The 57,671-nt window shown below is 40.4% G+C and carries 54 protein-coding genes and 1 pseudogene (1 of these 55 running past the window's edge); 16 read left to right on the top strand and 39 right to left on the bottom strand.

Going from position 1 to position 57,671, the window contains the following annotated elements; all coding sequences use genetic code 11:
* Both H5154_RS13130 and H5154_RS13125 read left to right on the top strand, forming a co-directional pair.
* Positions 1–410 carry the final stretch of a chemotaxis protein CheV gene (locus H5154_RS13130; RefSeq protein WP_149980441.1) on the top strand. It extends 541 nt beyond the left edge of the window, so the window shows 410 of its 951 coding nt (coding positions 542–951); its start codon lies off the left edge, out of view; the stop codon is at positions 408–410.
* A gap of 165 nt (positions 411–575) precedes the next feature.
* Positions 576–1,889 carry a short-chain fatty acid transporter gene (locus tag H5154_RS13125; protein WP_182718558.1) on the top strand — a complete coding sequence of 438 codons (1,314 nt, stop codon included), beginning with the start codon at positions 576–578 and terminating at the stop codon, positions 1,887–1,889.
* Between the two features lie 51 nt (positions 1,890–1,940).
* Here H5154_RS13125 and H5154_RS13120 read toward each other — a convergent pair whose 3' ends face one another.
* Complete coding sequence (locus H5154_RS13120; RefSeq protein WP_182718563.1) at positions 1,941–2,957, bottom strand: metalloprotease; 1,017 nt, start codon at positions 2,955–2,957, stop codon at positions 1,941–1,943.
* Between the two features lie 144 nt (positions 2,958–3,101).
* On the opposite strand from H5154_RS13120, the gene H5154_RS13115 reads away from it, so the two are divergent.
* Complete coding sequence (locus tag H5154_RS13115; RefSeq protein ID WP_149980438.1) at positions 3,102–4,322, top strand: EAL domain-containing protein; 1,221 nt, start codon at positions 3,102–3,104, stop codon at positions 4,320–4,322.
* Here the strand turns inward: H5154_RS13115 and H5154_RS13110 are convergent.
* Positions 4,319–5,395 carry a CNNM domain-containing protein gene (locus H5154_RS13110; protein ID WP_182718562.1) on the bottom strand — a complete coding sequence of 359 codons (1,077 nt, stop codon included), beginning with the start codon at positions 5,393–5,395 and terminating at the stop codon, positions 4,319–4,321. The genes H5154_RS13115 and H5154_RS13110 overlap by 4 nt on opposite strands.
* Before the next feature lie 156 nt (positions 5,396–5,551).
* Here H5154_RS13110 and H5154_RS13105 point away from each other — a divergent pair, with 156 nt between their 5' ends.
* Together H5154_RS13105 and H5154_RS13100 are read left to right on the top strand one after the other, a co-directional pair.
* The gene (locus tag H5154_RS13105; RefSeq protein WP_182718557.1) at positions 5,552–8,047 is read left to right on the top strand and encodes a S9 family peptidase; all 2,496 of its coding nucleotides are present in this window, start codon (positions 5,552–5,554) and stop codon (positions 8,045–8,047) included.
* A 154-nt stretch (positions 8,048–8,201) separates the two neighbouring features.
* Positions 8,202–8,909: a response regulator transcription factor gene (locus H5154_RS13100; protein ID WP_149980436.1), complete on the top strand. Its 708-nt coding sequence runs from the start codon at positions 8,202–8,204 to the stop codon at positions 8,907–8,909.
* A 13-nt stretch (positions 8,910–8,922) separates the two neighbouring features.
* On the opposite strand, the gene H5154_RS13095 is transcribed toward H5154_RS13100, so the two are convergent.
* The 3 genes from H5154_RS13095 to dinF all read right to left on the bottom strand — a co-directional run bounded on the left by H5154_RS13095 (position 8,923) and on the right by dinF (position 12,536).
* Complete coding sequence (locus H5154_RS13095; protein ID WP_182718556.1) at positions 8,923–10,437, bottom strand: YifB family Mg chelatase-like AAA ATPase; 1,515 nt, start codon at positions 10,435–10,437, stop codon at positions 8,923–8,925.
* A 33-nt stretch (positions 10,438–10,470) separates the two neighbouring features.
* Complete coding sequence (locus H5154_RS13090; protein WP_145237840.1) at positions 10,471–11,085, bottom strand: trimeric intracellular cation channel family protein; 615 nt, start codon at positions 11,083–11,085, stop codon at positions 10,471–10,473.
* A gap of 116 nt (positions 11,086–11,201) precedes the next feature.
* Positions 11,202–12,536 carry an MATE family efflux transporter DinF gene (gene dinF, locus H5154_RS13085; protein WP_182718555.1) on the bottom strand — a complete coding sequence of 445 codons (1,335 nt, stop codon included), beginning with the start codon at positions 12,534–12,536 and terminating at the stop codon, positions 11,202–11,204.
* On the opposite strand from dinF, the gene H5154_RS13080 reads away from it, so the two are divergent.
* Positions 12,513–13,544, top strand: coding sequence for a polysaccharide deacetylase family protein (locus tag H5154_RS13080; RefSeq protein WP_182718554.1), 1,032 nt, complete (start codon positions 12,513–12,515; stop codon positions 13,542–13,544). The genes dinF and H5154_RS13080 overlap by 24 nt on opposite strands.
* Positions 13,545–13,608: 64 nt before the next feature.
* Here H5154_RS13080 and H5154_RS13075 read toward each other — a convergent pair whose 3' ends face one another.
* The 13 genes from H5154_RS13075 to H5154_RS13015 form a co-directional block, all read right to left on the bottom strand.
* Positions 13,609–14,640: a chemotaxis response regulator protein-glutamate methylesterase gene (locus H5154_RS13075; protein WP_182718553.1), complete on the bottom strand. Its 1,032-nt coding sequence runs from the start codon at positions 14,638–14,640 to the stop codon at positions 13,609–13,611.
* 10 nt (positions 14,641–14,650) lie between these two features.
* Complete coding sequence (cheD, locus tag H5154_RS13070) at positions 14,651–15,268, bottom strand: chemoreceptor glutamine deamidase CheD (protein ID WP_182718552.1); 618 nt, start codon at positions 15,266–15,268, stop codon at positions 14,651–14,653.
* Positions 15,261–16,082 (bottom strand): protein-glutamate O-methyltransferase CheR, encoded by an 822-nt coding sequence (locus tag H5154_RS13065; protein WP_182718551.1) that lies wholly within the window; start codon positions 16,080–16,082, stop codon positions 15,261–15,263. The genes cheD and H5154_RS13065 overlap by 8 nt, the downstream gene beginning before the upstream one ends.
* A 121-nt stretch (positions 16,083–16,203) precedes the next feature.
* Positions 16,204–18,891 carry a methyl-accepting chemotaxis protein gene (locus H5154_RS13060; protein WP_182718550.1) on the bottom strand — a complete coding sequence of 896 codons (2,688 nt, stop codon included), beginning with the start codon at positions 18,889–18,891 and terminating at the stop codon, positions 16,204–16,206.
* 47 nt (positions 18,892–18,938) lie between these two features.
* Positions 18,939–19,424 (bottom strand): chemotaxis protein CheW, encoded by a 486-nt coding sequence (locus H5154_RS13055; protein ID WP_149980428.1) that lies wholly within the window; start codon positions 19,422–19,424, stop codon positions 18,939–18,941.
* On the bottom strand, positions 19,421–21,508 hold the full coding sequence (locus tag H5154_RS13050; RefSeq protein ID WP_182718549.1) for a chemotaxis protein CheA: 2,088 nt from the start codon (positions 21,506–21,508) through the stop codon (positions 19,421–19,423). The genes H5154_RS13055 and H5154_RS13050 overlap by 4 nt, the downstream gene beginning before the upstream one ends.
* A gap of 15 nt (positions 21,509–21,523) precedes the next feature.
* Positions 21,524–21,886, bottom strand: a complete 363-nt coding sequence (locus H5154_RS13045; RefSeq protein ID WP_145237813.1) for a response regulator — start codon at positions 21,884–21,886, stop codon at positions 21,524–21,526.
* 9 nt (positions 21,887–21,895) lie between these two features.
* Positions 21,896–22,168 carry a lipid asymmetry maintenance protein MlaB gene (locus H5154_RS13040; protein ID WP_149980677.1) on the bottom strand — a complete coding sequence of 91 codons (273 nt, stop codon included), beginning with the start codon at positions 22,166–22,168 and terminating at the stop codon, positions 21,896–21,898.
* Between the two features lie 170 nt (positions 22,169–22,338).
* Complete coding sequence (locus H5154_RS13035) at positions 22,339–22,962, bottom strand: SCO family protein (RefSeq protein WP_182718548.1); 624 nt, start codon at positions 22,960–22,962, stop codon at positions 22,339–22,341.
* The gene (gene cyoE / locus H5154_RS13030) at positions 22,959–23,867 is read right to left on the bottom strand and encodes a heme o synthase (protein ID WP_182718547.1); all 909 of its coding nucleotides are present in this window, start codon (positions 23,865–23,867) and stop codon (positions 22,959–22,961) included. The genes H5154_RS13035 and cyoE overlap by 4 nt, the downstream gene beginning before the upstream one ends.
* An 8-nt stretch (positions 23,868–23,875) precedes the next feature.
* On the bottom strand, positions 23,876–24,865 hold the full coding sequence (locus H5154_RS13025; RefSeq protein ID WP_182718546.1) for a heme A synthase: 990 nt from the start codon (positions 24,863–24,865) through the stop codon (positions 23,876–23,878).
* A gap of 17 nt (positions 24,866–24,882) precedes the next feature.
* The gene (locus H5154_RS13020) at positions 24,883–25,377 is read right to left on the bottom strand and encodes a transmembrane cytochrome oxidase associated protein (protein ID WP_182718545.1); all 495 of its coding nucleotides are present in this window, start codon (positions 25,375–25,377) and stop codon (positions 24,883–24,885) included.
* Positions 25,374–26,114 (bottom strand): SURF1 family protein, encoded by a 741-nt coding sequence (locus tag H5154_RS13015; RefSeq protein ID WP_145237798.1) that lies wholly within the window; start codon positions 26,112–26,114, stop codon positions 25,374–25,376. Before H5154_RS13015 ends, H5154_RS13020 begins: the two co-directional genes overlap by 4 nt.
* 12 nt (positions 26,115–26,126) lie before the next feature.
* On the opposite strand from H5154_RS13015, the gene H5154_RS24045 reads away from it, so the two are divergent.
* On the top strand, positions 26,127–26,441 hold the full coding sequence (locus H5154_RS24045; protein ID WP_145237795.1) for a DUF2909 family protein: 315 nt from the start codon (positions 26,127–26,129) through the stop codon (positions 26,439–26,441).
* Here the strand turns inward: H5154_RS24045 and H5154_RS13005 are convergent.
* The 6 genes from H5154_RS13005 to H5154_RS12980 all read right to left on the bottom strand — a co-directional run bounded on the left by H5154_RS13005 (position 26,341) and on the right by H5154_RS12980 (position 32,427).
* Positions 26,341–27,216 carry a cytochrome c oxidase subunit 3 gene (locus tag H5154_RS13005; RefSeq protein WP_182718544.1) on the bottom strand — a complete coding sequence of 292 codons (876 nt, stop codon included), beginning with the start codon at positions 27,214–27,216 and terminating at the stop codon, positions 26,341–26,343. The genes H5154_RS24045 and H5154_RS13005 overlap by 101 nt on opposite strands.
* Before the next feature lie 35 nt (positions 27,217–27,251).
* A complete protein-coding gene (locus H5154_RS13000) occupies positions 27,252–27,779 on the bottom strand; it encodes a cytochrome c oxidase assembly protein (protein WP_182718543.1) in 528 nt (175 codons plus the stop codon).
* On the bottom strand, positions 27,779–29,377 hold the full coding sequence (gene ctaD / locus H5154_RS12995; RefSeq protein WP_145237784.1) for a cytochrome c oxidase subunit I: 1,599 nt from the start codon (positions 29,375–29,377) through the stop codon (positions 27,779–27,781). Before ctaD ends, H5154_RS13000 begins: the two co-directional genes overlap by 1 nt.
* Positions 29,377–30,519: a cytochrome c oxidase subunit II gene (gene coxB, locus H5154_RS12990; protein WP_182718542.1), complete on the bottom strand. Its 1,143-nt coding sequence runs from the start codon at positions 30,517–30,519 to the stop codon at positions 29,377–29,379. Before coxB ends, ctaD begins: the two co-directional genes overlap by 1 nt.
* Positions 30,520–30,940: 421 nt before the next feature.
* A complete protein-coding gene (gene lexA, locus H5154_RS12985; RefSeq protein WP_145237778.1) occupies positions 30,941–31,558 on the bottom strand; it encodes a transcriptional repressor LexA in 618 nt (205 codons plus the stop codon).
* A 74-nt stretch (positions 31,559–31,632) separates the two neighbouring features.
* Positions 31,633–32,427 (bottom strand): hypothetical protein, encoded by a 795-nt coding sequence (locus H5154_RS12980; RefSeq protein WP_149980421.1) that lies wholly within the window; start codon positions 32,425–32,427, stop codon positions 31,633–31,635.
* 121 nt (positions 32,428–32,548) lie between these two features.
* Between H5154_RS12980 and H5154_RS12975 the strand changes: the two genes are divergently transcribed.
* A complete protein-coding gene (locus tag H5154_RS12975; RefSeq protein ID WP_182718541.1) occupies positions 32,549–32,992 on the top strand; it encodes a PaaI family thioesterase in 444 nt (147 codons plus the stop codon).
* Here H5154_RS12975 and H5154_RS12970 read toward each other — a convergent pair.
* Complete coding sequence (locus H5154_RS12970; RefSeq protein WP_145242456.1) at positions 32,989–33,369, bottom strand: hypothetical protein; 381 nt, start codon at positions 33,367–33,369, stop codon at positions 32,989–32,991. The two genes, H5154_RS12975 and H5154_RS12970, sit on opposite strands and share 4 nt — an antisense overlap.
* A gap of 167 nt (positions 33,370–33,536) precedes the next feature.
* Here H5154_RS12970 and H5154_RS12965 point away from each other — a divergent pair, with 167 nt between their 5' ends.
* Together H5154_RS12965 and H5154_RS12960 are read left to right on the top strand one after the other, a co-directional pair.
* Positions 33,537–34,253: a hypothetical protein gene (locus H5154_RS12965; protein ID WP_182718540.1), complete on the top strand. Its 717-nt coding sequence runs from the start codon at positions 33,537–33,539 to the stop codon at positions 34,251–34,253.
* Between the two features lie 112 nt (positions 34,254–34,365).
* Entirely contained in the window at positions 34,366–35,019 is a 654-nt protein-coding gene (locus H5154_RS12960) for an endonuclease (protein ID WP_145242452.1), read from the top strand.
* A 67-nt stretch (positions 35,020–35,086) separates the two neighbouring features.
* On the opposite strand, the gene hmpA is transcribed toward H5154_RS12960, so the two are convergent.
* On the bottom strand, positions 35,087–36,268 hold the full coding sequence (hmpA, locus tag H5154_RS12955; protein ID WP_182718539.1) for an NO-inducible flavohemoprotein: 1,182 nt from the start codon (positions 36,266–36,268) through the stop codon (positions 35,087–35,089).
* Positions 36,269–36,278: 10 nt separating this feature from the next.
* Positions 36,279–37,511 carry an NnrS family protein gene (locus tag H5154_RS12950; protein WP_182718538.1) on the bottom strand — a complete coding sequence of 411 codons (1,233 nt, stop codon included), beginning with the start codon at positions 37,509–37,511 and terminating at the stop codon, positions 36,279–36,281.
* A 166-nt stretch (positions 37,512–37,677) separates the two neighbouring features.
* Between H5154_RS12950 and norR the strand changes: the two genes are divergently transcribed.
* Together norR and rsgA are read left to right on the top strand one after the other, a co-directional pair.
* Positions 37,678–39,246: a nitric oxide reductase transcriptional regulator NorR gene (norR, locus tag H5154_RS12945; RefSeq protein WP_182718537.1), complete on the top strand. Its 1,569-nt coding sequence runs from the start codon at positions 37,678–37,680 to the stop codon at positions 39,244–39,246.
* A gap of 234 nt (positions 39,247–39,480) precedes the next feature.
* Positions 39,481–40,530, top strand: coding sequence for a ribosome small subunit-dependent GTPase A (gene rsgA / locus H5154_RS12940; protein WP_182718536.1), 1,050 nt, complete (start codon positions 39,481–39,483; stop codon positions 40,528–40,530).
* An 83-nt stretch (positions 40,531–40,613) separates the two neighbouring features.
* Here the strand turns inward: rsgA and H5154_RS12935 are convergent, their stop codons facing one another.
* Positions 40,614–41,510, bottom strand: a complete 897-nt coding sequence (locus tag H5154_RS12935) for a LysR family transcriptional regulator (RefSeq protein ID WP_182718535.1) — start codon at positions 41,508–41,510, stop codon at positions 40,614–40,616.
* A gap of 126 nt (positions 41,511–41,636) precedes the next feature.
* Here H5154_RS12935 and H5154_RS12930 point away from each other — a divergent pair, with 126 nt between their 5' ends.
* A complete protein-coding gene (locus H5154_RS12930; protein ID WP_145242441.1) occupies positions 41,637–42,206 on the top strand; it encodes an NADPH-dependent FMN reductase in 570 nt (189 codons plus the stop codon).
* A gap of 5 nt (positions 42,207–42,211) precedes the next feature.
* Here H5154_RS12930 and H5154_RS12925 read toward each other — a convergent pair whose 3' ends face one another.
* A complete protein-coding gene (locus H5154_RS12925; RefSeq protein WP_145242439.1) occupies positions 42,212–42,658 on the bottom strand; it encodes a TerB family tellurite resistance protein in 447 nt (148 codons plus the stop codon).
* Positions 42,659–42,754: 96 nt separating this feature from the next.
* Between H5154_RS12925 and H5154_RS12920 the strand changes: the two genes are divergently transcribed.
* A complete protein-coding gene (locus tag H5154_RS12920) occupies positions 42,755–43,126 on the top strand; it encodes a hypothetical protein (protein WP_182718534.1) in 372 nt (123 codons plus the stop codon).
* Between the two features lie 3 nt (positions 43,127–43,129).
* On the opposite strand, the gene H5154_RS12915 is transcribed toward H5154_RS12920, so the two are convergent.
* The 7 genes from H5154_RS12915 to H5154_RS12885 all read right to left on the bottom strand — a co-directional run bounded on the left by H5154_RS12915 (position 43,130) and on the right by H5154_RS12885 (position 51,400).
* Positions 43,130–43,723: a hypothetical protein gene (locus tag H5154_RS12915; protein WP_182718533.1), complete on the bottom strand. Its 594-nt coding sequence runs from the start codon at positions 43,721–43,723 to the stop codon at positions 43,130–43,132.
* 125 nt (positions 43,724–43,848) lie between these two features.
* On the bottom strand, positions 43,849–44,814 hold the full coding sequence (locus tag H5154_RS12910; protein WP_145242433.1) for a hypothetical protein: 966 nt from the start codon (positions 44,812–44,814) through the stop codon (positions 43,849–43,851).
* A gap of 118 nt (positions 44,815–44,932) precedes the next feature.
* A complete protein-coding gene (gene leuD, locus H5154_RS12905) occupies positions 44,933–45,532 on the bottom strand; it encodes a 3-isopropylmalate dehydratase small subunit (RefSeq protein WP_182718532.1) in 600 nt (199 codons plus the stop codon).
* Positions 45,532–46,932: a 3-isopropylmalate dehydratase large subunit gene (leuC, locus tag H5154_RS12900; protein WP_145242429.1), complete on the bottom strand. Its 1,401-nt coding sequence runs from the start codon at positions 46,930–46,932 to the stop codon at positions 45,532–45,534. The genes leuD and leuC overlap by 1 nt, the downstream gene beginning before the upstream one ends.
* Positions 46,933–47,007: 75 nt before the next feature.
* The gene (gene leuB / locus H5154_RS12895) at positions 47,008–48,084 is read right to left on the bottom strand and encodes a 3-isopropylmalate dehydrogenase (protein ID WP_149980410.1); all 1,077 of its coding nucleotides are present in this window, start codon (positions 48,082–48,084) and stop codon (positions 47,008–47,010) included.
* On the bottom strand, positions 48,081–49,634 hold the full coding sequence (leuA, locus tag H5154_RS12890; RefSeq protein ID WP_145242424.1) for a 2-isopropylmalate synthase: 1,554 nt from the start codon (positions 49,632–49,634) through the stop codon (positions 48,081–48,083). The genes leuB and leuA overlap by 4 nt, the downstream gene beginning before the upstream one ends.
* Positions 49,635–50,185: 551 nt before the next feature.
* Positions 50,186–51,400: an ankyrin repeat domain-containing protein gene (locus H5154_RS12885; protein WP_182718531.1), complete on the bottom strand. Its 1,215-nt coding sequence runs from the start codon at positions 51,398–51,400 to the stop codon at positions 50,186–50,188.
* Between the two features lie 142 nt (positions 51,401–51,542).
* Between H5154_RS12885 and H5154_RS12880 the strand changes: the two genes are divergently transcribed.
* Positions 51,543–54,233 carry a hypothetical protein gene (locus H5154_RS12880; RefSeq protein ID WP_182718530.1) on the top strand — a complete coding sequence of 897 codons (2,691 nt, stop codon included), beginning with the start codon at positions 51,543–51,545 and terminating at the stop codon, positions 54,231–54,233.
* Positions 54,230–55,585 carry a tetratricopeptide repeat protein gene (locus H5154_RS12875; RefSeq protein WP_182718529.1) on the top strand — a complete coding sequence of 452 codons (1,356 nt, stop codon included), beginning with the start codon at positions 54,230–54,232 and terminating at the stop codon, positions 55,583–55,585. The genes H5154_RS12880 and H5154_RS12875 overlap by 4 nt, the downstream gene beginning before the upstream one ends.
* A 72-nt stretch (positions 55,586–55,657) precedes the next feature.
* Here H5154_RS12875 and H5154_RS12870 read toward each other — a convergent pair whose 3' ends face one another.
* From H5154_RS12870 to H5154_RS12860, 3 genes and pseudogenes are all read right to left on the bottom strand, one after another.
* Positions 55,658–56,101 carry a hypothetical protein gene (locus H5154_RS12870; protein ID WP_182718528.1) on the bottom strand — a complete coding sequence of 148 codons (444 nt, stop codon included), beginning with the start codon at positions 56,099–56,101 and terminating at the stop codon, positions 55,658–55,660.
* A gap of 155 nt (positions 56,102–56,256) precedes the next feature.
* Positions 56,257–57,102, bottom strand: coding sequence for a hypothetical protein (locus H5154_RS23660; protein ID WP_259398505.1), 846 nt, complete (start codon positions 57,100–57,102; stop codon positions 56,257–56,259).
* Positions 57,099–57,671 (bottom strand): annotated as a pseudogene (locus H5154_RS12860) (hypothetical protein); the annotation flags it as partial. The gene H5154_RS23660 and the pseudogene H5154_RS12860, both read right to left, overlap by 4 nt.

Here is a 57,671-nt window from a genome sequence, read left to right as displayed (position 1 = left end):
TTGGCCGAAAAATACTCCATGCTGACGACTCACCTACAGCACGAAAACAAGTGAGCGATACATTAACGCAGTTGGGTATTGAGATTATCCCAGCCAGTAATGGTCTTGAAGCACTCAATATGCTTAAAGCCTGGGCTGATAAAGGCATGGACGTAGAAAAAGAATTACTGATGGTGATCACCGATGCAGAAATGCCAGCAATGGATGGTTATCGCTTAACGCACGAGATCCGTAACGATAACCGCTTAAAAAATCTGCATGTGGTACTTAACACATCCCTCAGTGGCAGCTTTAACCAAGCCATGGTCGAGAAAGTGGGTTGCAATGCGTTTTTATCTAAATTTCAACCAGACTTACTCGTAGAAGAAGTACAAACACGTTTAAAAGCGGTCCTCGCACCACAGAAATAGCACTGTATCTAAGCGTGGCTTATGCCACGCTAGTGCTTGAATTAACGTTTGTTATAATGACGAAGAAATACGCGATTTAATACCACGACTACAACTCTATTTGCCAATTAAACGCTTTCGTGATTAATTGGCAATATGTAGCAATAATCAAAACACACAATCATTATGCTAAATCATGTTGCCAAACCGTTCACTAAATTAGTGGAACGTTACCTACCCGATCCATTTATTTTTGTTATTTTACTCACACTACTTACCTTTATAATTGCGTGTGTAGTGACACCTTCAAACCCACAACAAGTGCTGAGCGCGTGGGGCAGTGGTTTTTGGAACTTACTAAGTTTTGCCATGCAGATGCTGTTGGTATTACTCACCGGATATATGCTGGCAAGTACACCGATGATGAGCCGACTGCTCACGCAATTAGCAAAACTTGCCAATACTGCGCCAAAAGCTATTTTATTAGTGACTTTCGTATCATTACTCGCCAGTTGGATTAACTGGGGATTTGGCTTAGTTATTGGCGCTTTATTTGCCAAAGCAATTGCCCGCCACACACTCGTTGATTATCGCTTACTGGTTGCCAGTGCGTATTCTGGCTTTATTGTTTGGCATGGTGGCTTGGCAGGCTCAATTCCTTTAACTATCGCAACGTCAGGGCATTTTGCACAGCAAAGCATTGGTGTGATAAACACCAGCGAAACACTGTTTTCAGGATTTAATATAGCTATAGTTATTGGCTTATTTATCATTATGCCACTGGTTAATCGTTATATGTTACCCAGCGCAAAAGACAGCATTTATGTTGATAAAACGCTATTAGCAGAACCGATACCTAAGCCCTACAATGTTAGTCGCCCTGCCGATAAAATTGAACACAGTAAGTTATTAGGACTAGGCATTGGAGTACTTGGGCTAGTTTATTTAGCTAATTATTTTGTGTTTAGTGGCGGCTCACTTAATTTAAACAGTGTGATTGCACTGTTTTTATTTTCTGCGATTTTACTGCATCAAACGCCGTATAATTTACTTAATAGCCTGCAGCAAGCAGTCCCCAGCGGCGCAGGGATTATTATCCAGTTTCCATTTTATGCAGGGATCATGGCAATCATGGTACAAACGGGTTTGGCGCAGCAGATATCACAAGGATTTATCGCCATCGCCAGTGCACAATCATTGCCATTTTGGAGCTTTTTAAGTGCTGGCTTAGTAAATATATTTGTGCCCTCAGGTGGCGGCCAATGGGCTGTACAAGCGCCTATAGTGATACCCGCAGCACAAGCTCTGGGTGCAGATATGCCGCGCGTCGCGATGGCAGTAGCGTGGGGGGATGCGTGGACTAATCTTATTCAGCCATTCTGGGCTTTACCGGTATTGGCAATTGCCGGCCTAAAAGCCAAAGACATTATGGGCTTTTGTTTAGTGCAGCTAATTATAACCGGCGTGTTTATATCATTGATGTTGAGTTTTTATCCGTAACGCTTGCTGCAAAAATACAGCGTGAGTAACACCTCACGCTATTTAAATTTGTTAACTCGATAGAATTTTCATTGGCAGGCTTAAAATTGCGTTTTCAGAATCAGCAAAATGCATCATCACAGCCACATGGCCTGCAACTACCAAAGCGTACATCACAGCCGAAAAACCTTGCCCGTATTTATCTAGTGGCAGTAAATGCGAATAGTGGCGGCCGCGCCATTCAAAGGCGATTTCCAGTGCACCGATAAATAAGAAAAACACTAATAGCATTAAACCAAAGGTGTAGCTTAGCCATAAGCCAAATAACACGCCTAAAATACAAATACTTAAACCAACCCATGAACGCATTGAGAAGCTAATACTTTTTAATACATGCCCGCCATCAAGCGGTAAAATAGGCAGCAAGTTAAATAAATTCAATAATGCGCTGAGTACTGCGACCCCGGCAAATATTTCCATCTCGGTGGCATAATAAAGCACCACACCAAGTACGGAGGTGATCAAACCAAATGCAGGCCCCATTAAAGAAATCACCACATCTTGCCAGCGGGTGGTAATTTTATCGTCGCTTACGGCAAGCCCGCCAACAAATGGGATTAAATAGATACCCTTGGTTTTAATACCAAAATATTGCATTGCTCTGACATGGCCGTACTCGTGGATCACCAAACAAGCAATTAGCATAAGCGCAAACTCAAACGTAAATAACCAAGCATAACCAGCCACTGAGGCGCCCGCTAATACTACCTTGACGACTTTCGCACTTTTAAAAATCTTAAAACCGAGCGCAAATAATCCAAGCAGCCCCTGCTTAGGTTTAGTTTTTTCAATAGGCGGTAATGTCAGTTGTTTTACAAATTCATTATCAATATGTAGCGCTATACTATGCTCAATGACCGTACTGGTGTCTAAACCAATCACTTGATTATTTAGCTTAAATTCAAAATAGTTAACACGTGGATTATCAAATCCGATTGCCTGTTGTTGCTGAAAAATTTTTACAATTTGTTGCCCCGCGAGCACTAAACTAAATTGTTGATCAGCAAGGGTCAGCTGTATTTGCATGATGTCACTTCAAATCTTAAAAATTATATCGTTAGTATACCCATTTTTTTAGCTAGATTATGGAATATATTTGCAACTATAAAGCTGACACCTTCGCTATTCTCGACTACTTTTAATTAACGAGTAAATTTTATTTCAGGGAAGAAAATGACAAAGCTAGCACGCAGCATTTTGGTCGTTGATGATTCAAAAGCTATTTTAGTAGTGATGCAGGCTATCTTAAATGAGCTTGATGTGCCCAATGTAACAACCTGTTTAGATGCGCAAGATGCCCTCAATAAAGTAAAAGCGCATCCATATGCTTTTGATGCCGTATTTACTGATCTGAATATGCCGAACATGGATGGCATGGAGCTTATTCGTCACCTTGGCGAGTTACATTACCCTGGGGCAATTGTCATTATTTCTGAAATGAATTCAAAAATCATTGATTTAGCGGCTGATTTAGCGCGTAAAAACAACGTACATTTAATTGGTAATATCGCCAAACCAGTACAACTCAACCAAGTTTATACACTGCTACAAAAACTAGAGTATTTAGCTTGTCATACTGAAAAGCCCACAGAACCAATTTCTGAAACGCAATTACTGCATGCGATAAGCCATAATGAGATAACGCCGTTTTATCAACCAAAAATAAACCGTACTAATAATAAAGTTGAAAGCGTAGAAGTATTAGCCAGAATTGTGACCGCAGCACAAGGTGCTATATTTTTACCTGAACGGTTTATTTGTGTTGCTGAAGATTTAGATTTAATTAATCTGATCACGTTTCAGTTGTTTGAAAAGGCAACAGGCGATTTCTCAGAAATAAAAACTCGTTTAGGCTACAAACTTAAACTGGCTTTTAATTTGTCCCCCTGCCAGCTAGAAGATTTAAGCTGCCCGGATAAGCTGGCTTTAATTTTACATCTTAATCAACTGACCCCAAGTGAGATTATTTTAGAGATCACAGAACAGCATGCTTTATCCAGTTCTGCACAGCTAGAAACTCTAAACCGTTTACGAATGCGCGGTTTTGGCATTTCTCTTGATGATTTTGGCACCGGCTTTACCAATGTACAGCAATTAAAAACATTGCCTTTTACTGAGGTGAAAATAGATCGTACCTTGATCAGTAATATTGAAAGTGATTTATTTTCTCAAGTCATTGTTAGTAGCTTAGTAAATATAGCCATTCAAGATGACTTAACAATTGTCGCTGAAGGCATTGAGCGCGTTGAAGAGCTTGAATACTTAGATCGTTTTAAAGAGCACATCTTAATGCAGGGCTTTTTGATCAGTCGCCCAAAAGGCAAAACTGAATTTATTCGTTGGGCGCAATCATGGCTACATATGGTTTCATTAAATAGTCATAGCCGACGTTAATTTTTTCGTTTCGCCATGGTATTCTCAGCACTTAACAATTTATTGCTACTTTCCAAGCGCTGACGCCAGCGTTGCTTAGCAACTGCCTGCATATTAGCTGATTGATCATGCTCATCGACTATTTCAAAGCCCATTAACGCTTCGATCATATCTTCGAGTGTCACAATCCCCTGCACATCACCATATTCATCTATCACTAAACAAATATGAGTACGCTCAGCTAGCAAAGTATGCAATAAAGTAGGTACGTATAAAGTCTCTGGCACAGTATAAATAGGTTTTATCAACTTACTGATTTTATAGTTTTCACCCAACCTATGATACGCCAGCATAATATCGTTTTTATGCACAAAACCGATAATATCATCACCATTTTTATCATATACCAACACCCGAGAAAACGACGCTGAACCATGCTCAGCCAAATATTGATTTACGGTTAAATCTTTATGTACTTTAAACAAAACGGTACGCGGGGTAATTAACGCATCTAATTTGGCGTGACGAAAATGCAATAAACTACGGATGATTTCAGACTCTTCCTGATGTAAGGCACCTGATTGCGATCCCATATCAGCCATGGCTTCAATTTCTTGGCGAATATAGTACTCTTCGTTGTAATTACGACCCAACATACCGGTGAGTTTTTCAGCAAGCCACACAAAAGGTTTGAGTGCGATAACTAAATACTGTAATGCTTTGGTCACCATAGGAGCAAGCGTTCGCCAATGCTTTGCGCCCAGAGTTTTTGGAATGATTTCCGACAACACTAATACTAACAAAGTCATTATCGCCGAAGCAATTCCCACCGCCGCATCAGAAAAAACTACGGCAGCTTGTGCCCCTACACCGGCAGCTCCAGCAGTATGGGCAACCGTATTTAAGGTTAAAATAGCAGCTAAAGGCTGATCAACATTGGTTTTCAAGTGCTCGAAACGCTTGGCTAGTTTAGGCTTTTTTTTACGTAATACTGCAACATAGCTAGGCGTTATACTCAATAATACGGCTTCCATAATCGAACATAAAAAAGAAATCGTAATCGCCGCTACCATGTAAACGATTAATAATGTCACTGTTACCTCTACGCTACTCAATTGCTCAACACCTTACCAAGTGTCAGCCCTAACCTCAAACCTTATACTGCTGAGCAATGGAATCCATCGCAGAGCACTTTTTGACATCACAACCACATGCTATATTAAATTAAATTCCCTACATCAGGCTCAATAATGAATTTTAGTTCACTATGGCGCGGAAAAACACCTCGCCTAACAACCACACTCGCGGTGTTAACTTTAAGCACGTTAAGTAGCGCTCTAGTGGCTGCACCATTAGATAAAGCAGATATTAAGTTTATTGGCCCAATTGCAGCCGACATGCAGCTAAAGCCATACCAAACTGAGCATCAAGATGCGATTATTAACGCCCTATTACCTAGCATTCAACAACCAACAACAAGCATTACGGTATTTGGCGAAAAATTAAAATGGCAAACCTTAGATAAAGTAAATGCATTAACCCTCGGCGGTCTACAAGCATTAAAGTTTACCACTCATGCTGAGCGCTTTAGCCAAGGCACATTGACACTTAAAGGTATCGAAAAAGCGCAGTTGTTTATCAATGGTGAAAAACAAACAGCCACAAAAGAAAGCTATGAACTGGCATTACCGCAAGGCGATCACCAAATAGTGATTATTGCTGAACAAGTTGCTAATTGGCACGATGTTGACGTTGATTTCGAGCCTAAAGCAGCAATTGATCGATTAACTTTTAGCAATAAAGAGCAACATGGTTTATCTGCCAAGCAACTGTTTGATGCCACAACGGTCAGTTCACTATCTTTAGCACCTGATGCCAAACACTATTTAGTGGCAAAACGCCATTATCAAGATAGCACGGGTAATCAAGCAAATGTGATCACTGAGCTAAAAAATGATGATAATCAAATAGTTTACCGTTTTGAGTCGGGTCAACCGAGTAACATTATTTGGAGCCCTGATAACAATTATTTAGTCTATCTATTAGATGGAAAATTAAAGCAATTAAACCGCAAAACCCTTAATCTTAAAGTGATTGCCAACAACCTAGAGGGCGCGGGTGACTTTGCTTATTACGATAACAACAGCTTAATCTTCAGCTGGTCCAAATCACCAGCAGCTGATAACAGCCTAACTAAACACTACCAAGGTTTACAAGATCGCTGGTCATATGCCCGCACAACCTCACAAGCTTACTTATTAGATATAAGTACAGGCCTGAGTAAAGCATTGAGCCAAGGACCACTTAGTCACAGTATTGAAGATTTTAATAGCAAACGTGGTACGGTATTACTGAGTCGTGGTGTGCAAGTAATGCAAGCGTCGACTCACCCCACCACAGAGTTAGTGGAACTGAATATTGCCAATGCGAGCAACACAGTTATTGGTCAGTTTACTACGTTTAATCAAGCTAAATACACAGGTGATGACATTTATGTCACTGCGGGTCCTGATTTTAAAGATGGTTTAGGCAGAAACCTACCTGAGAATATGCTTGCCAACAACTATGATGGACAGCTTTACCTATTAACTGATCATGGTAAAAATGCAGCACCATTAAGTCGTGAATTTGATCCTGCCATTGGTCAACTTGAAGTACTCGCTAATGGCGATGCCCTCGTTAAAGTCACTGAGCAAGATACGATTGCTTTATACCTGTACGATAAAAGTAAACAACGCTTTAGCAAACTCAAAACAGGTTTTGATGTAGTTGAACAATTCAGTTATTCAAACAACCGCAGCCCAGCTATTTTAGTTAGCGGCTCTAATGCATCATCTCCACAGCAATTAAAACAGTTAAGTATTAATAAAAACACCGCAACCACATTGTGGGATTCTAAACCACAAGCGTATGCAAATACCGATATAGCCAGCTTAGATGAATTTAACTTCATCAATACCGCAGGTGTTGAAATTAAAGGTCGTGTTTACTTTCCAAGCAATCTTGATAAGAACAAACACTACCCAGCATTAGTATATTACTATGGCGGTACATCACCGGTTACTCGTGGTTTTACTGGGCGTTATCCTTTCAATTTATGGGCAGAGCATGGCTATGTGGTTTATGTAGTGCAACCGACCGGTGCAACTGGATTTGGCCAACAGTTCTCTGCTAAGCATGTGAATGCGTGGGGTCAATATACTGCTGACGATATTATGCAAGGTACCCAAGCACTATTAAAACAGTATCCATTTATTGATAAAAATCGTTTAGGTAATTTAGGCGCATCATACGGTGGCTTTATGACTATGTTACTGACCACTAAAACAGACATGTTTAGTGCCTCAATCGCACACGCGGGGATTTCTAATATCACCTCGTATTGGGGTCACGGTTGGTGGGGCTATTTATATTCTGGCGAAGCCTCTAAAAACAGCTATCCTTGGAATAATAGTGAACTATACAGCCAACATAGCCCGGTTTTCCATGCAGACAAAGTAACCACACCGCTACTGCTATTACATGGTGATGCTGATACCAATGTACCTGTAGGCGAAAGTCACACTATGTATACTGCGCTGAAACTACTAGGCAAAGATGTTGACCTTATTGAATATAAAGGGGCGGACCATCAAATTTTTGCTCGCGATCAACGCTTTGATTGGTGGAATACTATGCTTGCCTACTTCGATAAGCATTTAAAAGAGCAACCACAGTGGTGGCAGTACTTATACCCTGAAAAGTAGCTTTTATTCTGTTCAACAGGTAAACCTAGTATGTTTACCTGTTGATAATAATTAAATAATCACCTAAATAGTGCATAAATACTAAAAATCGCCCTTCTCACCTTTTACGAATGAGTGATAACATAGAGGCATCATTAAAGGTAATTAAGATACTATGACTATTCATGTTTTATTGGTTGAAGATGACGAACTATTAGTTAAACGCATAATCAATCATTTTGCAGAGACTGAATTTTGCATTGAGAATGATGCAACTGGCGCTGATGCCTTAGCTATAGTGCAATCTCGCGCTAATAATTATGATGCCATATCATTAGCAATTATTGACATAGTATTACCTAAACGTGATGGCTTACATTTAGCAAAAGAACTCAACACCCTCACAGACATTGGTGTGATCATGCTTTCAAGCCGAGATTCTCAAGCCGATCGTATTGCCGGACTTGCTCAAGGCGCTGATGACTATATTTGTAAACCTGTTGATTTATTAGAGCTTGAACTGCGTATAAGAGCACTTTATAAGCGCTTAAAAAGCAATAATAACAGTAGCGATGAAAGCGAAGAATTTATTGAATATGCTGACTTCAAACTGCATCCAGACAACCGCACTTTAATCACTGCTAATGGCATTGAATCTAGGCTCACTGAAGCGGAACATAAAGTGTTAATTTGTTTGATCTCAAACGCAGGAAAAGCCACGTCTCGTGAAAAAATATCAGAAGAAATTGGCCAGCCAGATTGGAGTCCAAATGACAGAACTGTTGATGTTTTAATTGGTCGCTTACGTAAAAAACTGAGCGATGAAAAAGACCAAAAACGCATCGTTACGGTACGCGGTAAAGGCTACATGCTGTCAATTTAATGCAATCTAACCACTAATACTGGGTTAATTGTGATAACAAACGTTCAAATGCACGATAATTGAGTGCCTCTTTTAGTTCATCTAAACTAATATTATCTTGCCCTTTTAGATCACTAATAGTTCGCGCTACTTTGATCACTCGATGATAAGAGCGTGGCGATAATGATAGCTTTTCACTGGCTTTAGCTAAAAACTGTAACTCTGGCGCTGCAAGCGCGCAATACACACTCATTTCTTTATTATTAAGTCGCGCATTGACTTTACCTTGGCGACGCAATTGCAGATTATATGCCGCCTCCACCCGCGTGCGCACAGTCGCACTACTTTGTTCTTCTTGAGTGCTTTGCAATTGCGCACTGTTTAAACGTGGTAGCTCTATTTGTAAATCAATACGGTCAATAAATGGTCCTGACACTCGCGATAAATAACGCATAACTTGATCCGGAGTCGCGCGCTTATCATTATGGCAACCCGTAGGACTTGGATTAAGAGCCGCAATTAATTGAAACTGTGCAGGAAACTCCATTTGCCTTGCCGCTCTTGAAATCGTTACAGTGCCTGTCTCCATTGGCTCGCGTAATGAGTCAAGCACCTTACGTTCAAACTCAGGTAGTTCGTCAAGAAATAATACGCCATTATGTGCCAGTGAAATCTCCCCTGGTTTTGGGTTTGAAGAGCCTCCGACTAGCGCCACAGCGGAGCATGTGTGATGAGGATTACGAAATGGTCGCTTGCGCCAGTTAGTTAGATCGACACTTTGGCCAATAATTGAATACAACGCTGCGGTGGAAAGTGCCTCATCATCAGACATGCCCGGCATAATAGTCGGCATACGTTGCGCGAGCATTGACTTCCCCGTACCAGGTGGCCCCAAAAAAAGTAAATTATGGCCACCCGCCGCAGCGATTTCTAACACCCTTTTCGCGCCCGGCTGGCCTTTTACATCACTTAAATCAATTAAGAATTCAACACCGCTATGTTGCTGTTCTGGGTAGCTAATATTAAGAGGTAAAGGCTGCTGATTGAGTAAATCACTCCATACTTCTTGGATAGAAGAGACCGCTTTGCGCTCAACGCCATTTACTAAACTCGCTAAACTGTCATTTACTAAAGGTAAAAAACAACAACGCCCTTGTGCTTTAGCTGCTAAAACTGATGGGAGTATTGCATTCACGCCACGCACTTCGCCATTCAGTGCCAGCTCACCATAAAATTCATAGCGTTCAATATCAGTGCAAACAATTTGCTCTGAAGCGATGAGAATACCAACCGCAATCGCTAAATCAAAACGCCCCCCCTCTTTGGGTAAATCAGCAGGTGCTAAATTGACTGTAATGCGTTGGTCTGGAAAACCAAATTTAGAGTTTTCTAATGCGCTGCGTACACGATCTTTGGCTTCTTTTACTGAGGCTTCGGGCAAACCTACAATATGAAATGCTGGTAAACCATTACCTAGATGCACCTCAACGATCACTTCAGGTGCTTGAATACCCACTTGGGCACGAGAATAAATTCGAGCTAATGACATCCTTTGTCCCTGTAACGTTCTGTTCTTTACAGTCTAGTCAGGATATTTAAAAATATGTAGTGTTAGTTGCCATTTCATTGCTGCAAGGCGTAACAGCAAGGTGGTTAACATCGCTAACACCATCGCTATCTCTGTCTCAATGTTCAATACAATTGCTTGGGTATAAACAATACCACCAGCAATACAAGTAATTGCATATAGCTCACCTTTTAATAGCATAGGAATATTGCCTGCCAACACATCTCGCGTTACTCCGCCAAAGCAACCGGTGATCACTCCCATAATAATTGCGGTTGTAGCTGGCATCCCCGCGAGCAATGCTTTTTGCGCCCCCATTACAGCAAAGAACGCTAAACCAAACGCATCTGCAACTTGTAAATGATATAAAGGAATTGATTTTTGCTTATTGATCAATCGCGTGGTAACAAAGACAGACGCAAATATCGCGATAAAATAACTTTGGTCGTGTAACCAAAATACCGGAACATCTAAAATCAAATCTCGAATTGTGCCACCACCTATCGCGGTGACCGTCGCCAGTACCACGACTCCAAAGCCATCCATTTTTTTATCATAGGCAATTAAAGTGCCTGACATGGCAAATACGGCGATGCCAATTAAATCAAACCAATGATAAAGTTCAGTCATATATCCAAGCCATCCCAAGATGCGAATCGAAGTTAAAATAAACAGTGCTTAACGACGCCGTTTTAGCACAATAAATCCAAAGTTATAAGTGAACTTTAGATTTATTGCTATTTCTATTAATTCAGTAACTGCTGCGCTGTTTGCAACTGCTTATAACGTACGACCAATGTAATGCCACGCAGTAGCATAAAGCAGGTCATTGCTAACCAAAGCGCATGATTTTGCCAAGCATTAAACACCCAAAACACGCCAAAGAATCCAACTAATGCTGAAATTAGCATGGTATTTCGCATATCTTGAGCTCTGGTTAGGCCAACAAAAATACCATCAAACAAAAAGCAACTCATTGCCGCTAATGGCATAAAAATCAACCATGGTAAGTATTCATTGGCGGCTTTGATCACTTCAGGAATATCTGTTAATAAGGTAATAATTTGCGAACCAAACAATGCAAAAAACACGCTATAACAAAAAGCAAATAGCATTCCCCAAAATACGCTTATTTTTACCCATAAGTTTATACGCCGTACGCTATGTTGACCTTTTGCTTGGCCAACTTTTGCTTCACTTGCATAGGCAATACCATCAAGAGCAAAGCTCACTAGCATTAAAAAGTTCAGTAATACAGCATTTACCGCAAGCGTTACCTCGCCAATGCGTGCACCATAGAAGGTCATAAAGCTAAAACACAGTTGTAAAATTAAGGAGCGAATAAAAATATCACGGTTAATACTTAATAACGCCCACATTTTATCTCGGCTAAACCACCCACCTAAAAATAGCGGCACAGTCATTTTTTTCGCTAACCTAAAAACCAAGAATAATGCAAATAATAGCGCGGTATAATCGGCAATCAACGATGCCCAAGCAGCTCCGGCGACTTGCCAATCTAAGTACACAACAAAATAAATATCTAAAACAATGTTGGTGATATTAGTAACTAGTAATAAATAAAAAGGCCCTTTACCGTAATGAATCCCTAACATCCAAGCTAATAATACCAAGTTACATAATGCCGCAGGTGCACTAAAAATACGAATTTCAAAATAACTATAAGCTTGTGCGAGCACCTGCGCACTGGAACCAGAAAGGTAAGCTATGGCATTTTTAATAAGTGGCGATAAAGCAATTAAAGAAAATGCCACGATAAGCGCTAATACTAAACTGCGCTTTAATAATCCGGCTAATTGAGGATAATCTTTCTTGCCATAAGCTTGCGCAACCAGCCCTGTGGTACTCATGCGTAAAAAGCCCGCCAACCAAAATAGCAATGAAATTACCGTGGCGCCCAAGGCAATTCCGGCAAGAAAATGAGCACTACCAAGATGCCCTATTACTGCAGTATCAACTATTCCTAACAGTGGCACGGTTATATTTGATAATATCATTGGACCAGCTAACAACAGCAAGCTTTTATGGTGTGCTTTATGACGATTAAGAAATTTTTTCACAGTCTGCTATCGATCCTCTTTTGTCTATCTTTACCTGCTCACAGCGCAGTTATTTTACAATATCACCATGTCAGTGAGACCCTGCCAGCAGTCACCAGTGTCAGTGCAGAAACCTTCACTGAGCATTTAAACTATCTAAAACAGCATGACTTTAACGTAGTGCCACTGAATGAATTACTATCTGCTTTACAACAAGGCCAAAGTTTACCAGATAAAACCGTCGCTATTACCTTTGATGATGGTTACAACAATAATTATGAACAAGCAGCGCCGATATTAGAAAAGTTTGCTTACCCCTATACTATTTTCGTTAATCCAAAATTAATTGATGAAGGTAAAGGCTATGTAATGGGCTGGGATAAACTCAGAGAACTTGCCAAAAAAGGTGCTCTGATCAGCAATCACAGCGCACAACATGATTACCTACATCGTAAATTAGCCGATGAAACAACCCAACAATGGCAGGCGCGTATTAAGCAAGATATTTTGTCATCACAACAACGGATCAAAGAAGAAATTGGCCATGACTATAAATACTTAGCATATCCATATGGCGAGTTTAATAACCAATTACAAAGTTTAGTGAAAGAGTTGGGCTTTATTGGTATTGGCCAACACTCTGGTGCCATCAACAAAGACTCTGATTTTAGCCGTTTACCACGCTTTCCGGCTTCTGGGTTTTATAGCAAGCTTGATACGCTAGTGACCAAACTAAACTCTCGCGCATTTTCAATCCAAGAGCTTACTTTTATTGATAGCGTGACCAGCCAAAATCCACCTCAGATCAGCATTAAATTTAATATGGGAGACTTTCATAAAAGTCAGCTAGCTTGTTATGTATCGGGCATCGGTCAGGCAAAACTAGACTGGTCAGCAGCTGATACTGTGACCATAAATTCACCGAAAAATTTAGCTCAAGGGCGATCACGATTTAACTGCACAGCGCCATCAATTGCTCATAAGAATAGCTATTATTGGTTTTCACAACCGTGGGTAATTGTGCAGTAAAAATATAATCCCTTGATAATTATCAACCTGAGCCCGGGATAATCAGCTCAAGTTTATAAGGTGACTACTTTTTCATTGCTTGGTTTAGTAGATGCTGCGTCACTTTATCAAGCGAGACCACCGTTAAAGCTGCTCCGATCTCTACAGCGGCTTTAGGCATGCCCCATACCACTGACGATAGTTCATCTTGCGCTACGGTATAAGCACCATGCTGTTTTAGCGCCAGTAAACCTTGCGCACCATCGCTCCCCATACCCGTTAATAAAGCTGCTATGGTATTTTTAGGGCACACTTTAACCAGCGAGTTAAACAATACATCAACCGCAGGACGATGACGGTTAACCGGCTCGCTCTCATCAAGCTGACAATATAAGCTGCCTCCTTGCTGTATAACGCTTAAGTGTTGACCACCCGGGGCGATAAACGCCCAGCCAGCTTTTAACTTATCGCCTTGCTGCGCCTCTTTGACATTGATAGTGCATGTTCTATCCATGCGCAAAGCAAATGAACTGCTAAACACAGGTGGAATATGCTGCGTGATAACGATCGGAGGGCAGTTTTCTGGCATTCTTATTAGCACCTCTTTAATCGCCTCTGTTCCTCCTGTTGAAGCTCCAATCGCCAAAACCTTATTGATACTAAACTGTGCATTACTTAACGTTTCGATAGGTTGTACTTGGCTTAATTTAAAAGGCCGTACTCGTGCCGCCGCTGCCGTACGGACCTTTTGTTGCACTAATTTAGCATACTGGCTTAATTGCTCAGATACATTGACTGTCGGCTTAGCTATAAAATCAACTGCTCCTAATTCCAGCGCCTCCAAAGTTATCGGTGAACCTTTTTGGGTGAGCGTTGATATCATTACCACAGGCATAGGCCGTAGACGCATTAGGTTTTTCAAAAAACTAATACCATCCATTTTCGGCATTTCAATATCTAAAGTCAGCACATCGGGATTAAGCTGTTTAATCATTTCTCGTGCTTGATAAGGGTCTTCTGCACACCCTACGACCTGAATATCATCAGCCTGGTGTAGTACCTCCGTCAATACTCGTCGAATCAATGGCGAGTCATCAATCACTAACACCTTGACCATTTTTTACCCCTTAAAATAACTCAATATCGGTTTTAGAATCTTGTTCTTCAATATCGTGTAAATAACGGACTTCGCGTTTTTCAATCACATCAGTGTGCATGTCGCGCAATTTTTTAACCTGTGCTTTGCCTGTTTGAGGGTTAAAATTGACCTTACGCGGCCAAGGCCCCCCCACATCATGAGACACTAATTCTAGCCCTTCTTCTTGCACATAAGAGTAAGCAAAGCGAATATTACCAAGGCCAATATCTGTCATCGAGCGAATAATTTTACCGCCGCCAAACAGTTTTATTTTTAGATTTTGCCTAGAGGCGCCATTTTTAAGTACTTCATTAATTAAAAACTCCATCGCCCAGTTACCATAACGACAATTTAAGTTATGCGCACTAGTTGGCTCTGCGCCTTTTTCAATCGGTAACATAAAGTGATTCATGCCACCCACACCAAGCTTGTCATCATAAATGCAAGCTGCAATACATGAACCTAGCACAGTGGAAATCATCTCATCGTTTTTTGACACGTAAAATTCACCGGGCAATACTTTAGCAATAACTTGCCGCTGACCTGAGTCCCAAAACCGCTTAATATGCTCAAAGCCATGTAATACTGGCTTAAAATGACTATCCATAAATCACCTTCTGATACATAGTTTTACCTAAGTTTTTAAACTCACTATGCTCCTTTCCCATGGTTTCAGAATGACCTAATAATAGGTATCCATGATCAGCTAAAATATGACAATAACGGTGGAATAGCTGATCTTTTGTTTCTTTATCAAAATAAATCACCACATTACGACAAAAGATCACATCAAAAGGCCCTTTCATTGGCCAGTCTTGTAATAAATTCAACCGCTTAAAATGAATTTTTTGCTGTAATTCAGGTTTAACTTTGAATAACTCACCATCTTTAGTTTTTAAAAACCAGCGCTGTAATTGATGTTGTTCAAGTCCATTCACATTAGCCGCAGTGTAGGTACCTGATTGTGCTTTAGCTAATACGTTTGAATCCAAATCAGTGGCTAAAATTTTCACATCCCAATCGGCTGGAAATAACCCATGTAAGGTCATAGCTAAAGAATAGGGCTCTTCCCCAGTTGAACAACCTGCAGACCATATCCGAACTCGCCGAGTACTTTTATTTGTCACTAATAACTTTGGTATTACATGGGATTGCAAATAATCAAAATGATGTGATTCACGAAAAAAAGAAGTCAGATTAGTTGTTATTGCATTGATAAAATCACTAAATTCTTGCTCTTTATGTGCCTCTAAATAAGCTAAATACTGTTTAAAATTTGTCAGCTGCAATGTTCTGAGCCGACGAGCAAGACGTGAATAGACCATTTCTCGTTTATGATCACCTAATACAATGCCACACGCGTCATAAACTATTGCAGCTATTTGCTTGAAATCATGGTCGGTTAGTAAAAACTCTTTCATTACAATTACTCGCAATAGGCGTGACTGAGCTGCGATTGAATATTAACAAAATTGCTAAAAGTTAAGACTCTGGATTTTTCAAAGTACAGAGGCTTAACTAGTAATCCGATTGCAAAAAACGTTAAAATTCCTCCCATTCATCAGCTGAATTAGCAAAGTTATTACCTCGCGCTTTACTACGGATATTATTACTACGTGGTGGCGCGGTAGTAGGAGTTACTGATGCAGTATTAATTACAGCGTCTTGCTGACTTATAGTAAAAAAGTTCAGTAACCGGGTCATATCATTCGCTTGCTCTGACATTGACTCGCTGGCCGCGGATGCTTGCTCAACTAAGGCCGCATTTTGCTGGGTCATTTCATCCATTTGCGAAATAGCTTTGTTGACTTGCTCAATACCTGAACTTTGCTCTTCGGATGCTGCTGCAATATCAGATATCATTTCAGTTACTTTTTGTACTGCAATAACAATTTCTTTTAAAGTGGCTCCTGATTCATTAACTAATAAAGTGCCATCTTCAACTTTACCAACGCTATCTCTGATCAACTCTTTAATTTCTTTTGCAGCCCCCGCGGAACGCTGCGCTAGATTACGCACTTCGCCGGCAACGACAGCAAAGCCACGCCCTTGTTCACCAGCTCTAGCAGCTTCAACAGCGGCATTAAGAGCTAATAAATTAGTTTGAAAGGCAATCTCGTCAATCACGCTAATAATATCGGCAATTTTTTTACTCGACTCATTAATTGCCGACATGCTGATCACCGCGCGATTAACAACTTCGCCCCCTTGCTGCGCTTTGTCGCGCGTTTCTTCTGCTAATTCATTAACCACTTTTGCATTATCAGCATTTTGACGTACTGTACTGGTCATTTCCTCCATGCTAGATGCTGTTTCTTCAAGCGATGAGGCCTGCTCTTCTGTACGCTGGCTTAGATCAGCGTTGCCTTGAGATATTTCCTCTGCCCCACTTGCCACTAAGGTTGCCGAGGTATTAATACGATTAATGACTTCCGTTAATTTATCAGCCGTGGTATTGGCATCACGCTTGAGTTTTTCAAACGACCCCTGATACTCTTGCTCTATCCGTTTTGATAAATCACCATTGGCCATCGCATCAAGCATATTAGCAGTACCGGTGACAGCATCATCAACAATACCAATTAAACCATTTAGACCTTTAGCTAAACGTAAAAAGAAACCGCCCTTACCTTGCTCTGTAACACGAGCGTCTAGATTACCTTTGCGTGCAGAGCTGACTAAGTCAGCAATTTCTTTTTCTATTGCGACTTCGGCTGTTCGATCTTCCCACTCCACCACAGTGCCGATTCGTTCATTTTCTGAGTTAAAAATAGGGTTAGCAACTAAACCAAAAGTGCGCCCGCCAACCAGTATCTCTGCACTGTAAGTATCGGTTAGCTTGCTTAACAGATTGCGTTGATGCGCTGGATTTTTATGAAATACATCAATGTTTTGCCCTAATAACTGGCTACTATCAAAATTAGGTAAATCGCGACGTAAATCTTGCTCAGCGTTGCGCATCATATTTTGCACTGCTTCATTCATATAAATAATATCGTTTTTAGTATTTGCAATCATGGTATTTGTTGCAACTCGATCCAGGGCTTGACGCACCCTAAGATTTTCTTCAGCAGCACGTTTTTCAGCAGTCGCTTTTTTAATACTTTCGGTTAAATCTTGCCACTCAATTATAGTTCCTAATCGTTTACCTTCTTTATTAAACCAAGGGGTCGCAATAATATTAAAAATTAACGATGCAATTTCTAGTTTTGATTCAATAGAGTCGGTCAAGTTTGTATACAACTGAGCCTGCTGTGCTGTATTTTCAAAAAATGCCGTAATACTTGAGCCCACTATACTATTGACGGAAAAATCACCTAGTACACTCTGCAGCTCACCTTGTCTGGCTTGGAGCATTTGTTTTAGTTGATTATTAGCAAACACTATCTGTAAATCATTGTCTGCCATCATCACACTCGCCTGGCAGATCGTTAATGCGCTCGATAGATCAGCATCCCTTTTTGATTCTTTTTCTAATTCTTTTTGAGCTGTGATGTCTGTCGCATATTTAACCACCTTATAAGGTTTGCCACTGAGATCAAATATTGGATTATAAGATGCTTGGATCCATACTTCACTGCCATCTTTAGCAATACGTAAATACTCACCGGAGTCAAATTCACCACGGCCTAATTTTTGCCAAAACAGTTGGTATTGCTCACTTTTAGCAACCTCAGGCTCAATAAATATACGATGATGCCGTCCGACTATTTCCTCTAACTGATAACCAAATGTCTGCAAAAAGTTGTCATTCGCGGTCAACACGCTGCCATCTAAATCAAACTCAATCACCGCTTGAGATTTACTAATAGCAGCAATTTGCTCCGCAGCTTCAACAGCGACCATCTTTTGCGCCGAAATATCACTGGCAAATTTCACAACTTTTATAACATTTCCATGCTCATCCTTAACGGGGTTATAAGTTGCTTGGATCCACACTTCTTTGCCACTTTTACTGATCCGCTTAAACTCATCAGCAATAAACTCTCCGCCTTTCAAGCTTTGCCAAAAGCTTTTATATTCACTGCTCTGAGCTTCTTTTTTAGATACAAATATTGAATGATGCTGGCCCTGAATTTCTTCTAAGGGGTAACCCATTACATCTAAAAAGTTATTATTCGCCGTAATAATTATGCCGCTAGGCTCAAACTCAATCACCGCAAGTGACTTATTTAATGCCGTAACGATTAAATCATTATTTGATTTTTTAGAATTACTAAACCACCCCATGCCCATCACCTTCTTGTTGATCACCATTTGCTATATTTAGTATTTGGCTAAATATCCATTGTTTTTTGCAGGTCCAATAACGCGACCATCTTCTCACCGACATTCACTAACCCTGCGATAAATTCAGCATTCTCTGAGCCGCTAAAGTTAGGCACCGTCTTCGCATCTTGCTCTACAATACTGTAAACATCAGATACGGCATCGACTACCATTCCCATAATCTTGCTATTTTGCTCAAAAATTACTTTCACTACGATCACCACTGTTAACGGTCCATAGTCAATCGTCGCTAAGCCAAACCGTAATCTAAGATCTAAAATAGGTACTATGGTGCCACGTAGATTAATCACCCCTTTTACATAATCTGGGGCATTCGGGATCTCGGTGATCTCCTCCCAACTACGAATTTCTTGAACAGTTAAAATATCAACACCGTATTCTTCATCAGCCATAATAAAGGTTAAAAACTGCTTAACTCCTTGGCCCTGTTCAAGCATTATTTTGTTATTTAATTCGCTGTGCGCAGAGATCATGAAGCCTCCAAGTTAGCTTGCGATTCAATAATCAATTCTTGGCTACCGGGTTTTCTTAATCCTGATAATTTAATTAAGCCGCTGATATCGACAATCAACGAAACCCGACCATCCCCTAATATAGTGGCACCTGACACGCCATCTACTTTTTGGTAATTAGCTTCTAAACTTTTAATCACTACTTGTTGCTGTGACAATAAATCATCAACTAACAAACCAATTTTTTGATTATCGCTTTCAACTACCACTAACAAGGTTTTATCAAGCGCTTCTATCGCACCTTGATGATTGAAAATACTGTATAAACGCAAGATAGGAATGTATTCATCACGCAGTCTAAGTACGTCTAAGTCTTTACCCACTCGACTGACTTTATTGATATCAATTTGTAATGATTCAACAATAGATATTAATGGAATAATATAGGTGTGCTTTGCAACCCTCACTAACTGACCATCTAAAATAGCCAGAGTAAGTGGCAAGCGAATAGTAAAGGTAGACCCAACACCTGCAGCAGATGACACTTCAACCGAGCCATTAAGTGATTGGATATTACGCCTGACCACATCCATACCAACACCACGTCCGGATATGTCACTTACCTCATCTGCGGTTGAAAAACCGGGCATAAAAATGAGCTCATTAATTTCATCATCATCTAACTCATCAGCTTCGCTTACGAGCCCATTAGCAACCGCTTTTTGTTTAATCTTTACAGTATTAAGGCCTTGTCCGTCATCCATGATCTCTATAACAATATTGCCACCTTGGTGAAATGCATTAAGTGTGACTGTACCGACTGGGTCTTTACCTGCAGCAAGGCGCTGTTCAACCGTTTCTAGCCCATGATCCAGCGAATTTCGTACTAAGTGCACCATAGGATCTGATATTTTTTCCATTACGGTTTTATCAAGCTCGGTCTGTTCACCTAACAGTTTTAGCTCAACTTGCTTATTCAGTTTTTGCGAAATATCTCGCACCAAACGCGGAAAACGACTAAATACAAAGCTGATTGGCAGCATTCGGATACGCATTACATTTTCTTGTAAATCACGAGTGTTATGGGCCAATTGCGCTAAGCCTTCCTGCAAAGAGGCGATAGTCGCTTCGGTGATCTCTTGTTGACCAATTTGGCTCAACATGGCTTGAGTGATAACCAGCTCTCCAACCATATTGATCAATGAATCAACTTTATCTATGCCTACTCTGATTGAAGTAGATTCTGCAGCTGGAGTGCTTGCTTTGACCGCAGTGCCTTTTTTTATTGGTTTAACCGCAGCAACATTGACAACTGCAGGGGCTGAAGTTGAATTAGAGTTTTCCTCAATTACATCAGGTGTTGTAATTTGCGCATCATCATCAGCAAATAACCCTCCACACAACGCGATGGTAATATCAGCATCATCTTCAACCCACTCAAATATTTCTCGAATCGCACTCTCATCTTTTGCTGTGTTTAAAAAGAATCGCCAAGATAAAAAACAATCGTCGGGACTTAAATCAGCAATGTCAGGGATCTCATTATTGAAAGCTTGAGTCTCTAAATCGCCCAATTCAGCCAACTCACTGATCATATAAAGTGGCTCATTGCCTGTTTTAAATAAATGATGATGTGGTTTAAAATCAATCTGATAGGTGTTTAGCGCAAGTTGAGCGGGGCTAGCAGTGACTTCCAGTTTATTTTGTTCGGCTTGGTTTACTCCTAAAATCTGTTCAAACTTAATTCTCAGTGCAATTGCTTCTTCTAAATTAGGTTCTTGCTCTGCTTGTAAGCCACGAAGTAACTCCCGCAAGCAATCAACAGATTTAAGTAATAGGTTAACATGCTCTGCGGTAAGCTCTCGTTTCCCCTCACGAATTTGATCTAATAGGGTTTCTAGCACATGAGTAAAGTCAGACACAGAGTTAAAACCAAATGTACCACTGCCGCCTTTGATAGAATGCGCAGCACGAAAAATGGTATTGATTGTTTCTAAATCTTCTTCGCCAGGTACTAAGTTTAATAACTCAGCTTCCATCGCATCTAAGCCTTCAAAACTTTCCTCAAAGAAGACTTCAAAAAATTGACTTAAATCTATACTCATACCCCGTCCCCTAGATTAGCGAATTACTTTTTTTAAAACCGCTAATAACTGTTCAGGATTAAAAGGTTTAACTATCCAGCCTGTTGCACCAGCAGCTTTCCCTTCTACTTTTTTGTCCATACCTGATTCTGTTGTTAGCATTAGCAATGGCGTAAATTTATAGTTTGGTAAGGTGCGTAACTCCCTGATCAAAGTAATACCATCCATCACTGGCATGTTTACATCTGAAATAACAGCATCAAAACCTTGTTGTTTTGCGATGCTAAGTGCTTCACTTCCGTCCTTTGCCTCAGTGACATCAAAACCCGCCTTTTTCAGTGTAAAACTCACCATTTGACGCATTGATGCCGAATCATCCACGGCTAAAATTCTTTTCATATGAACCCCTTAATCTACATTTTCAAGTATCAGATATTCACTTAGGCCTAAGCGACTAATGGCATTTTTTAAAGGCTCACTTTGCCCAACCCAAATAATTTTGTGATGGACGCACAGCAAGTGCTTTTGCAGAGCACACAATAGTTGAATAGAGGCAGTATCTACGCGTACAACTTCACTAATGTCTAAACAAACATCATCATTGCGGTGTAATTCTTGTAATAAATCTTGGTGTAAGTTTTCAACTTGGGTGATTGCTAGTTCAGCGGGAAGCTTCATCATATTGTTCGCACTTTCCATGTTTAACCAATTCATAACAAAAGCTTAGACTGAGTTAGTAAAAATGCCATAAATGCGTTGAAAAAAGAGTGAAATTATTTACAGGGGGGATAAAAGAAAAACAAAAAAGGAGCTCATCGCTCCTCGAAAAGAATTAAAGTATACTTATGCTATTAATAATGATCCGCAATCTGTTTAAACTCAGTTATTAATAATTTAGCATTAATTAACGGCACACTGCCTTGTTTAAATTCAGGTTTAAATATGGCTCTTACCGCTCCTTGAGGGTCAACCATCGCAATTGAAGCACTATGGTCAACGGCATATTCTTGCTCATCACTATTGCTAATTGCGTAAATTAAACCTAGCTCTCTAACTAGTGGGAATAAATCTTTATGCTCCCCTGAGACCGCTAAAAAATCAGGATTAAAATAATCAATGTAGGCTTTACGTTTAGCGACTGTATCGCGTTTTGGATCGACCGCTAAAAACCAAATTTGTAATGGGTATTCATCTTTCAACGCTTTATAAACACCATTGAGTTTAGCTAATGTCAGAGGGCAAATATCTGGGCAACTGGTATAACCTAAAAACACTAAATTCCATTGACCTTGCAATGTTTGCTTAGTTACTGGCTGAGCATTTTGATCTTGTAAAGTAAAATCACTCAAAGGTTTGGCTTGTTCATATACCAAAGCTTCAACGTCAGGCATAGCGCTGTCACTACAAGCTGTTAACAGCAATAAACTTAACGCCAACCACACTCTCCCCCCACGCTTAACTGCTAAGCTATTCATATAACGAACCATTTATCTATAAATAAGGCGACAAAGAGTATCATTAAATGAATAATTGAAAAACGGAATAAATCCATTGCTTTATCGTCATTCCCCGCTATTTTTAGTTTTACCGCTTTATAGATGAAAATCCCATTAAGTAATGTCGCAGCAATTAAATAAATGAGCCCCGACATACCAATTAAATAAGGCAATACACATACCAAAGCCAATAAAATAGAGTATGCAACTACACAGGTTTTACAAAAATCAATACCATGAGTGACTGGCAACATGGGGATCTTAGCGCGTTCGTAATCACTTTTGCGAGCAATTGCCAGCGCCCAAAAGTGCGGCGGAGTCCAAGTAAATATGATCATCACTAATAACCAAGGAGCAGCTGCCATATGGCCAGTTTCAGATACCCACCCTAACAACGGCGGCATGGCCCCTGCTAGTCCTCCTATAACAATATTTTGTGGCGTTGCACGCTTTAAAAAGGAGGTATAAATAAACGCATAACCAACTAACGCAAATAAGGTTAATACAGCGGTTAAAGTATTAGCCCAGATCATCAACATAATGAAACCACTCACCCCAATAACAGCGGCAAAACTTAAAGCATGCAGTTTAGATAACCGCCCCTTCGCCACTGGCCGATGGCGTGTACGTGCCATTTTGCTATCTATTTCGCTATCAACCACATGATTGATCACCGCAGCTGCTGCGGATAACAAGCCAATCCCCAGTAAACTAATAAACTGTACGCCAATACCACGACCAACATCGGGTGCCAGCGCTAAACCAACCCATGCTGTTAATACCAACATCGCGACTACTTTAAATTTACTGATCGCTAAATAATCATTTATTAAGCCGCTAATTTGGCTAGGTGCTAACTTTGTTATTGCTATTAATGGTGTCATAACTGCCCCTATGTACGTGCTTTTAAGTAAAAACATAAACGAACGACTGTTAACAATAGTATGGCAGCCATTAAATTATGTGCCAGCGCAACGCCGAGCGGGAAATGCCAGTGCACAACCGCCAAGCCCAAACAAATTTGACACAGCAACGCGACCAATACGGAGACTGTACAATACTTTATTTTTCTCGACACAGCACGGCTATAAATGCGCCACATGATCAGCGCTAATACTACACAGGTAACTAACGCCCACATTCGATGTAATAAATGGATCGACATTCTAGCCTGCTGTGAAAGTACACCATATTCATAAGTACTTTGCTCTAATGGCAACTGAAATACACTACTCAATGAAAACGGCTGTCCGTAACTACACAATGGCAAGCCATTGCAGTGCGGCGCCGCATAATTAGCAGCAAGCCAACCGCCTAGCGCTATTTGCAATACCAACACCACTAATGCGACTAGACTAAGTTTAAAGTAACGCCGAGCTGGGGCGTCGCCGCCAAAAATTGGTTTTGCCGTTAGCCGTAAATACAATAATGTAACCAATGATAAAATACTAAATCCACCTAATAAGTGCCCCAATACAATCAGCGGCTGTAAATTCATGGTGACGGTCCACATCCCTAAAGCCGCTTGAAACACCACCAGTATTAGTAATAGTAAGGGTAATTTAATTGGCGTGGTTGGATATTGACGTTTTAATAAAGCCAATATAAATAACGCTAAAATAAGTAAACCTAACGTGCCGGCAAAATAGCGATGGATCATTTCTTTCCACGCTTTAGCGGTTTCGAACATCATATCTGGGTAGGTTTGCTCTACATGGGCTAAATCAGCCTCATGCTTGGGTACCGTCAAAAAGCCATAGCAACCGGGCCAATCCGGACAACCCAATCCGGCATCACTCAAGCGCGTATAAGCCCCTAAGCCAACAACTAAGATCGATAACATAAAAGTGGCTAATACCAAATGTTTATAGTTTTTATACATAATTGGCACTCCTTAAATTAGCTAGAACGCGAATAGTTAAGTAATTTTTTTAAATCTTTTAACAGTCCTTTTTGAGTCAAACGGTTTTGCTGTGGCTCACTATGGTAAGGATACTGCAAGACCACTAAGCCCATATGATCAATTAGATATAAACTAGCTGGTTGCAGTACATCAACCTCAGGTAACTGACGCCATGGCAGCTCTTTTTGCTGTGTCTGGCCAAGGATGGCTACATCGACTTTACCTTGATTTTTACCAAGAGCGATGTAGAGGTTCTCTAGTGCTTGTAACTGCTGTGCACAAGCTTGTTGGCATTGTGCTGGGTGATTTAAAGCAATAGTCCATTGTTTATGCTCCGTTTTTTTCCAATCTTGTAGTTTTATTTCCTGTTTTAAAAATTCCCCTTTATTACTCGATGCACTAGGTATCCACTCAAGCTTTAACGCCAAATACGCCAGTATTAAAGGCACTAAACAACAGCCAATAAATATTAATAACGGATTGTTTTTCATTGTAATTCCTTCTTTTTAAAAGCAAATACAGCAATAACAAGGCAGGCAATCGCAATCAATAACCATTGCACTGCGTAGGCTTGATGTTTTTCGGGGCTCATCACCACAGCTTGGTAATGCGGCGCAGCAATCTCATCCGCGATACCTTGCCGATAACCAATAAAGTCAATCATGTCGCGACCTGTTTGCTGTGAAAACAATGCTAAATCGATAATTTGTACGCGCTTGGGCCATGCTGTATCCGTCTTGTGTTGTGCATCTTGCAAAGTAAAGCCACTGAGCTTTCCTTGCTTTAATTGCACGGTCATTGCCAAAGGAGTCGATGGTAGGTTTATACTAGGGAGTTGCTGGCGAGTAAGTGGTGCTTTAACCCAACCCAAATTCACCAACAGAGTTTGCTTACTTTGCTGTAAACGCAGCAAGGTAAGTACATCGTAGCCAACCTGACCTTGGTAAACTTGATTATCTAACAACCAATATTGCTGCGTATCTAGCACTCCAGAGATACTTATCTGCAAGCCCGTTTTATTCCAATCACTAGGCAGTTGCTGCATTTGCTGCCAGCTCATTACTCCCTGACTTTGCAGGGCTGCTATTTGTGTTAATTGCTCAGTTTTACTTTCAGCTCGCTGTAATTGCCAATACCCTAGGCGTAAACATACCAATACCACAATGGTTACCACGCAAATGGTAATAATTGAGCTAAGCTTTTGTTTACGCCATAAAATTAACTGCATAAAGGTGACCCAGTGATTATTAAAATTATTATCGTACTGTTGCTACTATTTATACTTTTTAACTTGTTCCGTGCCTTATTTATTATGGTATCGGGTAAAACAGATGGACGGCCTATGTCTCACTATTTAGGCCGTCGTGTGCTGTTTTCTGTTATCGTCTTAGTGGTTGTTATTGCAGCCCTTAAACTAGGTTTCATCCACAGTAACTCATCACCAATTGATAAAGTTACAGCACATATACAAACACAAATAAACACAACCACACCACATCAACAAAATGCCAATACCAAGCTGCGGCTTGAAACGCAAAATGTTTATCTGGGCTAAAGTGGCCCTTTAAAATACGGATCAGCATGACTAATAATAAAATAGTTCCTAAGGTCACATGCATGCCATGAAAGCCGGTTAGTAAAAAGAAAGTATTGCCATATACGCCAGCATCTAAGGTCAGTCCTAAATCCTGATAAGCATGCATATACTCTACGACTTGCAGCCCTAAAAAACAGACCCCTAATACGATTGTCAGTGCCATAAATACTTTTAATGGCCCACGCTTATTGTTCTCCATGCCTACATGAGCAAAATGTAAGGTAACCGACGAGGTTAGTAATATTAATGTGTTGATCAGCGGCAATCCCTGCCAACCCATAGCCTGTGTCGTACTACCACCGGGTGTAGTAACTAATGGCCAGATTGCTTCAAAAGTAGGCCACAGTACCTCATTGGTCATGGCATTATTTCCGGCGCCGCCAAGCCAAGGCACAGAGATCATCCGGGCATAAAAAAGGGCACCGAAAAAAGCCATAAAAAACATTACTTCAGAGAAAATAAACCAGCTCATACCTTGACGAAACGAGCGATCCATTTGTGCTGAATATAAGCCTTGATCAGACTCCTCAATGACATTTTTAAACCAGCGAAATAGCATAAACAGCAACACACCAATTCCTGCGTAAAGTACATAATGGCCAGCACCACCGCCGCTGCTTGCTTGCATTACAGTAAGACCTGCACCAACAGCAATAAAAAACATCGCAAATGCGCCAACTATTGGCCACGGACTTTGCGCGGGAACATAATATTTTTCGTAATTTTTATCCATTTTGTTTGCTCCTAATTAGCTATTAGCTTGGCAACCTAATTACTAGCCACTATCTGCCCGCTAATATCAAACACGGTATAAGACAAAGTTAACTCTTCAACATCTTCAGGTAATTGCGTATCAACATAAAAAAGCAGTTTAAATTCCACTTCTTCACCTGCTTTCAAAAGTTGTTGATCAAAACAAAAGCAAGCCATTTTATGCAAATACTTAGCTGCTTTGCCTGGAGACACCGACGGTACAGCTTGCATGACTTTATCTTCATTACTGGTATTTTTTGCTCTAAACAGCACTTCGCGCATAGCTCCGGGCTTTACTACCACACTATACTCATGTGATTGCACCTCAAATGGCGCTCCACTTTGCGCATGAGTTGTGAAGCTTACGTCGATTTCTCGTGCCTCATTAACACTCGTACTTTGCTTTGCTTGCTCTAACGAAGGCTTACCATTAAGGCCTGTTACATCACAAAAAACGTCGTACAACGGCACCAAAGCAAACGCAAAAGCGAACATGCCAAGACATATTAAAACTAAGCGCTTAAGCAGTGGTGCATGACTCATTACTTAATCTCCGGTGGCGTTTCAAAAGTATGATAAGGCGCAGGAGATGCCACCTCCCATTCCAAACCCTCAGCACCATCCCACACTTTGGCGGGCACTTTATCGCCGCCTCGTGCACACTTAAATACTACAACCACAAATAACAATTGTGATAAACCAAAAGCAAAGCCACCAATACTAATAATCGCGTTAAAGTCTGCAAATTGCAGTGCGTAGTCAGGAATCCGGCGCGGCATACCGGCCAAACCAACAAAGTGCATAGGGAAAAACAATACATTCACGCTCACTAACGACAACCAAAAATGCCATTTAGCCAAGGTGATATTGAACATATTTCCCGTCCATTTTGGCAGCCAATAATACGCCCCGGCCATAATTGAAAATATCGCCCCAGTCACTAACACATAATGAAAATGCGCCACCACAAAATAAGTATCATGGTATTGAAAATCAGCAGGAGTAATCGCCAGCATCAACCCAGAGAAACCACCTAAAGTGAATAACACAATAAACGCAATACTAAATAACATAGGCACTTCAAAACTAATCGAACCACGCCACATGGTGGCTACCCAGTTAAATACTTTGACCCCAGTTGGCACCGATATCAGCATAGTGGCATACATAAAAAATAATTCGCCAGCAACAGGCATACCTGTGGTAAACATATGATGCGCCCAAACTATAAAGCTCAGTAAAGCAATCGAAGATGTGGCATATACCATAGAGGCATAACCAAATAATTTTTTACGTGAAAAGGTCGGCACTATAGTCGAGATAATGCCAAAGGCTGGCAGTATCATAATGTACACTTCAGGGTGACCAAAAAACCAAAATATGTGCTGGAACATCACCGGATCACCGCCCCCAGCAGCATCAAAAAAGCTGGTTGCAAAATACTTATCAGTCAATACCATAGTCACAGCACCGGCCAATACCGGCATCACAGCAATCAATAAAAAAGCGGTGATAAGCCATGTCCACACAAACAGCGGCAGCTTCATCCAAGTCATACCTGGCGCACGTAAATTAACGATAGTTACAATCACATTGATTGCGCCCATAATTGAACTAATACCCATGATGTGAATAGCAAAAACAAATAATGCGGTATTATCGTTACTGTAAGTTGTTGACAGTGGTGCATAAAAAGTCCAGCCAAATGCCGGGCCACCACCTGGCATAAATAGGGATGCCAGTAAAATAATAAAAGCAAAAGGTAAAATCCAAAAGCTCCAATTATTCATCCGTGGTAATGCCATATCTGGTGCGCCAATCATGAGTGGTACCATCCAGTTAGCCAATCCTGTAAAGGCCGGCATAACGGCACCAAAGACCATGATCAAGCCATGTACTGTGGTCATTTGATTAAAAAAGTGAGGCTCTACTAACTGTAAGCCAGGTTGAAATAACTCTGCGCGGATCACCATCGCCATGGCGCCACCAATTAAAAACATCGTCAACGAAAAAATTAAATATAAGCTTCCGATATCTTTATGGTTAGTAGTATAAAGCCAGCGTTTAAAACCTTTCGCAGGATGATGATGTCCATCATGGTGTGCAGCTTGATCATGTTGTTGCTCTGTTACGCTACTCATTATTTAGCCTCCGAAGTTGCATCAATCGCGGCTTGTATCTGACTCGGTTGAATTACATCCCCAGTGTCATTGCCCCATGCATTACGCTTATAGGTGATCACAGCTGCTAGCTGCTTGATTGATAACTGCTTGTCAAATGCTTGCATAGCGGTACCTGGGCGACCATGAAGCACTACATCAATATGATCTTTAATATCTCCTAATACTACCGGACTGCCTTTGAGCGCCGGGAAAACCCCCGGTAAGCCCATACCTGTTGGTTGGTGACACGCAGCGCAACTGGCCATATAGACTTGCTCGCCGAGTGTCATTAATTCTTCTTTTGGTAATGTTTGATCTAATAATGCAGCATCAGCAATTGCAGCGTTTGCTTTTGCCTGCTTAGCTTCGCTCAGCCAGTTTGCAAATGCTTGCTCAGATTTAGCTTCAACCACCACAGGCATAAAGCCATGATCCTTTCCGCATAGTTCTGCACATTGCCCTCGATAAATGCCCTCTTCATTAATTCTGGTCCAAGTTTCATTGATAAACCCAGGGTTAGCATCTTTTTTCACTGCAAAATCAGGCACCCACCAAGAATGAATAACGTCGTCTGAGGTCATTAAAAATCGTACTTTTTGATTAATTGGCAACACCAAAGGTTTATCAACCTCTAGTAAATAGGTGCTTGATTTATCTGCTTGGTTGGTAATTTGTTCTTGCGGGGTAGCTAAAATAGAGTAAAAAGAAACATCTTCTCCCATATACTCATAATGCCACTTCCATTGAGAACCAGTAATTTTAATGGTGAGATCAGCCTTACTGGCGTCTTCCATCGAAATTAAGGTTTTAGTGGCGGGAACAGCCATGGCAATTAAAATCACAAATGGGATTGCCGTCCAAAGGATTTCAACTTTAGTACTTTCATGAAATTGGGCTGGTTTTGCCCCTTTAGATTTACGGTGGTGGATCAGTGCCCAAAACATCACGGCGAACACGATGACCCCAATCACACAACATATAATAAATATTGTCATGTGCAGCTGATAAACATCATTACTTATATCTGTTACGCCCTTACGCATATTAAACTGGCTATTAGCCAATACTTGCTGCGGTAGAACAAACAATATAAGCCACAAGGTAGAGCTCAATTTACCCATGTGACGGCTCCTTTAAATGCTATTGCAAAACGCAAAGCGAAAAGGCGGCACAGCTTTATTCGCGCCAATTCGTTATTTTTTATTGTTACTGAATATTAACGCAACCCTAAATTATGCTATTGAGCAAAATTGTTAGACTTTTAAAGTAGCTGTTAACACAGTGTATTAACCAATTAGTTAAAAAATGAACAATTAGCAAGTTTTAAGAGCAATTAAATTCTTTTTTGGTGCATAAATAACAGCTAAAAATCAGCGCGTTATTTTGTAATTAGGGATAATATTAGAGGGCTAAAAGTAGCTGGTAAGTAGATTTGATAGGGCTTAGGACGCTATAGCTAAGTATAAAATCTAGCCATTAAAGCGGTAAAAAATTAAATGCACCAAACTTCACCAATTTGGTGCAAAATATAGATCAAAAAATTTACATCCAATCAGCGTTGCGGATCACCCCAACAGCCAACCCTTCAATATTGAAAGATTCATGTTCAAGATCCACTTCAATCGGTGAAAATTCATCATTTTCAGCATGTAAAAAAACTTTTTTACCTGCTTTTTCAAGGCGTTTTACTGTTACATCGTCATCAACACGGGCAACCACCACTTGGCCATTTTCAGCAACTTGAGTGCTGTGTACTGCCAATAAATCGCCATCCATAATACCAATGTCTTTCATACTCATGCCTTGCACACGCAGTAAAAAATCAGCAGCCGGTTTAAACAAGAGTGGATCTATTTTGCAATGACTTTCAACATGCTGCTCTGCCAAAATAGGCTCACCAGCGGCAACTCTGCCTATTAGAGGTAAACCAAGTTGTTCCGGCTCATCCTCTTCAACTAACTGAATACCTCGACTAGCACCGGGCTTCATTTTAATAACGCCCTTTTTCGCTAATGCCTTTAAATGTTCTTCCGCTGCATTAGCACTTTTAAAACCTAACGTTTGCGCAATCTCAGCACGGGTTGGCGGCATACCGGTATCTTTAATAAAAACTTTAATAAGTTCGAGAATTTGAGCTTGGCGATTCGTTAATGGGCGCATACAACTGGTTTTCCATACAGTACATTTAACTGTGAGTATATACAGTTATCTGAAAATCGCAAATATAAATTGGCTTAAAATCGCGCCGTTAATAACAAGCTCATACTATTTAAACCACTTCCAGAATCAAGCGCAGATCCAAGACCAAACTTTAATGCTACATGTTGATTAAACCAATATTGCGTTTGCAGTTCATAGTTGTCTTTTAGATTTTTCTGATTCCGAATATTGGCAACGACTCCCACTGACCATGCTTGATTTACATAATAAACCGCCTGCCCCTGCACATAACGATAACGCCCTGCCAATTGCTTTAGCTCTAAATCCCAACCTTGATTGCTAACTATATTTGTCCAACGAACATAAGGAGCATAAGTCCATTCAACCGCGACTCTTTCATTATCTTTGCCAAACCACATATCATGGCGCTCTAAGCGACTGTAATATACATTGAACCCTAGTTGTAACTGTTCATTCATTTGCTTACCAACAGCGGCACTCACTAAATAATCAGTATTTTGCCAATAGCTATTATCCTCACAGAGGCGCTGCGCGCTGGCACTAATAACTAATCCTGCGGGACCATAGATGGCAGCATCGGCATTTAAATAGCTAAAATCATCATTAGCAAACCCACCAATAGCATAATTATTGACTTGATTTAAATACGCTTTTAGCTCGTATGGACCAGTCAAAGATTCAAGATCTTGCGCAAAATATCGATACCGTGCGCCTAAAAAAGATTCATCTAAACCAGCTAAATCGGTAAAACCAATATCGAGTTGATGTTGGGTACTAGCAACAGCCTGCGGCTGAGCAACAAGGCTCATTAATAATATTGCACCACATCCAAATACCTTTACTTTCATCCTTAAGATCCATTAACAGTTAGATAATATAGGTACATTTTATCTATTTTTATGATCTTAACTGTAGGAAAATGTTTAAAAGTGTAGACTGATTTAGTAAATAACTTAGTGAGGTAGACAGATGAGTATTTGGTATCAACCGATCACCCTAGCACAATGTAAGCAACTTGATGACGGCATAAGTGGTCAAGGCACATTGATGAAAACCATGGGCATTGAAATAAGTGAAATAGGCGATGATTATTTAGTAGCAACGATGCCCGCGATCCCAGCTCATCATAACCCTATGGGTATGGTGCATGGCGGCGCAAATGTTGTACTTGCAGAAACGGTGGCGAGTTATGCTGCAAACTTTGCTGTTGATTTTACAAAGTTTTATTGTGTTGGCCAGGAGATCAATGCCAATCATCTAAAAGCATCACGTAATGGTATATTAACCGCGATAGCAGCACCACTACACTTAGGCAAGCGTACATCCGTATGGGAAATAAAAATCACCAATAGTCGTGGAGAACTGTGCTGCGTATCAAGAATGACCGCAGCAATTGTAGAGCGAAAAGGCTAACTTGAAAGTGGATAAATTGTAATTTCAATACCTGCGCCAATAGCAGAAATACGCAATAAAGTATCGGCACTGAGCGCTTGATTAAAGCATTTTGGCGAAGTGCCTGATTCAAAGCCAATATCAAAGGTGCGCTTTGAGCATGATAACCACTGCTTTAATGCATTGCGTGAGCAAGATTCAATTAACTCACATAAGTGGTTAATCGCTTTATCTGGTGAGATAACGTCTTCATTAGACTCAATACGTGCTAGTTGACGGTACTCATCTTTATCGTAATGCAAAACCACAGCACTTTTTTTTAAGTCTGCAACTAACAAACTAATATCTTGCTTTGATTCAAGCTCTAGATCTACATTTAAAAATTGAATTTCCGACATTGTTTCATTTTTACCCTGCGTTAATAACAACGCAAACTTTAACCTAATTTTGCGTATATACCAAATCTAGAGTAGCTAGTTTTATTTTGTTGATGCGACAATTTGCCACATTGGCAAACTCAATATAATTTATAGAATACCGCACTAATAACAAACAGGTAGTCACTATGGATAAACGCATTTTTAAACATGCGCGTAAGTTTCACAAATGGTTAGGTTACTTATTAGCGCTACAAATTTTTGCATGGTTACTCGGTGGTTTAATTATGAGTGCTATACCGCTTGAAAAAGTTCACGGTAAACATTTAGCTGCGCGGCAATTAAATAACCCATTCAAACAAGCTGATTATCTAGCCTCAGTTGATAATATCGTTGCAAAAATTACTCAACCAAGACAAATTAGTTATAGTCACTTTTTAACAATCCCTACCATTATTGTGAGCAACAGTAACGGTGAGTACAGCTTTAACGGAGTTACTGGCCGTCCTTTGGTAGCACCGAGTAAAGCGCAAATTATTGCCAATGCCCAAGCTCATCTATTAATCAATGCGCAAGTAACAGACGTGATCAAACTAGCTAAAGGTACTAGCGAAGTTGGCTTTAAAGAAAATATTTGGCAAGTAAATTTTGACGATACGTTTAACACCACACTATATTTATCCGCTGATAGCGGCCAAGTTATTACTGTTCGCAGCACAATTTGGCGAATTTTCGATTTTTTCTGGATGTTACACATAATGGACTATGAGCAACGTGAAGATTTTAATAACCCATTATTAATAAGTTTTGCAGCCAGTAGCGTATTGTTTTGTTTAACTGGCTTTATTTTATTACTACAGAATATCCGTTTTAGAAAACGTACTTCCCGTCGCCCAAGTAGCTAACCTTACCTTAGAGATGAGTTAAAATTCCCACTACATCACACAGTTAAGCGATTTACTTTTTGAATAATCGCTCTAAACTAGCGCTTCCTGTAGTTCACTAAAGTGATTGGATATGCCGCATTTAATTATTGCGCTGGTATTGTGTTGTGTGAGTTTTAACCTTTATGCAGAACAATTCACCAGTTTTTACAGCGCAAAAAAACACCTCATCAAAACCCTTCCTGATAACGCCACCAGCCTCTATTGTGGCTGTAATATTAAACGCCAAGGTAAAAAACTGGTGCCCGACCCAAATGCATGTGGTTATGTGCCTCGCAATGCGGTTACTCGTTCAGGCAAACCAAATGCGCGCGCAACTCGGATTGAGTGGGAACATATTGTGTCTGCATGGGAATTTGGTCACCAGCTACAATGCTGGCAAGATGGCGGCCGAAAAAATTGCATTAAAGTCAGTGCGCAATTTCGGAAAATGGAAGCTGATATAAATAATCTCGCTCCGGCAATTGGTGAAATAAACGCAGACCGATCTAATTACAGCTTTGGCATGATTGCAGGTAATGCAAGCCAATATGGTCGCTGCCAGGTAAAGGTAGATTTTAAACAGCGTGTGGTAGAGCCGCCCTTTTATGCACGAAAACGCATTGCCGATGCTTATTTTTATATGCAAAAAACCTATGGTTTAAAAATTTCCGACAAGCAACAAAAATTATTTACCGCATGGCAAAACCAAGCTTTAGCAGCGAAAAATAGCAATGCTGTACTTTAAGTAGCCAAAACCATAAAAAAGGCGCATTTCGCGCCTTTTCACTTAAAACCTGCATTTAGTTTCGTCATTAAATATCTTGATGTGGGCCAAACACCTCGTAGTGAATACGCTCAGCAGCGACTCCTAATACGAGTAATTGCTGTTTAATTGCAGCCATAAACCCCGTTGGGCCACAGATGTAGAAATCACCTTCTTCAAGCGGTAGCTGCTCAGCAACAGCGCTGACATTCATCAATCCAGTAAACTCAGCTCCCTCGCCACCTTGATTAAACCAAGTGTAGTAATTTAATCGAGTATGCGCCGCGGCTTGCTCCGCCAAAAACTGACTAAATGAATGCTGCAGGATATTTTCACAGGCGTGTAAATAGGTGACCGCTTGATTCGATGTATCACATAATAATGTTTGTAACATTGCCAGCATCGGTGTTTGACCAACGCCCGCAGAAATTAATACCACAGGTTTTTTATTTGCGCGTAAAAAGAAGTCTCCAGCCGGTGGATAAAGCTCCACAACGCTGCCCACATCAAGTGAGTGCAAATAATTAGATACAATCCCCGCTGCTGGCAATAACTCTTTTTTCACGCTAATACGGTAATTTTCACCATTACTTTGCTGAGAAATAGAGTATTGGCGTATCTCACTATACTGTGTATAAGCTGGTTTTACTTTGATACCTAAATACTGCCCTGGTTTATGAGTCATTACCGCTTTACCATCGACTGGCACTAAAGTAAAACTGGTTACTAACTCTGATTCAGGCTGTTTTTTAGCAATAACAAATGCTCTAGTACCCGACCAGCCACCGTGGTTATTTTTACTGTGCTCGTATAGCGCCGCTTCTTCGGTAATACAAATATCAGCAAGTAGTGCGTAAGCCTCACGCCATGCATATTCAACTTCAGCTGTAAATTGCTCAGGGAGCAATTCTTTTAAAGTGCCAATCAGGTGTCCGCCAACTATTGGATAATGCTCAGGTAAAATATGCATGCTGGTATGCTTATGATTAATGCGTGCCAGCGCCTCTTTTAATACGGCTAAATTATCAATATTTTGAGCATACGCAGCCAAGGCATTAAATAATGCAAATTGCTGACGGCCACTACGTTGATTGGCCATATTAAAAATATCCTGCAGCTCAGGGTTATGACTAAACAGCCGGTTATAAAAATGCTCCGTGACAACGGTGCCCGCCTGCGCCAATAAAGGCGCTGTGCTTTTTACTATTTCAATGGTTTTATCAGATAACATACAACTTCCTTTAACCACGACGCCCATCAACACGACGCCGCGTTAAAATAGGAATACAGTGGAATAAGAACAATAAAAATGCCACGATCCACAGTACAGCACTCAGCTGCCATGCGATGTGTGGCCCAATAACAACAGGTAATAACGAACGAATAATTGCTGCAATAAACACTAAAGCAAACGCCACAGCCATAAAGTGAGGAATAGTTAAAGGGCGGCCAGTATGACCATGAGATACCCGCGTCATCATCGCTAAGATCATCATGCCAATCGTACCTATAGTGATCATATGCAGCGCGTCTTTAAACAAAATAACCGAGCTGTAAAAACTCAGCGCAAGCAATACTAAACCAAGCCCAAGAGCTAGATAAGAGAAGTGCAACGACCATAACAGTGGTACTTTGAGTATTTGATTATTCCACCACAACAATGAGCGACTTAAATGCACTACAGCAACAACAGCCAATGCCCAACCAGGATTAACGCTTGCTATAAATAATTGGCTGATAAAATAAAGCGTGACAGCAAACAATGAGCTGTAAAGCAGCACTTTATCTAAACGAGGAGTACGCACTTGCTCCGCTAAACCAAGACCACGAGCAGTAAAAAAAGGTAATACCCGCCCAGCCACCACACCGACAAGTAAGGTCATTACTAGTACTGCGGTATCGGCGACTGCCAATGCAAGTAGCATGTTTTGTTGTATTGCTAAGCATAAATAAATAATATTGAGCACACACAATGCGCTTAGCATCAGTAAAAATTGGTAGTTATTTTTATTGCCAGCTTTAAGGAGCATATTAGCCAGCGCCATAACTGCACCTAACCACCAAAGCAATTGGAACAATAACACCGCATATAAACTAAAGTTTTCAATACCTGCACTGGTAATAAAAAACGCAACACGAGCTGCTAGCCACACTAGGGTTAGCAACATCAATTTACGACCATTAATACTCGCAACCCCGCTCCAAGTTTGTGCTGCGGTTAATAAAAACCCCACAGCTACAGCGCCTGCAAAGCCAAACATCATTTCATGGGCATGCCAAAGTGTTGCTGGCATAGTCAATTGCCATCTGGCATGGCCTGTTAAAATGAGTAACCAATAACTAATCGACAAAACGGCCAATAAGCCAGCTCCTAAAAAGTAGGGCCGAAATGCTAACATCCATAACGGCCATTGACTGACTTGATAAAAACGCATTTTTTTGGGCATTGGTTCGGTTAAATTGATTGCTCGCATCAGCGTATTAGACTCATCTATCTAGGTATTTATAACACGCTATTGCACAAGCCGAGCCAAGATTTAAACTGCTTATTATTCAACATATTAACTATTTTGCTATTGACAAAAAAGTCTTTATGACTCACCTTTAAATAAGATAAAAACACATTGGAGTCATTTTGACATGGTAGATAAACAAAGCTTACTTAATGTCGCCCTTGTGCTTGCTAAAGTGAGCGACCAAAAGCAGCCTTTTCAGCAGTTAATTCAGTGTATCAAACAAGTAATACCCAGTGACGCTATTGCACTGCTTACCTTACAAGGCGATGTGTTAAAACCACAAGCTATTCATGGACTGACGCCTGACACCCTAGGACGACGCTTTGTAATAAACGAGCATCCACGTTTACATGCCATTTGCAACGCTAAGCAACCATTACAGTTTGCCCATGATTGCCCAATTCCTGATCCGTACGACGGTTTACTATCGAGCAAAGCTGGCGATATTCCTGTTCATGCTTGCTTAGGCATCCCTCTACTTGATAGCGACGATAACTTACTCGGGGTGATCACCCTCGACAGTCTCGATGCAAATGCATTCGACAGTTTTGACCTTGAGCTATTTACTCAACTAGGTACGCTTTGCACCGCGCATTTGCATACTGTATTAAAACTGCAGCAATATCAAAACCACGCGCAACATAGTAGCGCTTTAGTGCAAGAGCTAAACCGCGAAGCGCTTACCCGCGATGGTGCAGAGATCATCGGCCAAAGCACGGCCATGCAAGCCCTTCGAAGCGATATAAAACTAGTGGCGGCTTCTGAGTTTAGTGTCTTGATCCAAGGTGATACCGGGGTAGGTAAAGAGCTAGTAGCACGCAATATCCATCTTCATTCAAAGCGTAGCGAAATGCCGTTAATTCACTTGAATTGTGCATCATTACCAGAGAACCTCGCCGAAAGTGAATTTTTTGGCCACGCCAAAGGCGCATTTACCGGCGCCCATAATGCACGTCAAGGCAAGTTTCAGCTGGCTGATGGTGGCACCTTATTTTTAGATGAAATTGGTGAACTACCACTTGCCATGCAAAGTAAACTATTGCGCGTCTTACAAAGTGGTGAAATCCAAACGGTTGGTGAAGATGAAGTAAAATACGTCGATGTAAGGGTTATTGCGGCTACAAACAGGCATTTAAAAAACGAAGTCGCTCAAGGGCGTTTTCGAGCCGATTTATATCATCGGTTAAGTGTTTACCCGCTCAACGTTGCGCCACTTAAACAACGCGAAAACGATGTAATTTTACTTGCAGGTTACTTTGTTGAAAGAACAGCCCGTAAGCTAGCTATCAAACAACTCAAACTCAGCGTCGAAACGCAACTACTACTCACTCAATATGACTGGCCGGGAAATGTGCGAGAACTTGAGCATGTGATCAGCCGTGCAGCATTAAAAGCCAAACAAAGCCAGTGGCAGCAAGCAATAATTACTATTGAACCTGCTCATTGTGAACTTAACCTAAGTACAAATAACCCAACGCCTGTCGCATTAACAACTGCCGATAACAATAACATAAATAAACAAAATTTCTCGCTCAAACAAGCAACGGATACATTTACTCAGCATTTAATCAGCCAACAGCTAGAACAACATAATTACAACTGGGCCAGTGCAGCACGAACATTAAAAGTTGATCGCGCTAACTTAGTGCGATTAGCCAAACGTCTTGGTATTACAGTAAAAAAATCTATTTAATGTGTATTTTATTCACCCAAACTTGGCTATAGTGCCAACTGGTGTAAAACCACAATAAACATCTAAACAGGAGATATTTGATGATTGTATTAAACCCCCTTGCTGGGCAAGTAAGTGCTTAATTTTATTTTTTAATATTAAGTTTTGCCCGGCCATTAGCCGGGGCGCTGTTGATAGCTAAAATTTAACAGCAAACCCCTTTGTTATTTTTACTCTTTGCAGTAATGGGGTTATATGAATACTAATTTAAGTTTAAGCCAACTGGGTTGGCGCGCATTTTTCCAACAACAACTTACGCTCAATGATTTAGAGCACACACTGATTGCACGGATCATTACCTACCATCGCGACCACTTTGTTGTACAGAGTGAGCAGGGTTGCCACAAGGTATTGGTAAATTCAGATCATCCCCCCTTAACTGTGGGTGACTGGATATTACTTACGCAACACAACGAACACTGGCTGTTTACCCGATTGCTTGAGCGCTTAACATTGCTCAGTCGCAAAAGTGCGGGAAGTAAATTAAGTGAACAGCTTATTGGCGCTAATATTGATACTTTGTTTATTGTCAGCTCGCATAATCAAGATTTCAATCTAAGCCGCTTTGAACGCTACTTAGCGTTAGCATATCAAAGTGAGTGTTTACCCGTTGTTGTACTGACCAAACGCGATCAATGTGCAGCACCAGAGCAACATATAGCACAACTAACAGCGCTTGATAATCACTTAACCGTGCTGTCTGTTAATGCATTAGAGCGTGGCAGTGTTGAGCAATTAATGCCATGGTGCGGCAAAGGTCAAACATTAGCTTTTGTTGGGTCTTCGGGTGTAGGTAAATCCAGCTTAGTTAATAGCTTATGTGAACAGCAGCTAAGTGACACTGGTGCAATTCGCGAGGACGACAGCAAAGGTCGCCACACCACGACTCATCGAGCATTGCATGTTCTTAACGTAGGAGCGCTGTTACTCGATACTCCCGGCATACGAGAGCTGCAACTAAGTGACTGTCAACAAGGTGTAGAGCTTACTTTTAACGATATAAGTGAACTGGCGCAGCAGTGTCGATTTGCCGATTGTAGTCATCGGCTAGAACCCGGTTGTCAGGTGCTAGCTGCGTTACAAAAAGGCTTATTAACGCAGCGGCGTATCACTAATTATCAAAAACTGTTAAAAGAGCAGCAACGCAATACTCAGAGCCTTGCGCAATTACGTAGCCAAGATAGAAGCTTAGGTCGGTTTTATCGTAACGTACAAGCAGACATGCGTAATTTAAAAGGACGTTAATTAATTTTTCTCAGTCGTTAAACAAAACGTGGCTAAATACTGTTTAGCCACGTTTTTGCTGATAGAAAGATTAACCAGCTAAATTACGCGAGCTTATGCTCCTTAAAATACGCTTTTAAAAGCTGACTGAACGCCTGTACCTTAGCTGTTCGGTGCACTAAGTGATGGGTTACTAGCCATAAATCCGTTGGCCAACTCAGTTCATCCGCTAGTATTGGTACTAAATCAGCATACTGCGCCGCCACGTCATGCTGCATCCCGCCAATTCCCAAGCCTTTAACAACCGCACGGGTTGCTTCTGAGGTTTCAGAAACCCGCAGCTTCACTTGCTCTGTGGGAATATTTTCATCAACCCAAACAAAATAAGGCACTTTGCCATTATAGCCGGCCACCCCCGAAACAAAATTATGCAACGGCAATTGCTTAATACTTTTTGGCACGCCATGCTTATCAATATAACGCTTTGATGCATAAAATCCTGACGACAAATGCGCCAAATGCTGGGCGATATAATCACCTTCATCAGGACGAGGACCTGCGCGTACCGCTATATGTGCTTGGCCGTGGTCAAGACGTAACCGGTTTTGATCTAATATAACTTCCAGCTGCACTTGCGGATGTAGGCTTTGAAACTGCTCGCACACGTCACTTAACACATCTATAAAACCACTGACCGTTGTAAGCAATAAACTACCACGCAAAGTACTATCTGCGGCAATAATATCATTGTGTAAGCGTTCAAGTTCACTATTAATAGACTGCGCTGCTGTAAAGAGTTTAGCGCCAATCTCAGTTACTTTATAACCCCGGGCATGACGATGAAATAAACGTGCATTTAAACTTTGCTCTAGGTTATTAATGCGCCTAAGTACCGTACTGTGATGGACGTTGAGCTTTTCAGCCGCCGCTGTTAACGTTCCTAACCGCGCAACTTCATAGGCTACTTTTACATCTTGCCAGTCATCAAATTGAATCGCCATACCTGCCCTTAACCTTAAGTGTGCGTATATGCACATAAGTTTTGCGTTTATTTGGCTTTTCTGCAAGTAAATATTTGCTAAAGTAGTTAACAGGCAAACCCAACTACGTTATTGAAGGCGACCACCATGACAGCACCAAAAATTATTGCCTTAGCAGGCAGCTTACGTAAAGACAGCTTTAACCAAAAATTGATCAATGAAGCAGCCCGCTTTGCATTAGAAAGCGGTGCAGAAGTTGAAGTAATTAAACTGGCAGATCTAAACTTACCCATGTTTGACGAAGACGTTGAAGCGCAAGGCACACCAGTAGGCGCTCAGTTATTAAAAGACAAACTACGCGCTGCAGATGGCATCTTACTTGCGAGCCCTGAATATAACGGTTCAATTACGGCGGTACTAAAAAATGCCATTGATTGGGCATCACGTACTGAGCAAGGCGCAGTTCCAGCATTTCGTAACAAGGTAACGGCTTTATACGCCTCATCACCGGGAGGCTTAGGTGGCTTGCGTGGTCTAAATCACGTTCGCGATATTTTATCGGGTATCGGCAGCTTGGTATTGGCAGATCAACTTGCCGTACCTGCAATTCACACTTTGCTTGATGAAAATGGCCGCATTAGTGACCCTGTGACAGCAGAACGAATTGCAGGCCTTGCTCAGCAGCTCGTCAGCGTTGCCAGCAAATTAAATAAATAAACCGCTTAAGAAAGCTTTGTCGCTGCTAACTTGGCAGCGATAAAATCCTCATGCGCGACATACAACAAGTTAGAAACACGGCGAATTACATACTCTTCTTGCGGATCTAACTCACCATCGGCATACGCTAAGCGCCATAGCAGCTCTATAATTTCAATGCGTTGCTCTGCGCTGCATTGATCATTAATTTGTTTAGAAAACTGAAAGTAATCAATCGCGTCATCCAAACTTTTTCCTGCGCTTTGCATTAGCTCACTAACGTCTTCATCACTCAAATTAAAATACTTTTTTAAAGTCAGAGATAACGTTTTCAATTCATCGTCTTGCTGCTCGCGATCAGCACGCATTACTTCAATCAATAATGCCGCTACAGCCGTTTTCAAATCATGCTCTTGCAGCTGAGCTGGTTGCTCATCAAAAGCTGAAAATAGTTGTTTTATTTGTTTGAACATCACATTTTCCCTTTTTGGGTGTTAGACTTACAGCATAACTCGTTGCATCACTGTAATTAAATAGTGCGCTCAATACAATAATGGAGTTAAAGGTTTATGAAAGGAAAAACAGCAAATAGGCTAGTAATTATCAGTGCACTGGCACTATTAATAGGCAGTAATGCGGTATTAGCAGATAAAGGTGAAACCGAAAAACTCTATGACTTCGATGAAAAAGTCCATTATTACCAAACAAAATTAGACGCAAATAACTATCATCTAGAAATTCAATCTGACGACTATCAGCACTTTAAAAATCAAAGTGTATTTTTATTGCGCCATGCTGACCGTTTATGCCGTGGTAATCCGTTTATGCTAAAAGTGACTGATGGTGTACAAGAGTATGATCGTTTCCCAACCAAACCCCGCGCCTATCAGCCACCTTTAACGGTATTACTACAATGTGAGACAAAGCCCAGCAAAGACTAATCTTTAGTCTTTATAACCCCAAGGCGCTGGCGGTGGTGTAATTGGTTTTGTTAAATCAAAATCAACGCGAAACTCGCGGCCTTGGCGAATTAAACGATAAGTAAACTTTTCAGGGTAAATATACATCTGCCATGTATTACCGATAGATTGTGGAATACTTTGGCTAACAAACAATTCTTTTGAATACTGATCCGCAGGGAACGACTGCACGTTAGCAAACCCAGCATCAACAGTATGACCACCGTACATAGTCGATACATCATCAGTTCCATCTTGATGGCGATGATCATGTTTTAAACTCAAACCACTACCGGTTTTGGTAATGATCCACGTACGTGATGCATCATCACCTACATGAAACGGAATTTGTAACTCACTATCAGTACATTTACGAACATGCATGACTAGTTTTTTGCCTGCAAACGAGCTAGGACCAGTGGCATTATCAACCGTTACTTTACCCTCAAAAGCTTTACCACAATAGGTGGCAATATTATCAAAAAAGTCATCATGTGTTGGGATAGATACTAAAGGCGCAGGGCGAGCAAACGCCGCCGTAGATGCCAGCAATAAAGTTGCCGCAGTTAATAATTTCATAGCATGTTCCTAAAAGTATAAAGTTGCAGCTTAGCCTGTTAATAAATACAAAGGAAGTAATCGCGGTGAATGGTGGTCCAGCGGTGAGTAAGCTAAAAAAGTTTGCAAGCCAACCATAAAATAGCTTAAACGGCTTTTTCAGCTCGGCTTTTCATCAACTTTAATAGTGAATTATGAAAGTCTTGAAAAATAACCTCACCCCATAATCGAGAGTAAATAGTAAAGTTGGTATTATCTTCAACAGTGGTTTTTAACGTTAAAACGGTTTGTCCATTAGCGGTTTCTGCTAAATAATAGCCTCCATAAAGAGGAGAAAAATATTCTCCACCTAGCTTTACATGTTTATCTAGTGCGTTGTCTGGAATCAAATCAGGGTCGATATCAAACTGGTAGAGCATTTGTTTATTTGGCTGCCAATCTGTTATAACTTCTTTAAATACAACGCCATTTTGCCATTTACTAGTTCTCACTGCACCTACACCTTGTGCATCCATATCCGCCTGCAAAGGGCGAGGAATACCAATCAATTGCGAAAATGACATTGGGAACTCCCCCTCTGCAATGTAACTTACATTCGCCAATTGCCGCCAAACAACATCTATTGGTGCATTGATAACAACTGAATTTTTAACTTCGTATGTTTGCGATAGCTTTAAAAAATTCACCTCTAGCGGTGATAAAATCAAAGGTATTAATGCCACTGACATGACGACTTTTTTACTTTCTTTTTCTAATTTACGATGTACAAATCCAGCTAAGACTCCTCCTATACTTGCAAATAACATAAATGCAGGTAGCGCCATAGCGACACAGATACTCCCCTCTAAAAGAGTGACTACACTGACCAGTAAAAATACAAAAATAGGCTGCCAAGCCTTAACTGCCATTTGCTTATAAGACATTGATTTATTGAGTTTGCATTCAAAATAAATACGAATATAGCCAATCGCAATGGGGACTAAAAACATAAAAGAAATAGTGACTAAACTGCCGAAGTTAAACGCATCACTAAACTCTAGAAATACCCGTATAGATATGCCGTAAAGCACACCTAAAATAATGCCTATATATTTTGGAGAAAGCGTTCGCATAAATAGTTCTTTCAATGTTTAATTGCCAATAATGTTCCGAAGTTAACAACTACTTCTAACCGCAGCAATAAAAAACGCGGCCTGAGCCGCGTTTCATTGTTTAATAACTTTTAAACCTTTACTGCCAAGGGCGCTCAGCGTTAAGCTTTGCCTCAAAGGCGTCAATTTGTGGGTTGAGGGTTTCGGTGACGCCGATAAAATCTAAGCCACTTAATAAACGCTCTTTTACGTCTTTGCGAATATCAAAGCAAATTGGTGCAAACTTGTTACTGATAAGTACCTGATTTTCAAGATCGATGTCGATATGAATATCGTCGTGTTGCTCGCTCAGTACAAACAAGTCTTCCAATGTTTGCGCTGGTAGTGCAATAGCTAGCATCTGGTTATTGCCACAGTTATTAAAGAAAATATCAGCAAAGCTTTCCGCTAAAATCACTTCAAAACCATATTGCTTAAGCGCCCATGGTGCATGTTCACGTGATGAGCCGCAGCCAAAGTTATCGCGAGTTAGTAATATTTGCGCGCCTTGGTAACATGGCCGATTTAAAATAAACTCAGGGTTTGGCTCGTCGTTATCTAAATAGCGCCAATCATAAAACAATGCCGCATCAAAACCATCACGGCTGGTTGAGGTTAAAAACTGCTTTGGAATGATTTGGTCGGTATCGACGTTGTTTTTATCAAGTGGGGCCATTAAGCCACTAAAAAAAATGCTCATTAGGCTTCTCCTCTAATATCAACAAAGCGACCATGAATAGCTGCCGCAGCGGCCATTGCAGGGCTTACTAAGTGTGTACGACCACCACGGCCTTGGCGACCTTCAAAGTTACGGTTTGAGGTGGATGCACAGCGCTTGCCTGCACCTAAGCGGTCATCGTTCATGGCTAAGCACATTGAGCAACCCGGTTCACGCCACTCAAAACCAGCAGCTTTGAAAATATCAGCTAGGCCTTCATCTTCAGCCTGTTTTTTCACCAAGCCAGAGCCAGGTACAATTAACGCCTCAACACCAGCAGCCACTTTTTTACCTTCAACAATCTGTGCGGCGGCGCGTAAATCTTCAATTCGGCTATTGGTACATGAACCAATAAATACCGTATCTACGCTCGCTGACGATAACTTATCACCGGCTGTTAAACCCATGTATTTAAGCGCGCTGCGAATCGCATCAGCTTTAATTAAATCAGGCTCTTGATCTGGATCTGGAATGCATTCATCAACACCAATAACTTGCTCAGGGCTAGTGCCCCAAGTAATTTGCGGCTGAATGCTACTCGCTTCTAGTTCAACTTCTAAATCAAACTGCGCACCTTCGTCAGTTTTTAAGGTTTCCCAGTAGGCAACTGCAGCTTCAAAATCATCGCCTTGTGGAGCAAATGGGCGGCCTTTTAAGTAATCATAAGTGATTTGGTCTGAAGCGATTAAACCCGCTTTAGCGCCCATTTCAATACTCATGTTACACAATGTCATACGCGCTTCCATTGACAGTGCTGCAATACCTTCACCACAAAACTCTGCCACATAACCTGTACCACCAGCGGTACCTAGCTTACCAATCACCGCCATGATCAAATCTTTGGCTGTAACCGTTGGACGTAGTACACCATTAATTTGAATTTTTAATGACTTGGCTTTTTTCTGTTGTAGTGTTTGCGTCGCGAGTACGTGCTCAACCTCAGACGTACCAATACCATGGGCCAGCGCACCAAATGCACCGTGAGTAGAGGTATGGCTATCACCACAAACAATGGTAGTGCCAGGTAAAGTAATACCTTGCTCAGGCCCCATTACATGCACTATGCCTTGGTTAATTGAGTTTAAATCGTAAAGTACAATACCAAACTCTTTGCAGTTGGCATCAAGCGCCATCAATTGGTTTTTTGATACTTCACTGGCGGCATCTAATGAGCGGCTTTTGGTCGATACATTATGATCCATCGTTGCGATGGTTTTTTCAGGACAACGCACTTTACGGTTTTTCTCTCGCAGGCCAGCAAAAGCTTGCGGCGATGTCACTTCATGTACTAAATGACGGTCAATATAAAGTAAATCGGTTTGCTCATTAATACTAGCAACTACATGTGCTTGCCAGATTTTATCGTATAACGTTTGGGCCACTTGCTGATCCCCTAATTTGTTTGACTCGCCGCGTGACGGTGCAGCGAGTGAATAATTGTTTAAATACGTGCTGTTTTATATACGAGCGACAATTGCTGCGGCAACGTCTTGCGTTGTATAACCTGCATTTGGGTAAATATCCGGTGTACCTACGCCTGCTTCGACCGCTTCGGCTACTGCTTTTTCAATGCTGCGCGCCGCTTCATCTTGGCCTAGTGAATAACGTAGCATTAACGCGGCACTTAAAATTTGTGCGATTGGGTTTGCAACCCCTTTGCCAGCAATATCAGGTGCCGAACCACCAGCAGGTTCATACATACCAAAGCCTGACTGATTTAAACTTGCCGATGGCAATAAGCCCATAGATCCGGTGATCATCGCGCATTCATCTGACAATATGTCACCAAATAAGTTATCACACAGTAACACATCAAACTGGCTAGGTTGTTTAACCAGTTGCATTGCCGCGTTATCAACGTAAATATAATCAAGGCTTACTTCTGGGAAGTCTTTGCTTACTTCGGTTACTACTTCGCGCCATAATACACTTGATGCTAATACGTTGGCTTTATCAACCGACGTTACATGGTTATTACGTAATTTTGCTGCTTCAAAGGCAAAACGTGCAATGCGTTCAATTTCTTTGCGTGAATAAGTTTGTGTATCAAATGCGGTTTCTTCAGCCCCTTCGCCACTGCGGCCTTTTTCGCCAAAGTAAATACCGCCCGTTAGCTCGCGCACGCATAAGATATCAAAGCCTTTTTCGCTTATATCGGCACGTAATGGCGATGCAGCGCTCAGTGCTGGTAATAGTTGCGCTGGGCGTAAGTTACAAAACAAACCAAAGTGTTTACGTAGTGGCAAAAGTGATGCGCGCTCTGGTTGCTCATTGGCAGGAAGATGCTCCCACTTTGGACCGCCCACTGAACCAAACAAAATTGCATCGGCACTTTCACACGCTGCAAGGGTTTGATCGGGTAACGCTTTACCAAATTGATCAATCGCAGCGCCGCCAATGGCATGATGATGACGAGTTAAAGTAAAACCAAATTTACTGCTCACAGCATCCAATACCTGCTCTGCTGCTGCCATTACTTCTGGGCCGATACCGTCGCCTGCTAATACTGCAACGCTATAATTTGATTGACTCATCCTGCTTTCCTTTGTTGTTTTAAATCAGACACTTTTTGTGCACGATAAATTAAGTTATAAACGCGGATCATGGCGCGTACTGACGCCTCAACCACATCCGCGGCAATGCCCGCGCCGTGATAAGGGCGGCCATCGTATTTAGCTATTATATTTACTTCACCTAATGAACTGGCGCCTTCACCGGTCGCCTCTAGATTAAATTCAATCATTTCAACAGCCATACCCGTTAAACGTTCAATCGCTAAGAATGACGCCTCTACAGGGCCATTGCCGGTAGCCGCTTCTTGTTTAGACTCACCATTAATCGTCATCCCAATCGTTGAGCTTGCTACTGATTGCGAGTTAGACGTTGAGTTAACAAACTCTAATTGGTATTTGTCGTCTTTATCACTGATTTGGTTAAAATAAATCATCGCTTCTAGATCGTAGTCGTACACTGTACCTTTTTGATCGGCAAGGGTTAAGAAGCTTTCATATAGGCTATCCATATCGTAATCAGATTTTTGATAGCCTAATTCTTCAAGGCGGTGCTCAATAACATGACGACCCGAACGTGAGGTCATATTTAATTGATTATTTGGTACGCCGACGCTTTCTGGTGACATAATTTCATAGGTATTTTGCGCTTTTAATACACCGTCTTGATGAATACCTGAACTGTGGGCAAAAGCATTCTCGCCAACAATCGCTTTGTTAGGTTGCACTGGCATATTACAAATTTTCGCCACTTGGCGTGATGCGCGATAAATCTCTTCACTGCGAATATCGGTATACACTTTTAAGTGGTCTTGGCGCATCTTCATGATCATCGCCACTTCTTCAAGTGAACAGTTACCCGCACGCTCACCAATACCATTAATAGTACATTCGATTTGCCGTGCACCGGCTTGCACCGCTGCAACAGAATTGGCAACAGCCAAACCTAAATCATTATGACAATGTACACTTAACCGCGCTTTATCAATATTTGGCACGTTATTCATTAAATGGCGGATCATCGCCGCGTATTCGTCTGGCGTAACAAAACCAACTGTATCTGGTAAGTTGATGGTTGATGCACCAGCATTAATCGCCTGCTCAACAATTTTGCATAAATCCCAATGCGGTGTACGGCCTGCGTCTTCGCATGAAAATTCCACATCATCAGTATAATTACGGGCAAGCTTAATTGATTTAACCGCCATGGCTGTCGCATCATCTAAGCTCATACGTAGCTTGTGTTCTAAATGCAAAGGGCTGGTAGCAATAAAAGTATGAATTCGACTTTGTTGTGCTGTGCGAAGTGCTTCGCCACAGGCTTCAATATCTTTAGCAACAGCGCGTGCTAAACCACAAATAATAGGGCCTTTCACTTCTGTAGCTATACGTTGCACTGAACGAAAATCGGCAGGGCTCGAAACCGGAAAACCTACTTCCATCACATCCACATTTAGGCGGCTAATAGTATGCGCCAGCTGGATTTTATCTTCTTCAGTCAGGCTCGCTTTAAGCGCTTGCTCACCATCACGTAAAGTGGTGTCGAAAATCCATACTTTATCTTGTTCTTGCATAATCTACCCTTAATTCTCTGCTGCCCTGGATGCGAGATAAAAAAAACCCCGCGATATGCGGGGTTTTTTGTGTTTACTTAATGCAAATACACTAATCCCCGCTCACGTGCGCTTGCAGTAAGAGGTTCAGTTTTAATGTAATTAAATGAGTGTTTTGCATCGTCTTTACTAAATGTGTGTGTTCAGTGAGCCCTATTTTTAACACTTCAAAACTGCGCATGCAAGCATAATCTCACCTTTAAATGGAATGAAAAACCACAATAAAAGAAAATAAATTTCGTATAAAACCAACTTTAAGGTTATATAATTCAAACCAAACCTAAAGCAACCATAATATACTTTACTTTATGGCCGATCCTGCTTAGATAAGTTTTCTATTTTAATGTCAACCTACTCGCCGATAATACAATCCCGATATGCTCAATTAACAACGCCAACTTACTTATTGCATCAATTGCAGCTTTACTCACAGATACTTGAAGTGTCATGTTAGAAATAAAAGGCTAGCCGACATAAAGCAGCCTCTCTAATTGTCACTCATTCAATAAGTGTTATTTATATACATAAAGAGAATATTCTTTTAAAAGCTCTAAACTCGCTTTTTCTACTTTTAAGTTATTTACTTTTTTATGCGAGCCATACCATTGGATGGAGCCTTGGAATTCATCATCAAATGGTAACACTATAAAAGAAGATGTTTCTGAACCAATCGGTGAATTTGGCTCATACCAAATAAGATTACTATCTTGAGAGTAAATCCTCCCAGACTTGCCAGTAATGAGGTAATGGTAATACTTCCAATCCGGGCAACCTCCAAAAACAAATGCATCCATTCCTGTAGACATACTCAGCGTATTATTCATTTGTTCATTGAGCGTTATCCCCTGAGGACCATTCCTTGGCCCACCCATTAAACGAAAAGAACAACTTAAATCGAGGTTGTGAGCATTTATAAAATTTGTCCAATAATCCATATATTTAGACCAAGAAGCCTGCCTTTTTTTCTGCCTTTCTAAAAACTCTTGCTCGCGCTTATTTTGTATCTTTAATTGCAAGGCATTATTGACAACTTCACCATTAATATAGCTCTGCGCGCCTTTAGATTTTAAAAGATCGATGACTTTTGAATTATCATTTGTAATAGCAATGCCTAATGCTGTACTGCGGTCCATGTTTTTATAATTTAAATCAGCACCATACTTTATAAATATCTCAGTATGTTTTGCGTTCCCGCTATTATTGATAGAGTACATCAAGGGTGTGTCGCCAAATACATTCTGATGATTAATATCAACGCCTAGTCTTACTAACTTATCAATATATAACGCCAATGTTCTGTAATTCAAAGAACTAGACATTATATGAAAAGCATTTTCACCCACTTCATTTTCATATGAGTAGTTACAACCATTACTAGCCATGTAGTTCATTAAAGTAAGGTCAGTGGTATCTTTTAAAAGAGTTTCCATACAGACAGGCAAGCTGTCACGACTCTCTTTGCAATTAGGGTCAACCCCACCTTCAAGCGCATATTTAATCAAAGAAAAATAACTATGTTCAATGCCTTGGCTAAGCGTTCTGCAGCTTTTAGCTATTTTTTCATCATCCATAAAATCTTGTAATCGAGGAGTAACTTTTTTACCACCTCGAATAATCTCTACATCTAAAACTCGCTCATAATAACCACTGTTGTTTTTTTTATAATACAAATAGCTCGCCCAAGCGATAAGGCTCAGTAATACAAAACTTAAAAATATTTTTTTCATCTGTTATTCCTTAACGTAATTTATTAGAAGTTCCTTTTTTTTACACAACCGAATAGTGTATTATATTTACCGAAAATACGATATTACTTTTGCATTTTCAATAGTCATGTAAGACACGGAAACATTTTATAAAGGATTATTTATGCCAAAGCATACTGCTTTTAAGATCATTACATACCTCATTTTTGTCACTTTGCTTGGTTGTGAAAAGACTGACCCTGACCCTGACACACAAAAAAACGAATCTAAAGCAACCCAACCCATAGCTTTAAAAGAAGATATCACCGACGCTGCGCAATTTGATCAAGAGCGTATCCAGTTTTTGTGGCAGGGACCTCAGCAAGAAAAAAGAACGATATGGAGCATCAAAATAGATGGAACAGATCTTCGCCAGGTGCTTGATGAGAAAGAACTTTCATTCAACACCCCTCCTGGCGGTAATGGTGGGCACATAACATACCTTTCTCGCTCACCAAATAACCGCTATTTAGCGCTAATTATGTACCAAGAAGTCATTGTTTATGATCTGTTAACTCGAGATCACCTTATCATCGGTGAAGCAGTAAGAGGCCAACCACAACTGATAATTTGGAAAGATAATACCTTCAATGTTTACATGTCTAAATTTGGCGACCACTCGCGAAACTTATATGTCGACTTGAACAACCTAACAGTAACAGAGAAAAAAGAAAATAGTGATACGGTCTATTTAAAAGATGGTTCAACTCTCTCTTTTCACAAGTTTCATATGAGTAAATACAAGGACGATAAAAGGCTCTTTAAAATTGATCTAGATGGGTATGATAAACTTAACAAACCATATCTAAATGGATACGATAAACTTAATGAACTATATCTTAATAATGAACAAACACATGGGCTACTGCACACTAAAGAAAGGTCTTTTTACTTTAATATAACAACTGGAAAAATACTCAGCACCTTCGATAATAACTTTTTTACACCGTGGCATATTAACCATGCTAATAGCCAACTAATAGGCACTGACAAAGAGCATAAACAGTTAACCTTTTATAATATAACGACAAAAACAACAACAAACATTTTAACCTCCGCCACCAAATTAAGAATAATAAGCCCACTTAAAGCAAGTGCCTACAATCAAGAAAAGCCCTCCCTTTTACCTAAACTCTCAAACTTACCAAAAGGGTACATTTACGGAGACCGCAAAGTCGATGAAAATTATTATTTTGGAGAAAAAGTTGATGGAAAAGCAAAAGGTTATGGGGAAATGTATCAACGTTACACTCACCTTTGGCAATATCAAGAAAAAAACAATACTCTGATACCGCTTCACTATAAAGGAAATTGGAAAGCGGGTGTATTTGAGGGTAATGGCGAGGTTATTTATACAAACGGTAGTCGCTATAAAGGAGAGTTTTCTTCTTACCTTCATCACGGTCAAGGACGTTTTACTGATAAAGACGGAAACGGCTTTGATGGAAGCTGGAACAAAGGACAAAAACATGGCCGTGGCCTCTGCCTTACCTACCGTAAACCAACTCCATGTGAATACTACTACAATGCAATAGTTACTTATGAGGGAGAGCTAGACGACAACGGCATACGTAACGGTACGGGTACTTTTAGTTGGGTACCTTACATTAAAAAAAACATCTATAAAGGTAACTTCAAAAATGATTTATTTCACGGTCAAGGCGTGCTAACCAAGACCTATTATAGTAACGACGTTTATAAAGGGCAATGGCAATTGGGCCTGCGCCACGGTCAAGGCACACAAACCAATGGCGAAACTCATTATGAAGGACAATGGAAAGCCGATAAGCGCCATGGTAAAGGTACACAAACTAAAGGCAACATTCGCTACGAAGGCATGTGGCGAGTCGATTATTATAATGGTCAAGGAACATTAAATGAAAATGGTAATATCTACAGTGGACTATTCAGTGCTGGCTGGCTATTTGGTCAAGGCACATATAAAAACAAAAATGGAGACAGCTATAACGGAGAATTTGAATACTCCCGTTACAATGGATATGGAGTAATGAACTACGCAAATGGTGATCAATACAGTGGCCAATGGCTATCCCACATGAGGTGGGGTAAAGGCAAGTTAACCTTAGCAAATGGTGACTTTTATGATGGCGATTGGGACAACGATACAAAGCATGGCGAAGGAGTCTGTCAAGAGAATTCAGAGGAATACCCATGCCAATACTTTCGTGGTTATAAATTACATAATATACGTGATGGTTATACAAAATCTAGAGTTATCATAGACGATGGCTACGGTGAGGTGTTGGGCGACTATATTGGGGAGCTTGAAAACAATATCCCCCATGGACAAGGGTCATTTATAAATAAATATCAACGTTTTTATATTGGTCACTTTGACCACGGTCTATTCAATGGTCAGGGGATATTACTAACTTCACATCATGGCATTATCTATGATGGTATGTGGATCAAAGGCAAACCTAATGGCTACGGAAAAACGAATATATTTGAAGGGCACTGGAAAGATGGCGTGGCTCATGGAGTAGGTAAGTTACATATAGGTATTAACAGCACGAGGCGTATTATTAAAGGTAACTGGCAAGATGGAGAAATCAGTGAGGGAACTATTATATACCAAGATGTTGATTATATAGAAGATAAAGCTATTTACACTAATAACTGTGTTTATACTGGGAGGTTATCGTTATCTATTAATACAAAAATTACCTATTCAACAAGTGACATGACTTTTGTTAAGGTCACCCCACAAGGGAAATGTGTACGTGTAGAACAAGAAAAAGAACACAACACTAATGCTTTGAGTAAAAACCATTTACAAAAGGATAGCAAATGAAACGTATTATAGTATCGATATTAGTCATTTGTTTTAGCTTAGGCGAGTGCGAACATGAAGCTCGAGCTCAAGTCCCACCTAAAATGGAAGCACAGCAAATCAAACAACCATTACTTGACTTGTTTGCCAAGCCAAAGTTGACAACTGAAAAAGCTAAACTAGAGGAAGCGCTTATTCTAAAAGCAATAGCAGATGACCCTTCGGCCCAAATCGCATTAGCAAATATGTATGAAAATGATAACCAACAAAAACGCGCCTTATTTTGGTATCAGCAAGCAGTTGAACATGGCGGTATAGATGAAGAAAATGCCATTCTTAAATTTTCTCAACAAAAACTAGCACAAAGTAACGACCCTAAAGATATATTTATGTGGACAAAGTATGCAGCTGAACACGGCGATATTAGCGCACAAGAAAAAACAATGGAATACTATCGTAGGGGTCAAAAAGTTAAAAAAAACCTTATTGAAGCCGAAAAATGGCTAAGAAAACTAATTAGCCACGAAGCCAAAAAACCTACATTTAAACTGGTAGAGCTACAGTTAGATACAATTAATTCAAATAGAGAAAAGAACATCCCTAGCGCGATTGCCCTAGCCAAAAAACTCGCTGAATCGGGGTCTGTAGACGCGGCTTATTTTTTAGGTTGGTTGCACCAATTTGGCTCATTGTTGGATAAAGATATTACCAAAGCGATTTACTGGTATAAAAAAGCAGCCGAGTTAGCTGATATTCGTGCATATCGCAGTTTAGGGTGGATATATCACTCTCACTATAACGATAATAAAGCAGCCGCTCACTGGTATGAAAAATCTGCTTATTTAGAAGATCAAGTATCTCAGTTTAATTTAGCCGTTTTATATCACTTAGGGAAAGGGGTAGATAAAGATTTAAAAACTGCAGCCCAACTGTATGAAAAAGCAGCTTATACAGGGCATAATTCCGCAAGAATTAATTTGGCTAATATGTATGCGAATGGTATTGGGGTGAGCAAAAATAAAGAGCTGGCCGAGCAATATTATAACGGTTATCAGCATATAAACCTCGCGACTGAAAAAAAACAAAGTCAGCTAAATATAGAACCAAATATTGATTATATAAAAATAGATATAGCAGATTTGGATTTATCAACTCAAAACTTTTATACGCTCCATGAACGTTTAGGAATTTATAGCCACTCAATTGATATAAGTAAACTTCCCGTTTTAGAAGATAACTCAGTGATCCTATTATTTGTTAATATACCAACTTTAGGGCATTACTCTGTAAGTAAAGGAACAAAAAGTAGCTTATACCAACGAACTCTTATTAATGATGTAACTATTAATAATTTTAGATCTGGTAATTTATAACACAATAAAACGTTGGTCCATTATCATGGGTCAACGTTCATAATAAGCGCTTAAATAGGATAATTAAAAACATCACTCCAGTATTATGGACGGCATTACGGGCACATCCGAATACGGATTGTAAAGATCTTTATAGGCTACACCTTTTAAAATGTAAGTAGGATCTTCCCCATTTCTAAGATCTTGTAATAAATCAAAATCACCACTTTTAGGTATGTCGGTAAATTTTATATTTACATAAGCATTACCATCGAAAACACTAGATATTGACCTAATCTGCTGCCAGTCATGTTGTTTGTTTCTAAAAATCAATTGCGCTTGGCCATAATTAGGGTTACTGGCATTAACTTTGTAAACGTATTCATAATCACTGCTGGTAATTATTACTTTATTCAATTGGTTAACTTGGATTGGCACCAGCGGCGAAGCTTTAATACTAGCCGCCCCGAGCGAATTTTGCGATAGTAGCGCACTTAAGGCAACAATGACTGTTGTGTATCTTTTCAAAAAAAGCATTTTTCCCTCCTTGGTAAATTAAGATATGTTTATACTTTCACTTAAACTTTGTAGTAGAGCAACAACCAGCCACTATACTACGGCATAACATTAAACCATTGTTGTTCCTACTAGGTTTACCCATTAATGATAGTCGCACACTCTTCTCAACTGTTCTAGCAATCGTTTTTCCGATTTATTTTTGCACAATGGCTGTCAAGACAATAGTAAAGCTTTTTATCATCGTCATAGCATTGTTGCATTAATCTGGCTTGATATTCGCTATCGCTCAACGTTAATAGATTATTCAGCTCAGATATTACTGATTTATTTTGCATGTCCCACTTTTGCGTTCTCAGCTTTTGATCATTATTATTAATTACAGCGGTGTAAACTTTACTTTCTTCTCGTTTGGCCTCTGCTATATTAAAAAAACCTTTAATTGGCGTTTCAGTGCCTTTTACTATTTCAACATTACCATCGTCAGCTGCTAACGGAATAGAGCGGTTTACACTGAGCAACAGCGCCCGTGTTTTGGGTATAACATAACCATAAATATGGGTTACCTTGCTCTTAATAATGTGGTCGTTATACCAATCGCTGTAGGTTTTATCTTTACTATTAATATCAGGGCGCTTTAAATCTGCAACTGCAATTTTTTTGTAGCTAAGAGTATTGGTTTTACCCTTATAGCTTTCTAGTTGAGTTTTAAACGTATCAAACCACTTATCACCTTGGCTTGCCGCTAACAAGCTTATCGCATCAACCGGCGGCACAATAATAGGTCGGGTTTTATGGGCATGAAACGGGTTTCGTGTTGTTAACTGCTTGTCATCAACAGTTTCTAACACCGCACCTTCATCACTGCTTAATAGTATTGGTGCGGCTCCATCGCTATCAGCCGCCACTACACGATTAAACAACGGGGTGAGCTTACTAATTGGCTCCCCCTTATTAACATAACCGGTAAGTAAATACGCTTTAGGAAAACTAGATTGCCCTGTATTAAATTGCTCAGTCATTGTTCATCCTTGATATTAAACACGCCATAAATATATATTGACCCCATCCCCCAAATACCACATTCCTTTAAGGGTATTTTTCTCTTTTTTTGAGTAAGTAAATCCGTTTCTACAATATAGTCATCGAAATAGAATCGACCATTCGGCTTCACCTCCTCCGTTGACCTTATCGTTTCAATATATAATACTTTATTTTTTTTATCTGAGAAAAAATATGTATATCTATCATAGTCTAATATAATACGCTTACTAGGATCTGATAAATTAATCCAGTAATTTTTAGGGTATCCAAGTCCCTCTGATAAAAAAGAAATATAATCGCCGAAAGGGGATACTTTTAAATACTGCATAGTAAAATGGTTATTAAAACCTAAATCCACCTTCTCTATCACGTCGCCATTAAAATCATATAACCAGTATTTATTTTTTTTATCGGCTAAAAACGTTTTACCATCTGGCAATAAAAACAAGCCATTAGAGTAAATAATTGGTCGCTCAGTGAGTGTTTTAGTCGGTACATGGTAGTTATAATGTTTACCACTGGCGTAAAAAATCACATTTTCACTGTC

Origin of the sequence: Pseudoalteromonas sp. SR44-5, from assembly GCF_014163675.1 — a bacterium.
Lineage (GTDB): Bacteria > Pseudomonadota > Gammaproteobacteria > Enterobacterales > Alteromonadaceae > Pseudoalteromonas > Pseudoalteromonas rhizosphaerae.
This window is presented reverse-complemented; position numbering and strand designations above follow the sequence as displayed.

What these genes read in the sequence shown, in the direction of transcription:
- coxB (WP_182718542.1), bottom strand. Translation starts at nt 30,519, where the DNA reads ATGGGTAAATTGAGCTCTACCTTGTGGCTTATATTGTTTGTTCTACCG.
- cheD (WP_182718552.1), bottom strand. Translation starts at nt 15,268, where the DNA reads ATGGATAGTCATTTTAAGCCAGTATTACATGGCTTTGAGCATATTAAG.
- leuD (WP_182718532.1), bottom strand. Translation starts at nt 45,532, where the DNA reads ATGAGCATTTTTTTTAGTGGCTTAATGGCCCCACTTGATAAAAACAAC.
- H5154_RS13125 (WP_182718558.1), top strand. Translation starts at nt 576, where the DNA reads ATGCTAAATCATGTTGCCAAACCGTTCACTAAATTAGTGGAACGTTAC.
- H5154_RS13035 (WP_182718548.1), bottom strand. Translation starts at nt 22,962, where the DNA reads ATGAATAGCTTAGCAGTTAAGCGTGGGGGGAGAGTGTGGTTGGCGTTA.
- leuA (WP_145242424.1), bottom strand. Translation starts at nt 49,634, where the DNA reads ATGCAAGAACAAGATAAAGTATGGATTTTCGACACCACTTTACGTGAT.
- H5154_RS12920 (WP_182718534.1), top strand. Translation starts at nt 42,755, where the DNA reads ATGAAAGGAAAAACAGCAAATAGGCTAGTAATTATCAGTGCACTGGCA.
- H5154_RS13080 (WP_182718554.1), top strand. Translation starts at nt 12,513, where the DNA reads ATGACGATTAAGAAATTTTTTCACAGTCTGCTATCGATCCTCTTTTGT.
- H5154_RS13095 (WP_182718556.1), bottom strand. Translation starts at nt 10,437, where the DNA reads ATGTCATTAGCTCGAATTTATTCTCGTGCCCAAGTGGGTATTCAAGCA.
- H5154_RS12925 (WP_145242439.1), bottom strand. Translation starts at nt 42,658, where the DNA reads ATGTTCAAACAAATAAAACAACTATTTTCAGCTTTTGATGAGCAACCA.
- H5154_RS12935 (WP_182718535.1), bottom strand. Translation starts at nt 41,510, where the DNA reads ATGGCGATTCAATTTGATGACTGGCAAGATGTAAAAGTAGCCTATGAA.
- H5154_RS13090 (WP_145237840.1), bottom strand. Translation starts at nt 11,085, where the DNA reads ATGACTGAACTTTATCATTGGTTTGATTTAATTGGCATCGCCGTATTT.
- H5154_RS13015 (WP_145237798.1), bottom strand. Translation starts at nt 26,114, where the DNA reads ATGCAGTTAATTTTATGGCGTAAACAAAAGCTTAGCTCAATTATTACC.
- lexA (WP_145237778.1), bottom strand. Translation starts at nt 31,558, where the DNA reads ATGCGCCCATTAACGAATCGCCAAGCTCAAATTCTCGAACTTATTAAA.
- H5154_RS12870 (WP_182718528.1), bottom strand. Translation starts at nt 56,101, where the DNA reads ATGCTTTTTTTGAAAAGATACACAACAGTCATTGTTGCCTTAAGTGCG.
- H5154_RS12960 (WP_145242452.1), top strand. Translation starts at nt 34,366, where the DNA reads ATGCCGCATTTAATTATTGCGCTGGTATTGTGTTGTGTGAGTTTTAAC.
- H5154_RS12930 (WP_145242441.1), top strand. Translation starts at nt 41,637, where the DNA reads ATGACAGCACCAAAAATTATTGCCTTAGCAGGCAGCTTACGTAAAGAC.
- H5154_RS12970 (WP_145242456.1), bottom strand. Translation starts at nt 33,369, where the DNA reads ATGTCGGAAATTCAATTTTTAAATGTAGATCTAGAGCTTGAATCAAAG.
- H5154_RS13045 (WP_145237813.1), bottom strand. Translation starts at nt 21,886, where the DNA reads ATGAAAAGAATTTTAGCCGTGGATGATTCGGCATCAATGCGTCAAATG.
- H5154_RS13050 (WP_182718549.1), bottom strand. Translation starts at nt 21,508, where the DNA reads ATGAGTATAGATTTAAGTCAATTTTTTGAAGTCTTCTTTGAGGAAAGT.
- H5154_RS13055 (WP_149980428.1), bottom strand. Translation starts at nt 19,424, where the DNA reads ATGATCTCTGCGCACAGCGAATTAAATAACAAAATAATGCTTGAACAG.
- H5154_RS12950 (WP_182718538.1), bottom strand. Translation starts at nt 37,511, where the DNA reads ATGCGAGCAATCAATTTAACCGAACCAATGCCCAAAAAAATGCGTTTT.
- cyoE (WP_182718547.1), bottom strand. Translation starts at nt 23,867, where the DNA reads ATGACACCATTAATAGCAATAACAAAGTTAGCACCTAGCCAAATTAGC.
- H5154_RS13040 (WP_149980677.1), bottom strand. Translation starts at nt 22,168, where the DNA reads ATGATGAAGCTTCCCGCTGAACTAGCAATCACCCAAGTTGAAAACTTA.
- H5154_RS13100 (WP_149980436.1), top strand. Translation starts at nt 8,202, where the DNA reads ATGACTATTCATGTTTTATTGGTTGAAGATGACGAACTATTAGTTAAA.
- leuB (WP_149980410.1), bottom strand. Translation starts at nt 48,084, where the DNA reads ATGAGTCAATCAAATTATAGCGTTGCAGTATTAGCAGGCGACGGTATC.
- H5154_RS12975 (WP_182718541.1), top strand. Translation starts at nt 32,549, where the DNA reads ATGAGTATTTGGTATCAACCGATCACCCTAGCACAATGTAAGCAACTT.
- H5154_RS13025 (WP_182718546.1), bottom strand. Translation starts at nt 24,865, where the DNA reads ATGTATAAAAACTATAAACATTTGGTATTAGCCACTTTTATGTTATCG.
- H5154_RS23660 (WP_259398505.1), bottom strand. Translation starts at nt 57,102, where the DNA reads ATGACTGAGCAATTTAATACAGGGCAATCTAGTTTTCCTAAAGCGTAT.
- H5154_RS13060 (WP_182718550.1), bottom strand. Translation starts at nt 18,891, where the DNA reads ATGGGGTGGTTTAGTAATTCTAAAAAATCAAATAATGATTTAATCGTT.
- H5154_RS13020 (WP_182718545.1), bottom strand. Translation starts at nt 25,377, where the DNA reads ATGAAAAACAATCCGTTATTAATATTTATTGGCTGTTGTTTAGTGCCT.
- H5154_RS13105 (WP_182718557.1), top strand. Translation starts at nt 5,552, where the DNA reads ATGAATTTTAGTTCACTATGGCGCGGAAAAACACCTCGCCTAACAACC.
- H5154_RS12910 (WP_145242433.1), bottom strand. Translation starts at nt 44,814, where the DNA reads ATGCGAACGCTTTCTCCAAAATATATAGGCATTATTTTAGGTGTGCTT.
- H5154_RS12875 (WP_182718529.1), top strand. Translation starts at nt 54,230, where the DNA reads ATGAAACGTATTATAGTATCGATATTAGTCATTTGTTTTAGCTTAGGC.
- H5154_RS13000 (WP_182718543.1), bottom strand. Translation starts at nt 27,779, where the DNA reads ATGAGTCATGCACCACTGCTTAAGCGCTTAGTTTTAATATGTCTTGGC.
- H5154_RS12885 (WP_182718531.1), bottom strand. Translation starts at nt 51,400, where the DNA reads ATGAAAAAAATATTTTTAAGTTTTGTATTACTGAGCCTTATCGCTTGG.
- rsgA (WP_182718536.1), top strand. Translation starts at nt 39,481, where the DNA reads ATGAATACTAATTTAAGTTTAAGCCAACTGGGTTGGCGCGCATTTTTC.
- H5154_RS12965 (WP_182718540.1), top strand. Translation starts at nt 33,537, where the DNA reads ATGGATAAACGCATTTTTAAACATGCGCGTAAGTTTCACAAATGGTTA.
- H5154_RS12915 (WP_182718533.1), bottom strand. Translation starts at nt 43,723, where the DNA reads ATGAAATTATTAACTGCGGCAACTTTATTGCTGGCATCTACGGCGGCG.
- norR (WP_182718537.1), top strand. Translation starts at nt 37,678, where the DNA reads ATGGTAGATAAACAAAGCTTACTTAATGTCGCCCTTGTGCTTGCTAAA.
- hmpA (WP_182718539.1), bottom strand. Translation starts at nt 36,268, where the DNA reads ATGTTATCTGATAAAACCATTGAAATAGTAAAAAGCACAGCGCCTTTA.
- H5154_RS12880 (WP_182718530.1), top strand. Translation starts at nt 51,543, where the DNA reads ATGCCAAAGCATACTGCTTTTAAGATCATTACATACCTCATTTTTGTC.
- H5154_RS12980 (WP_149980421.1), bottom strand. Translation starts at nt 32,427, where the DNA reads ATGAAAGTAAAGGTATTTGGATGTGGTGCAATATTATTAATGAGCCTT.
- H5154_RS13005 (WP_182718544.1), bottom strand. Translation starts at nt 27,216, where the DNA reads ATGGATAAAAATTACGAAAAATATTATGTTCCCGCGCAAAGTCCGTGG.
- H5154_RS13065 (WP_182718551.1), bottom strand. Translation starts at nt 16,082, where the DNA reads ATGAAAGAGTTTTTACTAACCGACCATGATTTCAAGCAAATAGCTGCA.
- H5154_RS13115 (WP_149980438.1), top strand. Translation starts at nt 3,102, where the DNA reads ATGACAAAGCTAGCACGCAGCATTTTGGTCGTTGATGATTCAAAAGCT.
- H5154_RS13075 (WP_182718553.1), bottom strand. Translation starts at nt 14,640, where the DNA reads ATGGTCAAGGTGTTAGTGATTGATGACTCGCCATTGATTCGACGAGTA.
- ctaD (WP_145237784.1), bottom strand. Translation starts at nt 29,377, where the DNA reads ATGAGTAGCGTAACAGAGCAACAACATGATCAAGCTGCACACCATGAT.